The sequence below is a fragment of the Actinoplanes sp. G11-F43 genome (assembly GCF_050589265.1).
GTDB lineage: Bacteria > Actinomycetota > Actinomycetes > Mycobacteriales > Micromonosporaceae > Actinoplanes.
The window spans coordinates 241,139-298,809 of record NZ_JBNZCE010000024.1 but is presented as its reverse complement, the minus strand read 5'-3'; the positions used below and the strand labels follow the sequence as shown (position 1 = coordinate 298,809).

The 57,671-nt window shown below is 70.4% G+C and carries 50 protein-coding genes (2 of these 50 running past the window's edge); 31 read left to right on the top strand and 19 right to left on the bottom strand.

The genetic code is table 11. The features are described from left to right. The 7 genes from ACQ0O7_RS28385 to ACQ0O7_RS28355 form a co-directional block, all read left to right on the top strand. A protein-coding gene (locus tag ACQ0O7_RS28385; RefSeq protein WP_430786139.1) for an aspartate aminotransferase family protein crosses the window boundary here: on the top strand, positions 1-927 show its 3' portion. 408 nt of this gene lie to the left of the window's left edge; only the last 927 of its 1,335 coding nucleotides appear in the window; the start codon falls outside the window, past its left edge; its stop codon occupies positions 925-927. Positions 928-1,079: 152 nt separating this feature from the next. Further along, the gene (locus ACQ0O7_RS28380; protein WP_430786137.1) at positions 1,080-2,519 is read left to right on the top strand and encodes an aminobutyraldehyde dehydrogenase; all 1,440 of its coding nucleotides are present in this window, start codon (positions 1,080-1,082) and stop codon (positions 2,517-2,519) included. A 3-nt stretch (positions 2,520-2,522) separates the two neighbouring features. Beyond that, a complete protein-coding gene (locus ACQ0O7_RS28375) occupies positions 2,523-3,626 on the top strand; it encodes an ABC transporter ATP-binding protein (RefSeq protein ID WP_430786135.1) in 1,104 nt (367 codons plus the stop codon). 41 nt (positions 3,627-3,667) lie between these two features. Beyond that, positions 3,668-4,876 carry a polyamine ABC transporter substrate-binding protein gene (locus tag ACQ0O7_RS28370; RefSeq protein ID WP_430786133.1) on the top strand — a complete coding sequence of 403 codons (1,209 nt, stop codon included), beginning with the start codon at positions 3,668-3,670 and terminating at the stop codon, positions 4,874-4,876. 3 nt (positions 4,877-4,879) lie between these two features. Next, positions 4,880-5,743, top strand: a complete 864-nt coding sequence (locus tag ACQ0O7_RS28365; protein ID WP_430786131.1) for an ABC transporter permease — start codon at positions 4,880-4,882, stop codon at positions 5,741-5,743. After that, positions 5,740-6,528: an ABC transporter permease gene (locus ACQ0O7_RS28360; RefSeq protein WP_430786129.1), complete on the top strand. Its 789-nt coding sequence runs from the start codon at positions 5,740-5,742 to the stop codon at positions 6,526-6,528. The genes ACQ0O7_RS28365 and ACQ0O7_RS28360 overlap by 4 nt, the downstream gene beginning before the upstream one ends. 85 nt (positions 6,529-6,613) lie before the next feature. Next, complete coding sequence (locus ACQ0O7_RS28355) at positions 6,614-7,972, top strand: aspartate aminotransferase family protein (protein ID WP_430786127.1); 1,359 nt, start codon at positions 6,614-6,616, stop codon at positions 7,970-7,972. Between the two features lie 414 nt (positions 7,973-8,386). Here ACQ0O7_RS28355 and ACQ0O7_RS28350 read toward each other — a convergent pair whose 3' ends face one another. Genes ACQ0O7_RS28350 through ACQ0O7_RS28340 form a run of 3 tightly spaced genes read right to left on the bottom strand, consistent with a single transcriptional unit; the run spans position 8,387 to position 11,723 of the window. Continuing rightward, positions 8,387-8,728, bottom strand: a complete 342-nt coding sequence (locus ACQ0O7_RS28350; RefSeq protein WP_430786125.1) for a gamma-glutamylcyclotransferase family protein — start codon at positions 8,726-8,728, stop codon at positions 8,387-8,389. 9 nt (positions 8,729-8,737) lie between these two features. Continuing rightward, positions 8,738-9,511 (bottom strand): MBL fold metallo-hydrolase, encoded by a 774-nt coding sequence (locus ACQ0O7_RS28345; protein ID WP_430786123.1) that lies wholly within the window; start codon positions 9,509-9,511, stop codon positions 8,738-8,740. A gap of 22 nt (positions 9,512-9,533) precedes the next feature. Next, positions 9,534-11,723: a glycoside hydrolase family 3 protein gene (locus tag ACQ0O7_RS28340; RefSeq protein ID WP_430786121.1), complete on the bottom strand. Its 2,190-nt coding sequence runs from the start codon at positions 11,721-11,723 to the stop codon at positions 9,534-9,536. A gap of 167 nt (positions 11,724-11,890) precedes the next feature. Between ACQ0O7_RS28340 and ACQ0O7_RS28335 the strand changes: the two genes are divergently transcribed. Both ACQ0O7_RS28335 and ACQ0O7_RS28330 read left to right on the top strand, forming a co-directional pair. Then, entirely contained in the window at positions 11,891-12,319 is a 429-nt protein-coding gene (locus ACQ0O7_RS28335) for a response regulator (protein WP_430786119.1), read from the top strand. Positions 12,320-12,325: 6 nt separating this feature from the next. Continuing rightward, positions 12,326-13,954: an ATP-binding protein gene (locus tag ACQ0O7_RS28330; protein ID WP_430786117.1), complete on the top strand. Its 1,629-nt coding sequence runs from the start codon at positions 12,326-12,328 to the stop codon at positions 13,952-13,954. Positions 13,955-14,098: 144 nt separating this feature from the next. Here ACQ0O7_RS28330 and ACQ0O7_RS28325 read toward each other — a convergent pair whose 3' ends face one another. The 6 genes from ACQ0O7_RS28325 to ACQ0O7_RS28300 all read right to left on the bottom strand — a co-directional run bounded on the left by ACQ0O7_RS28325 (position 14,099) and on the right by ACQ0O7_RS28300 (position 21,774). Beyond that, positions 14,099-15,367 (bottom strand): NAD(P)/FAD-dependent oxidoreductase, encoded by a 1,269-nt coding sequence (locus ACQ0O7_RS28325; RefSeq protein WP_430786115.1) that lies wholly within the window; start codon positions 15,365-15,367, stop codon positions 14,099-14,101. 4 nt (positions 15,368-15,371) lie between these two features. Next, on the bottom strand, positions 15,372-15,827 hold the full coding sequence (locus ACQ0O7_RS28320; RefSeq protein WP_430786113.1) for an Lrp/AsnC family transcriptional regulator: 456 nt from the start codon (positions 15,825-15,827) through the stop codon (positions 15,372-15,374). Positions 15,828-15,875: 48 nt separating this feature from the next. Then, entirely contained in the window at positions 15,876-17,138 is a 1,263-nt protein-coding gene (gabT, locus tag ACQ0O7_RS28315; RefSeq protein ID WP_430786112.1) for a 4-aminobutyrate--2-oxoglutarate transaminase, read from the bottom strand. A 2-nt stretch (positions 17,139-17,140) separates the two neighbouring features. Then, the gene (locus ACQ0O7_RS28310; protein WP_430786110.1) at positions 17,141-18,577 is read right to left on the bottom strand and encodes a gamma-aminobutyraldehyde dehydrogenase; all 1,437 of its coding nucleotides are present in this window, start codon (positions 18,575-18,577) and stop codon (positions 17,141-17,143) included. 93 nt (positions 18,578-18,670) lie between these two features. After that, positions 18,671-19,414, bottom strand: a complete 744-nt coding sequence (locus tag ACQ0O7_RS28305; protein WP_430786108.1) for a PP2C family protein-serine/threonine phosphatase — start codon at positions 19,412-19,414, stop codon at positions 18,671-18,673. A gap of 26 nt (positions 19,415-19,440) precedes the next feature. Continuing rightward, positions 19,441-21,774, bottom strand: a complete 2,334-nt coding sequence (locus tag ACQ0O7_RS28300; RefSeq protein ID WP_430786106.1) for a glycoside hydrolase family 3 N-terminal domain-containing protein — start codon at positions 21,772-21,774, stop codon at positions 19,441-19,443. Positions 21,775-22,005: 231 nt separating this feature from the next. Here ACQ0O7_RS28300 and ACQ0O7_RS28295 point away from each other — a divergent pair, with 231 nt between their 5' ends. From ACQ0O7_RS28295 to ACQ0O7_RS28285, 3 genes are read left to right on the top strand one after another with little or no spacing between them, the layout of a single operon-like run. Continuing rightward, positions 22,006-23,322 (top strand): extracellular solute-binding protein, encoded by a 1,317-nt coding sequence (locus ACQ0O7_RS28295; protein ID WP_430786104.1) that lies wholly within the window; start codon positions 22,006-22,008, stop codon positions 23,320-23,322. Continuing rightward, positions 23,319-24,239 (top strand): carbohydrate ABC transporter permease, encoded by a 921-nt coding sequence (locus tag ACQ0O7_RS28290; protein WP_430786102.1) that lies wholly within the window; start codon positions 23,319-23,321, stop codon positions 24,237-24,239. The genes ACQ0O7_RS28295 and ACQ0O7_RS28290 overlap by 4 nt, the downstream gene beginning before the upstream one ends. Position 24,240: 1 nt before the next feature. Then, positions 24,241-25,131 (top strand): carbohydrate ABC transporter permease, encoded by an 891-nt coding sequence (locus ACQ0O7_RS28285; RefSeq protein ID WP_430786100.1) that lies wholly within the window; start codon positions 24,241-24,243, stop codon positions 25,129-25,131. A 223-nt stretch (positions 25,132-25,354) separates the two neighbouring features. Here ACQ0O7_RS28285 and ACQ0O7_RS28280 read toward each other — a convergent pair whose 3' ends face one another. Together ACQ0O7_RS28280 and ACQ0O7_RS28275 are read right to left on the bottom strand one after the other, a co-directional pair. Then, a complete protein-coding gene (locus ACQ0O7_RS28280; protein WP_430786098.1) occupies positions 25,355-26,368 on the bottom strand; it encodes a LacI family DNA-binding transcriptional regulator in 1,014 nt (337 codons plus the stop codon). 458 nt (positions 26,369-26,826) lie between these two features. Next, positions 26,827-27,708, bottom strand: a complete 882-nt coding sequence (locus ACQ0O7_RS28275; protein ID WP_430786096.1) for an LLM class F420-dependent oxidoreductase — start codon at positions 27,706-27,708, stop codon at positions 26,827-26,829. 224 nt (positions 27,709-27,932) lie between these two features. Between ACQ0O7_RS28275 and ACQ0O7_RS28270 the strand changes: the two genes are divergently transcribed. Beyond that, on the top strand, positions 27,933-28,544 hold the full coding sequence (locus tag ACQ0O7_RS28270) for an Hsp20/alpha crystallin family protein (protein WP_430786094.1): 612 nt from the start codon (positions 27,933-27,935) through the stop codon (positions 28,542-28,544). 1,158 nt (positions 28,545-29,702) lie between these two features. Continuing rightward, complete coding sequence (locus ACQ0O7_RS28265) at positions 29,703-29,906, top strand: hypothetical protein (protein ID WP_430786092.1); 204 nt, start codon at positions 29,703-29,705, stop codon at positions 29,904-29,906. A 93-nt stretch (positions 29,907-29,999) separates the two neighbouring features. Here the strand turns inward: ACQ0O7_RS28265 and ACQ0O7_RS28260 are convergent, their stop codons facing one another. Next, positions 30,000-32,030 carry a catalase gene (locus tag ACQ0O7_RS28260; RefSeq protein ID WP_430786090.1) on the bottom strand — a complete coding sequence of 677 codons (2,031 nt, stop codon included), beginning with the start codon at positions 32,028-32,030 and terminating at the stop codon, positions 30,000-30,002. Between the two features lie 93 nt (positions 32,031-32,123). Here ACQ0O7_RS28260 and ACQ0O7_RS28255 point away from each other — a divergent pair, with 93 nt between their 5' ends. Continuing rightward, positions 32,124-33,011 (top strand): P1 family peptidase, encoded by an 888-nt coding sequence (locus ACQ0O7_RS28255; RefSeq protein WP_430786088.1) that lies wholly within the window; start codon positions 32,124-32,126, stop codon positions 33,009-33,011. On the opposite strand, the gene ACQ0O7_RS28250 is transcribed toward ACQ0O7_RS28255, so the two are convergent. Together ACQ0O7_RS28250 and ACQ0O7_RS28245 are read right to left on the bottom strand one after the other, a co-directional pair. Beyond that, complete coding sequence (locus ACQ0O7_RS28250) at positions 32,966-34,261, bottom strand: MATE family efflux transporter (protein WP_430786086.1); 1,296 nt, start codon at positions 34,259-34,261, stop codon at positions 32,966-32,968. The genes ACQ0O7_RS28255 and ACQ0O7_RS28250 overlap by 46 nt on opposite strands. Beyond that, a complete protein-coding gene (locus tag ACQ0O7_RS28245) occupies positions 34,258-35,076 on the bottom strand; it encodes a MerR family transcriptional regulator (RefSeq protein WP_430786084.1) in 819 nt (272 codons plus the stop codon). The genes ACQ0O7_RS28250 and ACQ0O7_RS28245 overlap by 4 nt, the downstream gene beginning before the upstream one ends. A 59-nt stretch (positions 35,077-35,135) precedes the next feature. Between ACQ0O7_RS28245 and ACQ0O7_RS28240 the strand changes: the two genes are divergently transcribed. Further along, positions 35,136-36,155, top strand: a complete 1,020-nt coding sequence (locus ACQ0O7_RS28240) for a TIGR03617 family F420-dependent LLM class oxidoreductase (protein ID WP_430786082.1) — start codon at positions 35,136-35,138, stop codon at positions 36,153-36,155. Here the strand turns inward: ACQ0O7_RS28240 and ACQ0O7_RS28235 are convergent. Then, the gene (locus ACQ0O7_RS28235) at positions 36,104-36,478 is read right to left on the bottom strand and encodes a DUF427 domain-containing protein (RefSeq protein WP_430786080.1); all 375 of its coding nucleotides are present in this window, start codon (positions 36,476-36,478) and stop codon (positions 36,104-36,106) included. The genes ACQ0O7_RS28240 and ACQ0O7_RS28235 overlap by 52 nt on opposite strands. Positions 36,479-36,494: 16 nt before the next feature. Between ACQ0O7_RS28235 and ACQ0O7_RS28230 the strand changes: the two genes are divergently transcribed. Further along, positions 36,495-36,956: an aminoacyl-tRNA deacylase gene (locus ACQ0O7_RS28230; RefSeq protein WP_430786078.1), complete on the top strand. Its 462-nt coding sequence runs from the start codon at positions 36,495-36,497 to the stop codon at positions 36,954-36,956. Positions 36,957-37,204: 248 nt separating this feature from the next. Here the strand turns inward: ACQ0O7_RS28230 and ACQ0O7_RS28225 are convergent, their stop codons facing one another. Further along, positions 37,205-38,059 carry an SDR family oxidoreductase gene (locus ACQ0O7_RS28225; protein ID WP_430786076.1) on the bottom strand — a complete coding sequence of 285 codons (855 nt, stop codon included), beginning with the start codon at positions 38,057-38,059 and terminating at the stop codon, positions 37,205-37,207. 313 nt (positions 38,060-38,372) lie between these two features. On the opposite strand from ACQ0O7_RS28225, the gene ACQ0O7_RS28220 reads away from it, so the two are divergent. The 6 genes from ACQ0O7_RS28220 to ACQ0O7_RS28195 all read left to right on the top strand — a co-directional run bounded on the left by ACQ0O7_RS28220 (position 38,373) and on the right by ACQ0O7_RS28195 (position 44,724). After that, on the top strand, positions 38,373-38,741 hold the full coding sequence (locus tag ACQ0O7_RS28220) for a winged helix-turn-helix transcriptional regulator (RefSeq protein WP_430786074.1): 369 nt from the start codon (positions 38,373-38,375) through the stop codon (positions 38,739-38,741). A gap of 101 nt (positions 38,742-38,842) precedes the next feature. After that, entirely contained in the window at positions 38,843-39,193 is a 351-nt protein-coding gene (locus ACQ0O7_RS28215) for a UBP-type zinc finger domain-containing protein (protein ID WP_430786072.1), read from the top strand. Between the two features lie 122 nt (positions 39,194-39,315). Beyond that, a complete protein-coding gene (locus ACQ0O7_RS28210; RefSeq protein ID WP_430786070.1) occupies positions 39,316-40,875 on the top strand; it encodes a methyl-accepting chemotaxis protein in 1,560 nt (519 codons plus the stop codon). Between the two features lie 156 nt (positions 40,876-41,031). Next, positions 41,032-42,117, top strand: a complete 1,086-nt coding sequence (locus ACQ0O7_RS28205) for a diguanylate cyclase domain-containing protein (protein WP_430786068.1) — start codon at positions 41,032-41,034, stop codon at positions 42,115-42,117. Between the two features lie 50 nt (positions 42,118-42,167). Next, on the top strand, positions 42,168-43,217 hold the full coding sequence (locus ACQ0O7_RS28200) for a diguanylate cyclase domain-containing protein (protein ID WP_430786066.1): 1,050 nt from the start codon (positions 42,168-42,170) through the stop codon (positions 43,215-43,217). Between the two features lie 145 nt (positions 43,218-43,362). After that, positions 43,363-44,724: a cellulase family glycosylhydrolase gene (locus tag ACQ0O7_RS28195; protein WP_430786064.1), complete on the top strand. Its 1,362-nt coding sequence runs from the start codon at positions 43,363-43,365 to the stop codon at positions 44,722-44,724. 225 nt (positions 44,725-44,949) lie between these two features. Here the strand turns inward: ACQ0O7_RS28195 and ACQ0O7_RS28190 are convergent, their stop codons facing one another. Further along, the gene (locus tag ACQ0O7_RS28190) at positions 44,950-46,020 is read right to left on the bottom strand and encodes a CaiB/BaiF CoA transferase family protein (RefSeq protein WP_430786062.1); all 1,071 of its coding nucleotides are present in this window, start codon (positions 46,018-46,020) and stop codon (positions 44,950-44,952) included. A gap of 87 nt (positions 46,021-46,107) precedes the next feature. Further along, positions 46,108-47,271: an acyl-CoA dehydrogenase family protein gene (locus tag ACQ0O7_RS28185; protein WP_430786060.1), complete on the bottom strand. Its 1,164-nt coding sequence runs from the start codon at positions 47,269-47,271 to the stop codon at positions 46,108-46,110. A 140-nt stretch (positions 47,272-47,411) separates the two neighbouring features. Here ACQ0O7_RS28185 and ACQ0O7_RS28180 point away from each other — a divergent pair, with 140 nt between their 5' ends. Then, entirely contained in the window at positions 47,412-48,017 is a 606-nt protein-coding gene (locus ACQ0O7_RS28180) for a TetR/AcrR family transcriptional regulator (protein ID WP_430786058.1), read from the top strand. Positions 48,018-48,247: 230 nt separating this feature from the next. On the opposite strand, the gene ACQ0O7_RS28175 is transcribed toward ACQ0O7_RS28180, so the two are convergent. Continuing rightward, positions 48,248-50,062, bottom strand: coding sequence for a sulfatase-like hydrolase/transferase (locus ACQ0O7_RS28175; RefSeq protein ID WP_430786056.1), 1,815 nt, complete (start codon positions 50,060-50,062; stop codon positions 48,248-48,250). Positions 50,063-50,189: 127 nt separating this feature from the next. Between ACQ0O7_RS28175 and ACQ0O7_RS28170 the strand changes: the two genes are divergently transcribed. The 7 genes in view from ACQ0O7_RS28170 to ACQ0O7_RS28140 are tightly spaced (at most 6 nt apart) and all read left to right on the top strand, a layout consistent with a single transcriptional unit that may run on beyond the window. Next, entirely contained in the window at positions 50,190-51,830 is a 1,641-nt protein-coding gene (locus tag ACQ0O7_RS28170) for an ABC transporter substrate-binding protein (protein ID WP_430786054.1), read from the top strand. Beyond that, positions 51,827-52,741, top strand: a complete 915-nt coding sequence (locus tag ACQ0O7_RS28165; protein WP_430786052.1) for an ABC transporter permease — start codon at positions 51,827-51,829, stop codon at positions 52,739-52,741. Before ACQ0O7_RS28170 ends, ACQ0O7_RS28165 begins: the two co-directional genes overlap by 4 nt. 6 nt (positions 52,742-52,747) lie before the next feature. Next, positions 52,748-53,596 carry an ABC transporter permease gene (locus ACQ0O7_RS28160; protein ID WP_430786050.1) on the top strand — a complete coding sequence of 283 codons (849 nt, stop codon included), beginning with the start codon at positions 52,748-52,750 and terminating at the stop codon, positions 53,594-53,596. Continuing rightward, positions 53,593-55,131, top strand: coding sequence for a nickel ABC transporter ATP-binding protein NikE (gene nikE / locus ACQ0O7_RS28155; protein ID WP_430786048.1), 1,539 nt, complete (start codon positions 53,593-53,595; stop codon positions 55,129-55,131). The genes ACQ0O7_RS28160 and nikE overlap by 4 nt, the downstream gene beginning before the upstream one ends. Beyond that, positions 55,128-56,009 (top strand): LLM class flavin-dependent oxidoreductase, encoded by an 882-nt coding sequence (locus tag ACQ0O7_RS28150; protein ID WP_430786046.1) that lies wholly within the window; start codon positions 55,128-55,130, stop codon positions 56,007-56,009. The genes nikE and ACQ0O7_RS28150 overlap by 4 nt, the downstream gene beginning before the upstream one ends. Then, positions 56,002-57,270 carry an LLM class flavin-dependent oxidoreductase gene (locus ACQ0O7_RS28145; RefSeq protein ID WP_430786044.1) on the top strand — a complete coding sequence of 423 codons (1,269 nt, stop codon included), beginning with the start codon at positions 56,002-56,004 and terminating at the stop codon, positions 57,268-57,270. Before ACQ0O7_RS28150 ends, ACQ0O7_RS28145 begins: the two co-directional genes overlap by 8 nt. Further along, positions 57,267-57,671, top strand: the 5' portion of a protein-coding gene (locus ACQ0O7_RS28140; RefSeq protein ID WP_430786042.1) for an LLM class flavin-dependent oxidoreductase. It continues 609 nt past the right edge of the window; the window shows 405 of its 1,014 coding nt (coding positions 1-405); its start codon is at positions 57,267-57,269; its stop codon lies off the right edge, out of view. The genes ACQ0O7_RS28145 and ACQ0O7_RS28140 overlap by 4 nt, the downstream gene beginning before the upstream one ends.

Here is a 57,671-nt window from a genome sequence, read left to right as displayed (position 1 = left end):
AGTTATCACGGCTCGACGGCCACCGCGATCACCGCGACCGGCGATCCGCGGCGCTGGCCGAACGAGCCGGTGGCGATCGGTGTCGTGCACTTCTGGGGCCCGTACCCCTATCGCTCGCCGTTCCACTCCGGCAGCGCCGAGCAGGAGTCCGAGCGCGCGCTCCAGCACCTGCGCGACACCATCGTCTTCGAGGGCCCGGCCACGATCGCCGCGATCCTGCTGGAGACGGTGGTGGGCACGAACGGGATCCTGGTCCCGCCGCCCGGCTATCTGGCCGGGGTCCGGGCGCTCTGCGACGAGTTCGGCATCGTGTTCATCGCCGACGAGGTGATGGCCGGGTTCGGCCGGTGCGGTGAGTGGTTCGCGATCGATCACTGGGGGGTCGCCCCGGATCTGATCACCTTCGCCAAGGGGGTGAACTCCGGCTATCTCCCGCTGGGCGGGGTGGTGATCTCCGACGAGATCGCCGAGACGTTCCGGGAGCGCCCGTTCCCGGGTGGCCTCACCTACTCCGGGCACCCGCTGGCCTGCGCGTCCGCGGTGGCCAGCATGCAGATCTTCAAGGAGGAGGGGATCGTCGAGCACGCCCGCGCGCTGGGTGAGGACATCATCGCCCCGGCCCTGGCCGAGCTGAAGGAGAAGCACCCGAGCGTCGGCGACGTGCGCGGCCTGGGCGTGTTCTGGGCCATCGAGCTGGTCACCGACCGTGACGCGAAGACTCCTCTGGTACCCTACAACGCCGCCGGAGCCGAGGCGGCGCCGATGACCGCGGTGGCCGCCGCGTGCAAGGAGCAGGGTCTCTGGCCGTTCGTGCATTTCAACCGGCTGCACGTGGTGCCGCCGTGCACCGTCACCGCGGAGGAGCTTCGCGAGGGCCTCGCGATCATCGACGGGGCGCTGTCGGTTGCCGATGAATTCACGGCCTAAAACGCCGGAAAACATAGCTGAAACGGGATCGGAAGTTCTGATTCCGTTTCAGCTGTGGAAATTACTTCGGATTCCCTTGCTGACTCACTCTTCGGTGTGACAAGGTCCCTCCAGTCCGGGTGAGATCGCCCTAGACGGAAGGCCGAATCCCAGTGAGTGTGCTGCGTAACTTCGTCGACGGGTCCTACACCGACACCGAGGACGGCGTCACGTCCCCGGTGGTCGACCCGAGCACCGGTGAGACGTACGCGCAGGCCCCGGTCTCCTCCGCCCGCGACGTGGAGCGGGCGGTGCGGTCCGCCGAGGCGGGTTTCGAGATCTGGCGGGACAGCACCCCGGCCGAACGCCAGCGGGCCCTGCTCCGGATCGCCGACGCGATCGAGGCCCGCGCCGACGAGATCATCGCGGCCGAGGTCCGCAACACCGGCAAGCCGGTCGAGGCGACCCGGGCCGAGGAGATGGGGCCGATCCTCGACGAGCTGCGGTTCTTCGCCGGCGCCGCCCGCATTCTGGAGGGCAAGTCGGCGGGGGAGTACCTGCGGGACCACACCTCTTTCGTACGCCGAGAGCCGATCGGCGTCTGCGCCCAGATCACCCCGTGGAACTATCCGATGGTGATGGGCGTCTGGAAGTTCGCCCCGGCCGTCGCCGCCGGCAACGCGGTGGTGCTGAAGCCGTCGGACACCACCCCGGTCAGCTCGCTGCTGCTGGCCGAGATCGCCGCCGAGTTCCTGCCGCCGGGGGTGCTGAACGTGGTCTGCGGCGACCGGGACACCGGCCGCGCCCTGGTGTCGCACCCGGCGCCGCGCCTGGTGTCGATCACCGGGTCGACCCGGGCCGGGATGGAGGTGGCCACCGCGGCCGCGCCCGACCTGAAGCGGGTCCACCTGGAGCTGGGCGGCAAGGCCCCGGTGCTGGTCTTCGACGACGTGGACATCGCCGCCACCGCCGCCGCGATCGCCGGGGCCGGCTTCTTCAACGCCGGCCAGGACTGCACGGCCGCCACCCGGGTGCTGGTGCACGAGCGGATCGCCGCCGACTTCACCGCGGCGCTGGCCGAGGCGGCCAAGGGCACCAGGGTCGGCCCGCCGAGCGACACCGAGGCGTTCTTCGGCCCCGTCAACAACGCGAACCAGCTGGAGCGGGTCACCGGCTTCCTGGACCGCACCCCGGCACACGCCGAGGTGGTCACCGGCGGTCAGCGTATCGGCAATCGGGGGTTCTTCTTCGCACCGACCGTGGTCACCGGCCTGCGGCAGGGCGACGAGATGATCCAGGACGAGGTGTTCGGGCCGGTCGTGACGGTGCAGACGTTCGGCGACGAGGACCAGGCGGTGCGCTGGGCCAACGACGTGCGGTACGGGCTGAGCGCCAGCGTCTGGACGCAGAACCACGGCCGGGCCATGCGGGTGTCGCGCCGGCTGGACTTCGGTGCGGTCTGGATCAACACCCACCTACCCTTCGTCTCCGAGATGCCGCACGGCGGCTACGGTCACTCCGGTTACGGCAAGGACCTGTCGATGTACGGGTTCGAGGAGTACACCCGGATCAAGCACGTGATGAGCTTCAATGACAGCCCCGTTCAGAGGTGATGGATGACCAGTTCTCCGGCTATCGAGTTCGCCGGTGTGCGCAAGGACTACCTGTCGCACGGTGAGTCAGTGCCCGCGGTGCGCAGCCTGGACCTGGCGATCGGGCAGGGCGAGTTCTTCTCGCTGCTCGGGCCGTCGGGCTGTGGCAAGACCACCACGATGCGGATGATCGCGGGCTTCGAGGCGCCGACCGAGGGCAAGGTGTTCCTCGACGGCCGGGACGTGACGGGCGTGGCGCCGAACAAGCGTGACGTCAACATGGTCTTCCAGTCGTACGCCCTCTTCCCGCATCTGACCGTCGCGCAGAACGTCGCGTTCGGCCTGGAACGCAAACGGGTGGGCAAGCCGGAGATCAAGCGCCGGGTCGCCGAGATGCTGGCGATCGTGTCGCTGACCGGCATGGAGAAGCGCCAGCCCAGGGAGATGTCCGGCGGCCAGCAGCAGCGGGTCGCCCTGGCCCGGGCCCTGGTCAACCACCCGCGGGCGCTGCTGCTCGACGAGCCGCTCGGCGCGCTGGACCTCAAGCTGCGCCAGCAGATGCAGGTCGAGCTGAAGCGGATCCAGCGCGAGGTGGGCATCACCTTCGTCTACGTCACCCACGACCAGGGTGAGGCGCTGACCATGTCGGACCGGATCGCGGTGATGAACAGCGGCCTGATCGAGCAGCTGGGCACCCCGCGGGAGATCTACGAGCGCCCGTCGACCCGGTTCGTGGCCGGGTTCATCGGCACCTCGAACATCGTCGACGGCACTGTCGGCCGGGTCGAGCAGGGCATCGCGGTGATCGACAAGGCGCCCGGCGAGCGGGTGGTGGTGCGGGTGCCGGACGGGGTCCGGGCCGGGCGGGAGATCGAGGTGTCGGTGCGCCCGGAGAAGATCGACCTGCACCGGTCGATGCCCGCCGCGACCGAAGGCAGCCTGCTCTCCGGCACCGTCACCGAGGTCGTCTACCACGGGACATCGACGAACTACACAGTGACCACCACCGCTGGGCCGGACTTCGTGGTGTTTGATCAGAACGCACAGAACGCCGAGGACGTCGCGTCTCGTGGCGAGCGCGTCTACCTCACCTGGGCCCCGCAGCACTCGTACCCGATCGGAGTCTGATGTTCCAGTCCAATAAGCCGAATCCCGCCCTCCTCCGGGGCATGACGCAGTCCCGGCTCGGCCGCCGTGACGCGCTGCGCCTCGGCGGGTTGTCGGCGATGGGCGCGTTCCTCGCCGCGTGTGGTGTCGAGGGCAAGGGCAAGCCGCAGGCCAGCATCGCGCCGGACGCCGTCGCCAAGTTCTGGGGCGGCAAGTCCCAGTCCGGTTCGCTGAACTTCGCGAACTGGCCGCTCTACATGGACCCGAAGAAGCCCGAGCTCAAGAAGTTCACCGCCAAGACCGGCATCAAGGTGACCTATGACGAGGTCATCCAGGAGATGGGCCCGTGGTTCGCCAAGGTCCAGCCGCAGCTGTCCGCCGGGCAGTCGATCGGCTACGACCTGATGGTGATCACCAACTCGGTCCAGTTCGGCCAGTTCCGCGACTCCGGCTTCCTGGCCCCGCTGGATCACTCCAAACTGCCGAACTACGCGGCCAACGCGGCCAAGTCGTACGCCTCCTCCACGTACGACCCGGGCAACACCTTCAGCATCCCGTACGCGTCCGGCATCACCGGCATCGCCTACGACCCGTCCAAGATCAAGCAGCCGGTCACCAGCCTCGCCGACCTGTGGAACCCGGCGTACAAGGGCAAGGTCGGCATGTTCAAGGACCTCCAGGAGCTGGGCAACTTCGGTCTGCTCGCGGCCGGCCTGGACCCCGGCAAATCCGACGAGGCGGCCTGGAAGAAGGCGGCCGCCAAGCTCAAGGAGCAGAAGGACGCCGGACTGGTCCGCAACTACTACGACCAGAGCTACGTCGACGCGCTCGGCAAGGGCGAGGTCTGGATCACCCAGGCCTGGTCCGGTGACATCTTCCAGAAGAACGTCTCGGACGGCACGAACTTCAAGTTCGTGATCCCGCAGGAGGGTGGCACGATCTGGACCGACAACATGGCCATCCCGGTCACCGCGGAGAACCCGGTCGACGCGATCATGCTGATGGACTTCCTGTACGAGCTGGACAACGCCACCACGCTCGCCGAATACATCAACTACGTCTGCCCGGTGCCCGGCGCGCAGGACCAGATGAAGAAGCACGCGGCCGCCGCCAAGGGTGAGGACCGCGACTTCCTGCTGTCGGTGGCCGAGAGCCCGCTGGTCTTCCCCGGCGAGCAGGAGTACAAGCGGCTGCACTACTACGTCAACTTCAACACCGCCGAGGAGAAGAACAACTTCGAGCGGGTGTTCCAGCCGATCGTGCTCGGGTAAGCCATGGACCGGGTGAAACGTACACTCGCGCCCTACCTGCTCGTACTCCCCGGCGGGTTGTGGCTCCTGCTCTTCTTCGCGGTGCCGATGGTGACCATGCTGTCGCTGTCGTTGCAGGAGGGCGACGTCGTCAACGGGTTCGTCTTCACGGGGCACTGGCAGAACTACACCGAGTCCCTGGCCGACTATCAGACCCAGTTGATCCGCTCGCTGGTGTACGGCGCCATCACGTCGTTCGTGCTGATCGTGATGGCGTTCCCGGTCGCCTACTGGATCGCCTTCTACGGTGGTCGGCGCAAGGCCACCTACCTGTTCCTGATCATGCTGCCGTTCTTCGTCTCGTTCGTGCTGCGCACCATCTCCTGGCGGATGCTGCTCACCGACGACGGGGTGCTGTTCCACCCGCTGAAGGAGGCCGGGCTGCTGCCGGCCGACTTCCAGGTGCTCGGCACCCCGGCCGCGGTGATCGCCGGACTGGTCTACAGCTTCCTGCCGTTCATGGTGCTGCCGATCTACGTGGCCCTGGAACGGATCGACCCGCGGGTGATCGAGGCGGCCCGGGACCTGTACGCCGGCCCGCTCACCAGCTTCCGCAAGGTGGTGTTCCCGCTGGCACTGCCCGGGGTGTTCGCCGGGGTGCTGATGACGTTCGTGCCGGCCAGCTCCGACTACGTCAACTCGGAGCTGCTCGGCAGTTCGGAGACCACCATGATCGGGCAGGTGGTGCAGGCGAAGTTCCTGGCCACCTCGGACTACCCGTCGGCGTCGGCGCTGTCGTTCACCCTGATGGCGGTGCTGCTGATCGGCGTCTTCACCTACGCCCGGATGCTCGGCACGGAGGACGTGATGAAGGTGGCGGCCCGATGACCGGCCGGGGCGGGCGCCTGCTGCACGCGTACACCTGGTTGTTGATCGCCTGGTTGGTTTTGCCGATCTCGGTGATGATCCTGTTCGGGTTCAACGATCCGAACGGCCGCTACAACCAGACCTGGCAGGGCTTCACCTTCAAGTGGTACCGCGAGGTCTTCGCCCTGGAGGCGCTGACCGGGGCGCTGGTCACCTCGCTGCTGGTGGCGGTGCTGACCGCGCTGATCGCGGGCGCGCTGGGCACCGGCATCGGCTACGCGCTGGGCCGCTTCCGGTTCCGTGGGGCGGGCGGGCTCAACCTGCTGATGTTCGCCGCGATCTCCTCGCCCGAGCTGGTGATGGGCTCGTCGCTGCTGAGCCTGTTCGTGACCACCGGGCTGCCGCTGGGCGTCGTCAGCATCACCATCGCGCACGTGATGTTCTCGGTGTCGTTCGTCGCGATCGTGGTCCGGGCCCGGGTGATGACCCTGGACCGGTCCCTGGAGGAGGCGGCCGCCGACCTGGGCGCGAGTGGCTGGACCACGTTCTGGAAGGTGATCTTCCCGATCATCCTGCCGGCGGTGATGTCCGGGGTGATGCTCGCGTTCGCACTGTCGATCGACGACTTCGTGATCACCAACTTCACCGCCGGGACCACCGAGACGTTCCCGCTGTGGATCTGGGGCGCCACCCGGGTCGGCCTGCCCCCGCAGGTCAACGTGATGGGCACGATGATCTTCGCGGCCGGGGTGCTGTTCGCGGTGCTCGCCAACGTGCGGTCCCGCACAAAAAGGGTCTCTCGGTAAGGGAAATAGCAGCAACGGCTCTTGTGTGCGACGGATTCCGTGGGCAGGATCGGTGTATCGCCTGGAAACGGTAGGAGAGATATCCGTGACCGACCTGTCCACGACCGCCCGTGACCACCTCTGGATGCATTTCACCCGGCTGTCCTCCTACCAGGACGCCCCGGTCCCGGTGATCACCCGTGGCGACGGCTGCTACGTCTGGGACTCCACCGGCCGCCGCTACCTCGACGGCCTCTCCGCGCTGTTCGTCGTCCAGACCGGCCACGGACGGCACGAACTGGCCGACGCCGCGGCCAAACAGGCGAGCGAACTGGCGTACTTCCCGATCTGGTCGTACGCCCACCCCAAGGCGATCGAACTGGCCGGCCGCCTCGCCGAGATGACCCCCGGCGACCTGAACCGGATCTTCTTCACCACCGGCGGCTCGGAGGCCGTCGAGTCGGCGTGGAAGCTGGCCCGCTCGTACTACAAGAAGGTCGGCAAACCCCTCAAGACCAAGGTCATCTCGCGGGCGGTCGCCTACCACGGCTCGTCGATGGGCGCCCTGTCGATCACCGGCATCCCCCCGTTCAAGCAGGACTTCGAACCCCTCGTCCCGTCCACGGCACGGGTGCCGAACACCAACTACTACCGCCGCCCCGACGAGTCCATGACCCCCTCGCAATTCGGCGTCTGGGCCGCCGACCGGATCGCCGAGATGATCGAGTTCGAGGGCCCGGACACCGTCGCCGCCGTCTACCTGGAACCGGTGCAGAACGCCGGCGGCTGCTTCCCACCGCCGCCCGGCTATTTCCAGCGGGTGCGCGAGATCTGTGACCGGTATGACGTGCTGCTCGTCTCCGACGAGGTGATCTGCGCGTTCGGCCGCCTCGGCGAATATTTCGGCGCCGACCGCTACGGCTACCAGCCCGACATCATCACCGTCGCCAAGGGCCTGACCAGCGGATACGTCCCGCTGGGTGCGATGATCGCGTCGGATCGCCTGGCCGAGCCGTTCCTCACCGGCGCCAACTGGTTCGCCCACGGCATCACCTACGGTGGTCACCCGGTCGGCTCCGCGGTCGCCCTCGCCAACCTCGACATCATCGAACGCGAGGGCCTCAACCAGCACGTCCGCGACAACAGCCCACTGTTCCGGTCCTACCTGGAACGCCTCCTCGACCTGCCGATCGTCGGCGACGTCCGCGGCGACGGCTACTTCTTCGGCATCGAGATGGTCAAGGACAAGACCACCAAGGAGACGTTCAACGCCGACGAGTCCGAGCGTCTGCTCCGCGGCTTCCTCTCGCAGGCGCTGTTCGACGCCGGCCTCTACTGCCGCGCCGACGACCGCGGCGACCCGGTGATCCAGCTGGCCCCGCCGCTGACCGCGACCGAAACCCAGTTCGCCGAGATCGAGCAGATCCTGCGGGCCGTCCTCACCGAGGCCCAGAACCGTCTCTGACCAGGCCGGGCGTGCCGGTTCCGGCCGGCGCGCCCCAAAACCCTTCTTCGGTACGCTCCACCAGAACGGTCCCGCTTCGTCCCCGCGACGCGGGCGGCCCGCCAGATCGTCCGGCGACCGCCGGGCGAATCCGCAGCCCCCGCACCCGGCCGACCCGAGCCACAGCCATGTGCCGCGAAACGGCGCGAATCAGACCGCAAGTAACCACGCGGGTTGGCGCCGGCCCGGGGCCACAGTCGCGTGCCGCGAAGTGGTGCGGATCGGACCGCAAGTCACCACGCGGGTTGGCGTCGGCCCGGGGCTGTGGTTGTGTGCCGCGAAGTGGTGCGGATCGGACCGCAAGTGGCCACGCGGGTTGGCGCCGACCCGGGGCCGCAGTCGTGTGCCGCGAAACGGTGCGGATCGGACCGGAAGTCACCGCGGGGGTTGGGCTGTGTATGTCCAGGCGGAGGCGCCTGAGCGAAGGGGGGCCTCCACCCGCTGGTAGTCGGATACCTCGTACTCGTCGGCTCGGGCCACGTCGTCGTCATTCACCGTGAACGCGATGCCCGCCACGGTGTCCCGGGCGTCGCCGGTGTGGATCAGGATCGGGTGGAAGCGCTCGCCGCTGACCGCCAGCACCTCCGGGTCGGTGATCTCCAGCTGCTCGACCCGGAACCCGACGATCCGGTCCTCCCGGCCGTTCAGCTCCCGGCCGAAGACACTCCTCTGCACGGCCGGATCACGCAGCGTCCCGTAGGAGAACAGCAGTGCCATGCCGGGATCCTATCCGCCGGATCCGGTTCCGCCCGCCGGGACGAAAGGCGTGGTCAGGTGGGCGGTGCCGAGTACACCGCCACGGGCCAGCAACTCCCGCCGGGTGCGCCGGGCCTGCTCCGGGTCGGCGTCGTGGTCGTAGCTGATCGCCGGGTTCCGTAGTTGGACGGCGTGCTGCACCACGTCCCCGGTCAGCACCAGATCGTCCCCGCGCCCGCCGGTGATCAGGACCGACTGGTGTCCCGGCGTGTGACCGGGGGTGGGCAGCGCGGTGATCCCGGGGTCCAGGGTGGTGCGCCCGTCCAGCAGTCGCAGCTGGTCCCGTTTCAGCAGCGGCCCGATCAGGGTGTCCGGCAGCCACGGATAGTGTTCCTGAACGGCGTCGAACTCGGCCCGCTGCAGCAGATATTCCGCTTCCGGGAAGGTCGGCTCCCCGTCCACCACGGCCCAGCCGATGTGATCGGTGTGCAGGTGGGTCAGCAGGACACGGGTGATGTCATCGGGCGTCACCCCGGCCTCGTCGAGCAGCCCCGGCAGCCGCCCCGGCTCCGGTGACCAGTCCGACGACGGCCCGAGCCCGGTGTCGACGAGCATCGTCGCGCCGCTGTCGCGCACCAGGAAGCACCGGAAGTCCAGATGCCACGGCGACTCCCCGGCCCCCTGCCACTCCTCGTCGCCTGCCCCGGGAAAGATCTCCCGAAGCGGCCGCTGATAGACACCGGTGGCGTCGGAGAGGGCAAGAACGGTCAGATCCCCGGCCTGCCATTCAACGATGCTCGTCACCGCGCGAGGTTAACGCACCCGATCAAACACGAGATCGACCGATGATCCGGCGGTACGACGACTCGGCGCGAGCGATGTCACCGGCTTCGGCGGCCAGCTCGGCGTCGGCGAACAGCTCCTGCCATCCGGCCGCGGCCCGCCCCGAGACGATCCGCGCCACCGCGCTGTCCCTGGCGGCGGAGGACGGAGCGGTGGGGGACAGGGTGGTGGGGGATGGAGCAGTGGGGGACGGGGTGGCGGAGGACGGGGTGGCGTCAGACGTGACGCCGCTGCCGATGAGGGCCTCGGTGACCAGGCCCCACCCGTACGGGAAAAGCGGCTCGTAGATCTTGTCACCGACGTTGACCGGGACCTGGGCGACCGATCCGGGCCACGACATGGGCAGCCGGCCGGTGAACGGGCGCCGCCCGAAGAGCACGTCGGCCACCCCGTCACCCTCGCCGCCGGGCAGCCACGACGCGACCAGTGCATCGATCCGGCCGAGCTGATCGGTGATCACTTGCGGACGGCCGGAGACGATCACCACCACGCATGCCGGGACGGCGGCGCACACCCGCTCCACCACCGCCCGGTCGGACGGCTGGAGGGTCAGCAGTTTGGGTTCGCGCTGCTGTTCGGTGCCGTAGGTCAGTTCCGGGCCGCCCACGTCGCCGAACCACTCGGCGTACGGGGTCTCGCCCACCACGACCACCCCCACCTCGGCGTTTCCGGCGGATGCGGAACCGTCGGCGCTGAACGTCACGTCCGGTGCGGCCGCGCGGATGGCGGACAGCACCGTCGTACCGGGAATGACGTCGCCGTTGCGGCCCTGCCAGTCGATCGTCCAGCCGCCGGCCTGGATGCCGATGTCGTCGGCGGCCCGCCCGGCCACGTGGATCCGCGTGCCGGGCCGCAACGGCAGCACGTCACCACTGTTCTTGAGCAGCACCTGGGACGCGGCGACCGCCTCCCGGGCCAGCGCGCGATGCTCGGGCGTCCCGACCGGGCCGACCGTGGCATAGGGGTTCTCGAACAGCCCGAGCCGGAACTTGACCCGCAGGATCCGGCCGACCGCGTCGTCGATCCGCGCGGTGGGCACCCGCCCGGCGAGCACCTCGGCTTTCAGGTTGCGCTGGAACAGTGGCGCCGAGTCGGGTTCCATGAACATGTCGACGCCCGCGTTGACCGCGGCCCGGATCTGTGAGCCGGTGGGTTCCGGGGTGCCGGCCGGCTCGTCCGGGGGCAGCTGCTGGGCGCCCTCCCAGTCGGTGACCACGAATCCGCCGAAGCCCAGCTCCCCCTTGAGATACCCCTCGATCAGCCGTTGGTTGGCGTGCATCCGGACGGGATTCCCGGTGCCGTCCTCGATCCAGTCGACGCTGGAGAACGACGGCATGACGGTCCACACGTCGTGGGAGGTGACGGCGGACGCGTACGGCGCGAGGTTGATCCGATCGAAATCGGCCCGGCTGGTGACGGTCACCCCCTGATCGATGGCGTATCCGTGATCCCCGGTGCCGTACCTGGTATCGCCGTCCCCGGCGAAATGCTTGACGGTGGCGGCCACCCCGCCGCCCTGCAACCCGTCGACGGCGGCCCCACCGAGCCGGGTGACCAGGGCCGGATCCTCCCCGAAGCTCTCGAAGGCGCGGCCCCAGCGCTCGTCCCGGGAGACGCACAGGCAGGGCGCGAAGTCCCAGGGCATGCCGGTCGCGCGCATCTCGGCGGCGGTGGCCCGGTAGACCCGTTCGGTCAGGTCCGGGTCACGGCTCGACCCGAGGCCGACGTTGTGCGGGAAGACCGTCGCGCCGTGCACGTTGTTGTTGCCGTGCACCGCGTCCACCCCGTAGATCAGCGGGATCCGCAGCGGGGTGTCCAGGGCGGCCCGCTGCAGGCTGTTGATCATGTCAGCCCAGGCCGCCGGGGTGTTCGGGCTGGGCGCCGAGCCGCCGCCGGACAGCACCGACCCGAGCCGCCACGAGGTGACCAGGTCCGGGGCGCCGGCGACCTCGGCCCGTTCGGCCTGGGTCATCTGCCCGATCTTGTCGTCCAGGGTCATCCGGGCCAGCAGGTCGGCGGCCCGTGCCTCGGCCGGCAGCGCCGGGTCCAGATACGGGTGACGGGCGGCCGGTCCGGGCGCGGCGGACTTCCGCACGGCGACGACCGCGGCGGCGCCCAGCAGCACCACCGCCACCCCGGCGACGACCCAGCGGCGGCGGGTACGAACCTTCACGACTACCTCCCAGGGAAGTGATCGGCAGCGACCGGCGAGACCCGTAGCGGCGGGCCCGCTGGTGGCGGAGAGGCGGGCCCGGCGGGACACCGGCAATTGTCCGGTATCCACCCGCTCGGGCACCTGCCTGGCGCATGCTGGTGGGACGGACTTCCGACGGAGCTGACATGGCCGTATTGCTGATCGCTGAGGACGACGAGGACATCGCCCTGGTACTCGCCAGGGTGTTCAAGCGAACCGGAATGACCGTGCTGCGCGCATCGGACGGACGGGCGGCGCTGGAGGCGATCCTGGACAAGCGCCCGGACATCGTCCTTACCGATCTCGGCATGCCGCACATGGACGGCTGGGAGCTGATCGACGCCATCCGGGCGCACCCGGACGACGACGTGCGCCGGGTTCCGATCGCGATCCTGAGCGGCCACCTGCGGCCCGGGGATCCGCGCGCCGCCGAGTCGCAGGTCTGCGCGATCATGCTCAAGCCGTGCCCCAACGACCAGTTGCTGGCGACCATGGAGGAGCTGGTCACGATCGGTCTGCACGACCATGACGCGGCCGACAGCCGGTGCCCGGCCGACATGCCGGTCACGGTGTGAGCCCATATGGTGGTGCTGGGCGAGGCGGCGATCGCTCTGGAGAACGGCGCCTTTCTCGGCGCGCTGCTGGAGAGCATGGATGCCGGGGTGATCGCCTGTGACCGTGACGGTCTGGTCGTCTTCGCGAACAAGGCGATGCGCGAGATCTCCGGTTTCAGCCCGGACGGGCCGCTGCCGCCGGAGTTCGACGAGGCGGCCCACCGGCTGCTGATCAGCCCGGACATGCGCCCGATGGCGCGGTCCGAGACGCCGCTGGCGCGGGCCGTGCTGGGGGAGTTCGTCTCCGGTGAGGATGTGCTGGTCCGCCGGCCGGGACACCGGCTGCGGGTGTTCGACACCAGCGCGCAGCCGATCATCGGTCCGGACGGGGAACTGCTGGGCGCGGTCGCCGTCTCGCACGAGGTGACCGCGCTGCGCAGGGTGGAACGGTTCCGCAACTGTCACATCGCTGTCGAGCACGTGCTGAAGATGCACCGGTCGGCGGCCGAGGCGGCTCCGGAGGTGCTGCGGGCGGTCACCACCACGCTGGGCTGGCCGTCGGCCGAGCTGTTCCTGATCGACGAGGCGACCGGGTTGTTGCTGTCGGCCGGGCACTGGGATTCGTCGGGGCTGGAGACGGAGGGCTTCTTCGGGCACACCCCGGTGCGCGGACAGGGCATCACCGGCCGGGTGTGGGAGAGCGGCCGGCCGATCTGGGTGCCGGATCTGGGCCTGGATCCAGGATTGCGGACCGCCCACGAGCGGGAGCGGGTGCAGATCTGCCTGCGCCGCGGGGTGCGGACCGCGCTGGCCGTGCCGGTGCGCGACGGCGGCAACCTGCTGGGGGTGCTGACCTGTTACGCGGGCACCCAGGAGTACGAGCCGGATCTGCTCACCGTGCTGCTGGACGGGGTGGCCGCGCAGATCGGCATCTTCGTGGCGCAGCGCCGTGCCGAGGGGCTGTCCCGTCAGCTGGCCCGCGCCCAGAGCGACTTCGTCAACCTGGTGGGGCACGAGTTGCGTACCCCGCTGACCTCGATCACCGCGAACGCCACCCTGCTGGCCGAGGAGACCGGCCTGGATCCGGATGTCGGCCAGATGGTGCAGGCGATCGCCCGGAACGCCGGCGCCCTGCAGCGGATCGCGGACACTCTGCTGGATCTGGCCGGTCTCGACTCCGGTCATCTGGAGCTGGACATCCGCGAGGTGGATCTGGTCGCGCTGCTGGCCGACGCGGTGACCGGGCTGCGGCACAGTTGCGGGCGGCTCACCCTGGTCACCGAGTTGCCGGCCGAGCTGCACCTGCCGGCGGACGGGACCCGGCTGCGCCAGGTGGTGGACGACCTGCTGTCGAACGCGGTCCGGTACAGCCCGCCGGGGGCGCCGATGCACATCACGCTGCGGGCCATGGACACGGTGGCGGAGCTCTGTATCGCCGACAGCGGCATCGGCACGCCGCCGGGCGAGCACGCCCGCGTCTTCGACCGGTTCTTCCGCGGCAGCAACGTGCGCCATCAGGGCACCACCGGCAGCGGTCTGGGCCTGAGCCTGGCGCGGGCGATCATCCTGCTGCACGGCGGCACGATCAAGCTGACCGACAACAAGCCGTCCGGCACGATCGTCTGCGTCCGTCTCCCGCTGTCCGGCCCGCAGTGAGCGCGGCGCTGTCCGCCCCGGCGCGCACGCGGCGCTGTCCGGCCCGGCGCGCACGCGGCGCTGTCCGGCCCGGCGCGCGTGTGGCCATTTCCGGTCCGAATCGGACCGGAAATGGCCACGCGAACTGTGCGGCGCGCACGCGAACTATGCGGCGCGGCGGTCCCAGGCGTCCAGCAGCGCGGTGGCCTTGAGGGCGGTATTGATGCCGAGCCAGCGGGCCGGTTCCGGTTCCCAGCGGCGGGACCGGTGACCGACCCAGGGCAGGGCGGTGCGCGCGGTGTCCCTCTTCAAGATCAGATCAGCTAACGTACGCCCGGCGAGGTTGGCCGCCGCGACCCCGTCACCCACGTAGCCCCCGGCCCACGCCATGCCGTCACGCAGTCCGACGGACGGCATCCAGTCGCGGGGGATGCCGAGCGGCCCACCCCAGCGGTAGGCGATCGGCGGGTCGATTCCGAACAGCTCGGTGAGGGTGGCCCGCAGCGCCTCGAACACCGCGGGCACCCGGTCGTATCCGGGCCGGACCCGGGATCCGAAGTGGTACGGCGCGCCCCGCCCACCGAACGCGAGCCGGTCGTCGGCGGTCCGCTGCCCGTAGATGACCATCCGCCGCTCGTCGGTGAACGTCTCCCGCCGGGCCAGCCCGACGCGCTCCCAGAACCGCGCGGGCAGCGGCTCGGTGACGATCATCAGGGAGTAGATCGGCGCCAGCTCGCGGCGGAACCCGGCCAGCTCGGGGGTGTAGCCCTCCAGCGCCCGGACCACGGTGCCGGCGGTGACCACACCCGAATCCGTCGAGACGGTGCCGGGGCGCAGAGAACCGGCCCGGGTTCCCTCATGGATCGTCACACCCATCCGCTCGACCGCCGCGGCCAGCCCGCGGACCAGTTTGGCCGGGTGCACCACCGCGCAGTGTTCGCTGTAGATCCCGCCGAGCACCCCGGTCGCGGCGCACATGCCCCGGGCGGTGGCGGCGTCCACGAATCCCGGGTCGTGCCGGGCCCGCCGCAGCTGGGCCGGGGCGCGGACCAGTGACAGGGTGCCGCCCTTGGCGTAGTCGCAGTCGATGCCCTCGGCGGCGGCGGCCCGGCCCACCTCGTCGACCGATTCGTGCAGCGCGCGGTGCATGGCGGTGGCTGCCGGCGCCCCGTATCGGCGGGCCAGCCGGGCCTCGGAGGCCGGGAACGCCCCGGACACCCAGCCGCCGTTGCGCCCGGACGCGCCGAACCCGCAGTACTCCGCTTCGAGGATCACGATCCGTGTCGAGGGGGCGGCCTGGGCGAGGTAGTACGCGGTCCAGAGGCCGGTGTACCCGCCGCCGGCGATCGCGACGTCGGCATCGCGGTCCCCGGCGAGCGGCGGGCGCTTCTCGATCGGGCCCAGGCTGTCGAGCCAGAAGGAGGGGCTGTGCATGTGGTTACCGAGTTCCCCAGGCGTAGGTCTGTTTGGCGAGCCGCAGGTACATGAACGTGTCGGCGGAGGTGACGCCGTCGATCGCCCGCACCTTCTCGTTGAGGATGTCGAGCAGGTGGTCGTCGTCGGTGCAGACCACCTCGGCGAGCAGGTCGTACCGCCCGGCGCAGATCACCACGTAGTCCACCTCGGGTATCGCGGCCAGCCGGTCGGCGATGGTGCGCAGATCACCGTTGACCCGCAGGCCGACCATCGCCTGCCGGGCGAAGCCCAGGGTGAGCGGGTCGGTGACCGCGACGATCTGCATCAGGCCGTTGTCGAGCAGGCGCTGCACCCGCTGGCGCACCGCCGCCTCGGACAGCCCGATCGTCTTGGCCAGCGTCGCGTACGACATCCGCCCGTCGCGTTGCAGATGCTCGATGATCAATTTGTTCGTATCGTCCAGCGTCACGTCCGTCACGGCGCGATTCTTCCCCGATCCGGTTGACGAGGGCAAAGGAGTCGCCCGTCAGGTGTGCAGTGCGCGGCGCAGGATGCCGAGGCCGCGCTCCAGTTCCGCGTCGCCGATCACCAGGGGCGGCAGGAAACGCAGCACATTGCCGTACGTGCCACAGGTAAGCGTCAGCAGCCCGGCCTCGTGACAGCGTCGCGACACCGCTGCGGTCCGGGTCGGGTCGGGTTCACCACCGGGCAGCACGAGTTCGATCGCCAGCATCGCGCCCCGGCCGCGTACCTCGGCAATGCCCTGATCAACGTCGGTCAGCGCGGCTCTGATGGTGGTCTCGATCCGCCGGGCCGCCGCGTTCAGGTCGAGCATGCGCATCGTCTCGATGGCGGCGAGGGCCGCCGCGCAGGCGATCGGATTCCCGCCGTACGTGCCACCCAGCCCACCGGCGTGCACCGCGTCCATCAGTTCGGCCCGCCCGGTCACCCCGGCGATCGGCAGCCCGCCGCCCATGCCCTTGGCGGTGGTGATCAGATCGGGTTCCAGGCCCTCGTCCTCGGACGCGAACCACTGCCCGGTGCGGGCGAAACCGGTCTGGATCTCGTCGGCGATGAACACCGCGCCGTTCGCCTTCGCCCAGGCCGCGAGTGCCGGGAGGAAACCCTTCGCCGGTACGACGAACCCGCCCTCACCCTGGATCGGCTCGATCAGCACGGCGGCCACGTTGGACCCGCCGACCTGTTTCTCGATCACGTCGATCGCCCGGCGGGCGGCCTCGGCGCCGGTCAGCCCGCCGTCGCGCAGCGGGTACGACACCGGCGCCCGGTACACCTCCGGCGCGAACGGCCCGAACCGGTGCTTGTACGGCATGTTCTTCGCGGTCAGTGCCATGGTCAGGTTGGTGCGCCCGTGATAGGCGTGGTCGAACACCACCACCGCCTGCCGCCCGGTCGCGTGCCGGGCGATCTTGACGGCGTTCTCCACCGCCTCGGCGCCCGAGTTGAACAGCGCGGCCCGTTTCTCGAACCGGCCCGGCGTCAGCTCGATCAACCGTTCGCAGACCGCCACGTACGACTCGTAGGGCGCCACCATGAAACAGGTGTGGGTGAACCGCTCGACCTGCTCCCGGACCGCCGCGACCACGGCCGGCGCCGCGTTGCCGACGCTGGTGACCGCGATCCCGGAGGCGAAGTCGATCCACTCCCGGCCGTCGACGTCGGTGAGCGTGCCCCCGGCCGCGTGGTCCACATAGGCGTCCACCACCGAGCCGACGCCCTTGGCGACCGCCGACAGACGCCGCTTGTGCAGCTGCTCCGACGTGGCCATGCTCAGGCCCCCAGGTGGTGCATGACGTGCTTGATCCGGGTGTAGTCCTCCAGCCCGTACACCGAAAGGTCCTTGCCGTGCCCGGAGTGTTTGAAGCCGCCGTGCGGCATCTCGGCGACCAGCGGGATGTGGCAGTTGACCCAGACACAGCCGAAGTCGAGGCGCTGTGTCATCCGCATCGCGGTGCCGTGGTCCTTCGTCCAGACGCTGGAGGCCAGGGCGTAGTCGACCCCGTTGGCGTACGCCACCGCCTCGTCCTCATCGGTGAACCGCTGCACGGTGATCACCGGGCCGAACACCTCGTTCTGGATGATCTCGTCGTCCTGCCGCAGCCCGGAGACCACGGTGGGCGCGTAGAAGAAGCCGCGGTCGCCGACCCGGGCGCCGCCGGCCTGCAGGATCGCGTGGTCCGGCAGCCGGTCGACGAAACCGCTGACCCGGGCCAGCTGGTTCGCGTTGTTGACCGGCCCGTAGAGCACGTCCTCGTCGTCCGGCGCGCCGGTCCGGGTGTTGCGGGCCTGCTCGGCCAGCGCGGCCACGAAGTCGTCGTAGACGCCGGCCTGGGCCAGCACCCGGGTGGCGGCGGTGCAGTCCTGCCCGGCGTTGAAGTAGCCGGCCTCGGCGATCGACGCGGCCGCCGCCTCCACGTCGGCGTCGTCGAAGACCACCACCGGGGCCTTGCCGCCCAGCTCCAGGTGGGTGCGCTTGAGGTCGGTGGCGGCGCTGCCGGCCACCTCCATGCCGGCCCGCACCGAGCCGGTGATCGACACCATCCGCGGGGTGCGGTGGGTGACCAGGGCGCGGCCGGTGTCCCGGTCGCCGAGGACCACGTTGAACAGCCCGGCCGGGAGGAACTCGGCGGCGATCTCGGCCAGCAGCACGCTGGTCACCGGGGTGGTGTCGGACGGCTTGAGCACCACGGCGTTGCCCGCGGCCAGCGCCGGCGCGATCTTCCACATGGCCATCATCAGCGGGTAGTTCCACGGGGTGACCTGGGCGCAGACCCCGATCGGCTCGCGCCGCACGTAGCTCTCGTAGCCGTTCAGGTACTGCCCGGCGGAGCGGCCCTCCAGCACCCGGGCGGCGCCGGCGAAGAACCGCAGGTGGTCCACTGACGGCGGCAGCTCCTCGCTGGCGGTCAGGCCGAGCGGCTTGCCGGTGTTCTTCGACTCGGCGGCCACGAGCTCGTCGGCGCGGGCCTCGATCGCGTCGGCGAACTTCAGCAGCGCCCGCTGCCGGTCGGCCGGGGTGGTGTCGCGCCACTGCGGGAAGGCCTTCGCGGCGGCGGTCATCGCACGGTCGACGTCCTCGGCGCCGGAGACCGGGGCGGAGGCGAACACCTCCCCGGTGGACGGGTCGACGAGGTCCTCGTACCGCCCCCCGGCGGGCGCGACGGCTTCGCCCCCGATCAGGTTGTGCAGCACCGTCTTCGCGCTCATCCCGCCTCCAGCTGTGGTATCAGCGAATTCGGCCCCATCTTTTCCGCTGAATCCGTCGCGAACAAGAGAAACGACCAAATTTTCCGTACGAACTCAGCGGGTCCCGTGGCGGCGCACAGCCAGCACCGCGACGTCGTCGGTCGGCGGCTCGTCAGCGGTGCCGGCCATGACCGTAGCGCAGACCGACTCCGCAGTGTCGGCCTTGATGATGCCGGTCAGCCGTTTCAGGCCGATGTCGATCACCTCGTCCCGGCGTTCCACCAGACCGTCGGTGTAGCAGAACAGCAACGCGCCCGGCGCCAGCTCCAGTGCCGTGGTGCGCCGGGGCCGTCGCGAGCGGGCCACCCCGAGCGGCGGGTCGATCGGGATGGCGGCCAGCACCGCCGGAACGCCGGGACCGGCCAGCACCGGGCGCAGATGACCGGCCGAGGAGACCAGCGCCCACTCCCGGGACGGGCTGACCATCGCGTACAGCACGGTGGTGAGACTGCCCGCCTCGAAGGTGCGCACCTTCCGGTTCAGCAGGGTGAGCACGTCGGACGGGTCGTCGCAGATCAGCGCGTACGCCCGGAGCGCGCTGCGGATCCGGCCCATCACCACCGCGGAGGCCAGCCCGTGCCCGGACACGTCGCCGATCACCACACCCAGCCAGCCGGACGGCAGGACGAAGACGTCGTACCAGTCGCCGCCGATGCCGAACGCGTGACCCGGCACGTAGCGGGCGGCCAGGTCGACGCCGGGCACCCGCGGCAGCCGGTCGGGCAGCAGACTGCGCTGCAGGGCCAGGGCGGTGGCCTGGCCCAGCAGCTCGTCGAGATCGTCGTCGACGCCCGGCACGGAATCAGCCTAGTGTCCGGCGGCCGTCACGAGCCGGTCCGGCGCACCTCGGAAGGGGTCACCAGGACCCGGCCGGGACCGGCCGGGCGGACCGGCCCGGTCAGCTCGACAGTGGCCGCGCAGGGCAGGTCGCCGGCTGACGTCCCGGCGAGAACCCGCAGCTCACCGGGCTCCACCACACGTTTGAGGGCGAGTCCGGTGAACGCCGTCCGGTCGGTGTGGACCCGGAAGACGACCTCGGCCTCGGCGCCGGCGGCCAGTTCGACCCGCTGGAATCCGGTCAACTGAATCACCGGACGGGTGACCTGGGCGACCGGGTCGGACAGGTAGAGCTGCACCACTTCGGACCCGGCCCGGCCACCGGTGTTGCGCACCCGGACGGTGGCGGTGAACTCCCCGTCGGTCGGCACCCGGTCCGCCGACAGCCGCAGCCCGTCCACCGCGAACGTGGTGTACGACCGGCCGTGGCCGAACGCGAACAGCGGCGTCGGATCCAGGTTGCTGGTGCCCAGGTGCTCGGCGCCGAGCCGGGGCTGCAGGTAGGTGCCGGGCTGCCCGCCCGGGTCCCGCGGGATCTGCACCGGCAGTTTCCCGGCCGGCTGCACCCGCCCGGACAGCACGCCGGCGATCGCCGGGCCGCCCTCCTCACCCGGCATGAACGCCTGCACCAGTGCGGCGGCCCGGCCGGCCACCGCGCCCAGCGCGTACGGCCGGCCGGAGACCACCACGACCACCACCGGCTTCCCGGTCGCCAGCAGCGCCTCCACCAGCTCCGCCTGCACCCCGGGCAGGGCCAGGTCGGCGGCGTCGCAGCCCTCACCGGAGGTGCCGTTGCCGAACAGCCCGGCCAGGTCACCGACGAAGGCGAGGACCAGGTCGGCCGACTCGGCGGCGGCCACCGCCTCGGCGAACCCGGAACGATCGTCGCCGTCCACCGCGCAGCCCCGGGCGTACACGAAATCGGTCTCCGGCATCTCGGCGCGCAGCGCCTCGACCGCGGTGGGCAGCGCGATCTCCGGTTTGACACCCGGATAGCGCGGCAGCACGTGGTTGGGGAAGGCGTAGCAGCCCAGGAAGGTGCTCGCGTCGTCGGCGCACGGCCCGGCCACCGCGATCCGGCCGCCCGGGGACAGCGGCAGGGCGGTGCCCGGGTCGAGCAGCACGATCGAGCGTTCGGCCAGCTCCCGGGCCAGTTCCCGGTTGCCGGCCGAGTCCAGCGCGACCTGATCGGCGCCGGCCACCGTGGACTCCGGTGTCCAGCCCTCGTCGAGCAGGCCGAGCCGCGCCTTCTGCAGCAGCACCCGGCGGGCCGCCCGGTCGATCAGCGCCTCGTCGTCCAGGTCGCCCGGCTGGAATCCGATGGTGTCCGGCAGTTCGACGTCGATGCCGGCGGCCAGGGCCAGCCGCCCGGCGCCGGCCGAGTCGGCGGCCACCCGGTGGTTGGCGGCCAGTAACGGGATCGACCAGTAGTCCGAGACGACCGTGCCGGTGAAGCCCCACTCGTCCCGCAGCAGGTCGGTGAGCAGCCACGAGTCGGCGCCGGCCGGCACTCCGTCGACATCGGAGTAGGAGTTCATCACCGAGTCGGCGCCGCCCTCGCGGATCGCCGTCTCGAACGGTGGCAGGATCACGTCGATCAGCTCGCGGCGGCCCATCGGCACCGGTCCGTGGTTGCGGGCGGCCCGCGACGCGGAGTAACCGGCGAAGTGCTTGAGGGTGGCGATCACCCCGGCGGACTGCAACCCGCGGACGTACGCCGCACCGACCGTCGCCACCAGGTACGGGTCTTCGCCGATCGACTCCTCGACCCGCCCCCACCGGTAGTCGCGGACCACGTCGAGCACCGGGGACAGGCCCTGGTGCACGCCGAGCGCGGCCATGTCCCGGCCGATCGCCGCGGCCATCCGCTCGACCAGCTCCGGGTCGAAGGTGGCGCCCCAGTTGATGGCGGCCGGGTAGACGGTGGCGCCGTGCGCGGTGAACCCGGTCAGGCACTCCTCGTGCACGATCGCCGGGATGCCCAGGCGCGACGAGGTCATCACGATGCGCTGCTGGCGGACCACCTCGGCGGCGCCCTCGGCCACGGTGAGCGGGTAGCTGCCGTAGACCCGGGTGAGGTGGCCGAGACCGTGGCGGCTGGCGTCCTCCAGGGCCGGGCCGGCGGAGAACTCGTTCTCCATGGGGGCGACCTGGTGGCCGTCCTCCGGCTCCGGGCCGGCCGGGCCGGTGGCGCCCTTGTCCTTGCCGAGCCACCGGCTGCCGAGCTGGCCCACCTTCTCCTCGACGGTCATCGTGGCGAGCAGCGCCTCGACCCGCTCGGCGAGCGGCAGCGCGGGATCCCGCCAGAGTTGTGCAGTCAACGAAAACCTCCGAAAGTTTCGGTGCCCCCGGAACTTGGTCCGGTCGGCCGCACCGGACGGTGACGCGGCCGGCCGGCCTCGCCAATGCTTGCGCCTCAAGCATGGTTCAGGCAAGAGTCTTGACACTCCTCACGGCGAAACCCTACGTTAACGAAACCTCGCGTTAATTTGCAGCCGGCACTCGAAACTTTCGGCACCCCCTCCTTTTCGGTTTCCCCCTTGGAGATCACTGTGAAGCGCAGGAACTTTCTGACCCTCTCCGCGGGCGCCGCGGCCGGCGCCGCGCTGGCCGCCTGTGGCAGCTCCGGTCCCGGCGACACCGGCGGCGCCGCCAAAGCCGGTGAGGCCACCTACTGGTCGCTCAGCGGCCCGCCCGGCGAATCGGTCCGGCAGGGCGCGGTGGACCGGTTCAACAAGGCCAACCCGGACGGCCAGATCAAGCTGAACCTGTTCCAGAACGACGCCTACAAGGACAAGCTGAAGACCGCCTTCGGCGCCGGCCAGCAGCCCACCGTGGTGTGGGGCTGGGGCGGCGGCGGCCTGAAGAGCTACGTCGACGCCGGCCAGGTCGACGACCTCACCGACTGGTTCGCGCAGAACGCCGCGGTCAAGGACCGGCTCTTCCCGTCCTCGTTCGGCCCGGCCACCATCGGCGGCAAGATCTACGCGATGCCGGCCGAGACGGTCCAGCCGATCGTGCTCTTCTACAACAAGGAGGTCTTCGACAACCTGAAGGTCTCCCCGCCGCAGTCCTGGGCCGAGATCATGGAGCTGGTCCCGAAGTTCAACGCGGCCAAGATCGCGCCGTTCTCGCTCGGCGGCCAGTCCCGCTGGACCAGCATGATGTGGCTGGAGTTCCTCTTCGACCGGATCGGCGGCCAGACCGTCTTCGGTGACGTCTTCGAGGGCAAGGCCAACGCCTGGAGCAACCCGGCCGCCATCGACGCGCTCACCAAGATGCAGGAGCTGATCAAGGCGAACGGCTTCGTCAACGGCTTCAACTCGATCACCGCCGACTCCAACGCCGACCAGGCCCTGCTCTATCGGGGCAAGGCCGCGATGATGGTGCACGGCTCCTGGTCGTACGGCATCCAGCTGGCCGAGGGTGGCAGCTTCGTCAAGGACGGCAAGCTCGGCTACATGAACTTCCCCGGCGTCGACGGCGGCAAGGGCGACCCCAACGACACCGTCGGCAACGCCGGCCAATACCTGTCGATCTCGTCCAACGCCAGCGCCGAGCAGAAGGACATCGCCAAGAAGTTCTTCACCAGCCTGCTCGACGACACCGAGCAGAGCGACTGGATCAAGACCGGCGGTGTGCCGATCATCAAGGGCGCCGACGCCAAACTCGCCACCTCGCCGGACGCCGACTTCCTCAAGTTCGTCTACGGCGTGGCCAGCAACGCCAAGGTGTTCGCCCAGTCCTGGGACCAGGCGCTCAGCCCGACCGCGGCGGAGACCCTGCTGGACAACATCGCCAAACTGTTCACCCAGTCGATCGGCCCGCAGCAGTTCGCCGACAACATGAACGCGGTCATCGGCAAATGACCATGGCTCCGCCGGTCGTGCGGACCGCTCCTCCCGGTGGCAACGCCGGGGGGAGCGGGTCCGTCTCCTGGATGGCCTGGCCGGCCCTGATCGCCTTCACCCTGTTCGGCCTGGTGCCGCTGGTCGGCGTGTTCGTGCTCAGCTTCACCGAGTGGAACATCACCGGCCAGGTCAAGCCGGCCGGCCTGGAGAGCTGGCGCGCCGTGCTCGGCGACCCCGACCTGCTGCACACGCTCTGGGTCACCTTCCTGATCATGGCGTTCTCGTGGCTGGTGCAGACCCCGATCTCCATCCTGATCGGTGTGTTCCTGGCCGCCCGGCAGCGGTACCGCGCGGTGCTCGCGGTGCTCTACTTCATCCCGCTGCTGCTCAGCCAGGCCGCCATCTCGATCACCTACAAGGCGCTGCTCGACCCGAACTTCGGTCTCGGCGCCAGCCTCGGCTGGGAGTTCCTGCGACAGGACTGGCTCGGTGACCCCGTACTGGCGCTGGGTGTGGTGATCTTCGTGGTGTCCTGGCAGTTCATCCCGTTCCACTCACTGATCTACCAGGGCGGGGTGCGGCAGATCCCGGCCAGCATGTACGAGGCCGCCCAGATCGACGGCGCCGGGCGGATCCGGCAGTTCTTCAGCATCACGCTGCCGCAACTCAAGTACACGATCATCACGTCGTCCACGCTGATGGTCGTCGGGTCGCTGACCTTCTTCGACCTGATCTGGGTGCTCACCGCCGGCGGCCCCGGCGGCGCCACCAGCGCCCTGGCCGTCGACATGTACCAGCGCGGCTTCAAAGCCAACCTGATGGGCCCGGCCAGTGCCATCGCCGTGATCCTGGTGCTGTGCGGACTCGCGCTCGCGCTCGGGCTGCGCCGGCTCGGCGGCCGCAACCAGGCCGACAGCCAGCTGGAAGGAATGTGACGTGACGACGCTGCTGTCCCCACCGGTGCGCAAGACTCCCGCGCCGCCACCCACCCGCCGCCGGTTCCAGCCGCTGACCTGGAACTGGGCCGGCGGACTGGCCGGCTGGCTGTGGCTCGCCATCGTGATCGTGCCGATCTACTGGATCGTCATCACCAGCCTCAAGGTGCAGAACGACTACTACGCCACCAACCCGCTCGCCCCGCCGACCTCGCCCACCCTGGAGAACTACCGGTTCGTGCTGGAGAGCGACTTCGTCCAGTACTTCACCAACAGCGTGATCGTCACGGTCGGCGCGGTCGGGCCGGCGGTGCTGGTGTCGTTCATGGCGGCGTACGCGATCATCCGGGGGAGTGCCGGGAGCCGCTTCCTGCGCGGGGTCAACGGCCTGTTCCTGATGGGCCTGGCGATCCCGCTGCAGGCGGTGATCATCCCGATCTACCTGATCATCATCAAGATTCAGATGTACGACACCCTGGGCGCGATCATCCTGCCGTCGCTAGCCTTCGCCATCCCGCTGTCGGTGCTCGTGCTCGCCAACTTCATCCGCGACGTGCCGAAGGAACTCTTCGAATCGATGCGGATGGACGGCGCCACCGAGTGGGGCACCCTGTGGCGGCTGGCGTTCCCGCTGACCCGGCCGGCACTGGTGACGGTGACCATCTACCAGGGCCTGACCGTGTGGAACGGCTTCGTACTGCCGCTGATCCTGACCCAGAGCCCGGAGAAACGCACCCTGCCGCTGGCCCTGTGGGAGTTCCAGGGCCAGTACAGCGTCAACATCCCGGCCGTCCTGGCGTCGGTGGTGCTGACCGCACTGCCGATCCTCACCCTGTACGTGATCGGCCGCCGTCAGCTGCTGAGCGGCCTGACCGCCGGCTTCGGCAAGTGAACCGCACACGGTTCGGCGGGTCCTGATTCGTGTGCCGATCCGCGGCTGGCAGCCAGCCGCGGATCGGCACACGAACCGCCGGCTCCCGTCGCCCGCCGTCTCGCTGACGAGGCGGTCCGCTCGCGATCGCCCGCGCCCTCACGTCCACAGGCGACCGCAAGTCATCCGGCACCGGCACGAGCCAGCGCGACGGTCCACTGTCCAGCGAAAGGGTGGCTCTCGATCATCCGAGCGGGGCGGTGCTCTCCCGAACCTCCAAGCGGGTGACCAGCTCCACCCGCGGCGTCTCGATGCTCTCCCCCCGGGACAGCCGCAGCACCGTCCGGGCCGCCAGCGCGCCCATCTCGGCCAGCGGCTGGCGCACCGTCGTCAACGGCGGCGACGCCCAGCGGGACTCCGGCAGATCGTCGAAACCCACCACACTCAACTGATCCGGCACCCGCAGCCCACGCCGCCGGGCCGCCTCACAGACACCCAGCGCCATCAGGTCACTGGACGCGAAGATCGCCGTCGGAGGCTCGGCCAGATCCAGCAGCTGGTTGCCGGCCACGAACCCCGCCTCGTGCCGGAAGTCACCGGTCGTGATCAGCTGCTCGTCCACCCGCGCCCCGGCCGCCTCCATCGCCGAACGGTAGCCGTCCAGCCGCGCCCGGCTGCACAACAGATGCCGCGGCCCGGCCACGAACCCGATCCGCCGGTGCCCCAGCTCCAGCAGATGATCGGTGGCGGTGCGGCCCCCCGACCAGTTCGTCGCCCCGATCGTCGGCACCTCGGCGGACACCCCACCGGCCGGGTCGATGATCACCACCGGGACCTTCAGCCGGTGCAACTCGCTGTGCACCGGCTCGGCCACGTCCGACGTCACGAAGATGACGCCGTCCGAGGCACGGGCCCGCAGATTCTGCAGCCACTGGCGGGTCGCGCTGCTGCGCCGGTGCACCTGGGACACCACCGTCCCGACACCGGCGGTGTGCGTCACGTCCTCGACACCCCGGATCAGCTCCAGGGCCCACGGGCTGTCCAGGTCGTTGAAGACCAGGTCGACCAGGCGGGCCCGCCCGGAATGCCGAGAGTTGCGAGGACGGTAGTCGTGCTCTCGCAGAAGCCTCTCGATGAGCTCACGTGTGCTCGGCGACACATCGGAACGTCCGTTGAGCACGCGGGACACGGTCGGCACCGAGACACCGGCGGCTTCCGCGATCGCCGCGATGGTTACTCGTCCCCTGCCAGTGGCCACGGAGGTGCTCCTTACCGCCGGCCCAGGTAGGCTGCAACTTTCGGAACCCGGCACCGAAATGATGCCACGCCGCACGCTTGGGAGAAACGCCTGGTCGGGGTGGGATCGCTCCCAGTTCCGCCGCTTCTCTATTTCGCGTCCGCTCTGCGCCGGTTCCGCTTCTTTCCACGCCTGCTAGACGACTGCTCCGCGACGCGAAACGTCCATTTCCGCACGCGTGATGGTGGCGAGCCCCACGCTGCGGCCCACCGCCCGCCCCTCCGCGGCCCGAGATCGCGTGCCGCGTTGCGGTGCGAAACGCACCGGAACGCGGCACCGTGCCGCCCGGCCGTGCCGCCCGGCCGTGCCGCCCGGCCGTGCTGCCCGGCCGTGCCGCCCGGCCGTGCCGTCACACGGCCTTCGTCCTTGGGCGATCGCGGTTTGACCGCCGGCCTCTCGGGGCTGCGGGGGACCGGCCGTCAGGCGAACCGGGGGATGATCTCCTCGGCGAAACGCAGCAGCGGCTCGTGGTCGTAGGCCACGCGCGGGATGTAGACGATGAAGTAGTCGGCGCCGGCCTCGGCGAGACGCTCCAGCCGTGCGACGGTGTCGGCGGTGGACTCGGCCGGATCGAACATGACGCTCGTCGACTTCTTGATCCGGTCGTAGTCACGATCGAGCTTGTCGCAGTGGGCTCGCAGCACCGCGGCCTTCTGCCGGAAGATCTCCGGGTCGCCGTTGCCGAAGTTGCAGCCGTCGGCGTACTTCGCGACCAGCTTCAGCGTCACCTTCTCGCCACCGCCGCCGAGCCAGAACGACGGATGCGGCTTGCGGACCCCCTTCGGCTCGTTGATCGGCTGGTCGATCCGGTAGTGCTTCCCCGCGAAGACCGGCCGGTCCTCGGTCCACATCTTGTGCACGACCTCGACCGCCTCCCGGAAGGCGGCCATCCGTTCCGGAACCTCGGCCCACTCGTAGCCGTAGGCCTTCCACTCGTGCTCGTACCATCCGGCACCGAGCCCCGCGTAGAGCCGCCCGTGACTGGCCACGTCGACAGTGGAGGCGATCTTGGCGTAGAGGGACGGGTGCCGGTACCCGTTGCAGCCGACCATCTGTCCGATGTTGACCCGGCTGGTGTCCCGGGCGAGTGTCGACGTGACCGTCCATGCCTCGAAAGTCGTGTTCATGGTGGGCTCGGGAACAGTGTGGAAGTGGTCGTACACCCACACCGAATCCCACGGCCCGGCATCGGCGAGCTTCGCCACGGCCGTCATCGCCTCGTACTGCTCGACCGGGTCGGCGATCTCGACCAGGTCCATCCGCCATCCCTGCGGCACGAATACCCCGAAACCAATGCTCATGAGATCAACTTACCCAGTGCCGGCCCGTCCAGCCCTGTGCCGGGAGAGCCGGCGGATCCCTCGAAAAAATCTTGACGGAAGAGTTGGCACTCGGGCTGGGGTAGTGCTAAAAAATGTCTTGTCGGTACTGGTCAGAGACAGATGACCACCGACCTCGGCGAGTTTTGTCAGCCGAGCGCCACGCGCCACCGGACCGCCCGGTGGCCGCTACGAGGAGGTTGATCGTGGTGCTGACTTTCGATCCTTTCCGCGAGTTCGACCGTCTGGCCGACCGGATGCTCGGCGTCCCGGCGATCCCCGGCCCGGCAGCCGCGGCGATGCCGATGGATCTGTACCGTTCCGGTGACCACTTCGTTCTCCACTGCGACCTGGCGGGCATCGACCCCGGCTCGATCGAGGTGGACGTCGACGGCCGGGTCCTCACCATCCGGGCCGAGCGTTCCGCCCGCACCGACGCCGACGTGCAGTGGGTGCGCCGCGAGCGGGTGACCGGCACGTTCGAGCGCCGTCTGACCCTGGGCGACGGCCTGGACCTGTCCCGCATCGACGCCACCTGGAACGACGGTGTCCTGACACTCACCATCCCGATCGCCGAGGCCGCGAAGCCCCGCCGCATCACCATCGCCACCGACCGCGGCCCCGCCCTGACCACCACCGGTGACCGGGGCCCGACCCTGACCGCGTCCAGTGATCGGGGTCAGGCCGTGACTTCCGGCGGCGACCGTGGCCCGGCTCTGACCGCGTCCAGCGACCGTGGTCAGGCCCTGACCTCCGACGGCGACCACCGGCCCGCGGCGGACAATCCCGTCATCAAGGGTGAGTCGTCCCGCGCTTGATCGTTTACGCCCCTTGACCGGGCCGGCGATACGCCGGCCCGGTCTTCGTGTCCGCTGTTTCGGTCGGCCCGCCCGCTGGTCGCCCACCGTCTCTTCCGGGAAGGCTGCGGACAGAACTGCCCACTCCCGGGGAGAAGGCGTCAGGCGGGGCCGTTGTTCCGCCAAGCCAAGGCGGCTGTCAGAGCCCGTTCTGCTAGACGGTGATCGGCGAGCCGATAGGTGCTCGCTGGGCAGGCGTGGTGGAGACACTTCCCCGGGCCAGGCGGTGTTGATGTGCCCTCAGTGCCGAAAGGCTGCTTCTGAAGCGGATGCGGTTGCCGGGCCGGGGCGCCGCGGACGTGACGTTTGGCCAGACGTGATGTGGATGTGGCTCCTGAGCCGGGCCGGTGCCGATGAAACGTGAGGTGCCGATGGTGCCTGGCGTTCCGATGGCGCGGGGGGAGCCGATGAGGCTCGGGGTTCGAATGAGCCCAGTGAGCCGGGTGAAGCCTGTGGTCCGGACGAGGCTTGTGGTTTCAGCGATGGCGGCGTGACCGGTGGTCCCCGTGGAACAGGTGAGGACGTCGGGTCGCCGTGATGCTGGAGGTGGCTTGCGGGTCGGTGGGTAGCGGTGATGCTGGCGGTGTCTTACGAGTCGGGGCGATCGCCTGCGGCCGTTGCTCAGGATGTCACGGATGGGGCCGACGGCTCGCGTGGTGACGGGGTGACCGCCGGGTGGGTTGCGGCTGCCGGGGCCGGTGTTGATGGTGGGACAGCCGGGCCTGGTCATATGCAGAGTGGCGGCCGGGCCGACAGGGCGCCGGCGTGGTTCCGGGACAACGGAGATACCGAGGTGGCCGCTGAGGGCTTTGGTGATGCCGCGGCCATCGGGCCGGATGGTGTCGATGTGGGCGCAGGTGCCCGGGGGCCGATGCGGTGATGGCGTGGCCGATGAGACGGATGGTGGCAGCGGGACTGCCGGGTCGCGGAGTGCGCCGTCGGGCCGATGAGGTGCGCTGATGGTCGCGGGGAACTCCGGCGTCCGGGGGCGCGGCGGGCTGGACGGCTGGAATTCGGCGATGGTCGGGGCGCGGATCGGGCGGAGTGGAGGTTGTTAGGATATGGCGTGATAGGGGAGGGTTGCGGCTTCCCACAGCACGTCGCACCCTGGAGCCCGCCATGTTCGACCGAGCCCCGTCACACCGCACCTATCTCCAGGTGGCGGTCATCGCCGCGGTCGTCTTCATCGGCGCCGCCCTGTTGGCCCTGAGTGTTTCTCCCGCCGGACTTCTCGGCATGACGGTGTTCGCGCTGTTGCCGGCCGCCTGGCTGACCGTCTTCTGCAGTCTCGCCGGCCTGGCCCTGGCTTCCATCCGTTACTGATCAGTCGCAGTCACCGGCTCGCTGCTGAACCGATGACCGCGCTGACGGCCCGGGCGGAGTCAGGACTCCGGCGGGGTCAGGAATCCGGCCGGGTCAGGAACCGGGTGACGACGCGGCCGGCTTCAGCAGCGGTACCCGGTCCCAGACCCGGTGGGCGCCCAGCGCCGCCGCGATCGTCTCGGCGTCCGGGTCGGGCAGGATGCCGGGGGCGGAGACCGGGATGCCCGCCCGGTCCAGGGCCTGCCCGCCGGTGCCGGTGAACCCGATCGGCTTGGCGTGCCGGTACGCCTCCCGCAGCAGCACCGCCACCTGCTGATCCTCGGTGTCGGTGGCGACGATCACCGCGTCGAACTCGACCGATCGCGCGGTCTGGAAGGTCCGTTCGACGCCCTCGCCGCCGGTGGGCGCGATGAGACGTACCACCACGCCCTGGGGTTTGAGGTTGTCCTGGAGGTCGGAGACATCGGTGGCGGTGGTTCCGATCACGCCGACGACCCGTCCGGCGATCGGCCAGACCCGGCCGTCGATCTGCGCCAGGGCCGGGGACGGGGTGACGGCGGCCGGCGGTTGCCCGTCGGGGACGGGAAGGCCGAGCCCGGCGGCGACCTTGGCGGTCAGCGCGCTGTCGACTTTCGCCAGGTTCGCCAGCATGCGTACGCGGATCGCCTGCTCATAGCACTTGCTCAGCTCGAACGTGAACGCCTCGGCGACGTGGTCCTGCTCGATCGGGCTGAGGCTCTGGTAGAACAGCGCCGCCTGTGTGTAGTGGTCGGCGAACGAGACGGGGTTGGCCCGCACCTTGTCGCCGGCGACGGGTTTCGGCTGGTGGACGTAGCCGTCGGGGGACGCCTCGGGACCGCCGAGACTGTTCGGCAGGTAGGGCGAGATGCCGCGGTGGACGACGCTCTGGTGCATGCCGTCGCGCAGGTTGTCGTTGACGGGCGCGTGCGGCCGGTTGATCGGCAGCTGGGTGAAGTTGGGCCCGCCGAGCCGGCTGAGCTGCGTGTCCAGGTACGAGAAGAGCCGTCCCTGCAACAGCGGATCGTTGGTGACCTCGATGCCGGGGACGAGATTGCCCATGTGGAAGGCGATCTGCTCGGTCTCGGCGTGGAAGTTGTCGGGGTTGCGGTGCAGCACGAGTTTGCCGACCGGCTGTACCGGCGCGAGTTCCTCGGGCACGATTTTGGTCGGGTCGAGCAGGTCGATGCCCTCGAAGGTCTCGTCCTCGGTGTCCGGCATCACCTGGATGCCCAGCTCGTACTCGTAGAAGTTTCCGGCGTCGATGGAGTCGGCCAGGTCGCGGCGGTGGAAGTCGGGGTCCATGCCGGCCGTGATCTGGGCTTCCTCCCAGGTCAGCGAGTGCACTCCGGCGACCGGCTTCCAGTGGAACTTGACCAGTGACGTCTGGCCGTCGGCGTTGACCAGCCGGAAGGTGTGGACGCCGAATCCCTCCATGGTCCGGTACGAGCGGGGGATGCCCCGGTCGGACATCGCCCAGAACACGTGGTGGGTGGCCTCGGTGTGCAGGGACACGAAGTCCCAGAACGTGTCGTGCGCGGTCTGCGCCTGCGGGATCTCCCGGTCCGGGTGCCATTTGGCGGCGTGGATCAGGTCGGGGAACTTGATGGCGTCCTGGATGAAGAAGACCGGCATGTTGTTGCCGACGAGGTCGAAGTTGCCGTCCGCGGTGTAGAACTTGACCGCGAATCCGCGCACGTCGCGAACGGTGTCGGCGGAGCCGCGTGAGCCGAGCACGGTGGAGAACCGGGCGAAGACGTCGGTCTCCCGGCCCTTGTCGGCGAGGAAGCCGGCGCTGGTGACGGACCCGGCGGTCCCGTACGCGGTGAACGTGCCGTAGGCCCCGGAGCCGCGCGCGTGGACCACCCGTTCCGGGATGCGCTCGTGGTCGAAGTGGGTGATCTTCTCGCGCAGGTGGAAGTCCTCGAGGAGCGCGGGACCCCGCGGCCCGGCTTTGAGGGAATGGTCGGTATCGGTCAGCCGGACGCCCTGGGCGGTGGTGAGGTGTGGGCCGTTCTGGAGGCCCCGGGCTTCTGCCAGGGAGTCCGCGACGGGGCTGGTCTCGGCGGGTTCTTTCGCCGCCGGGCCGGGAACGGTGGGTTCCATGTCATTAATCCGTTCTGTGTCGGTTCGGGGCACGCGTCGACTGGATACCCCGGCAGGCGCGGGCAAACGTGGATCGCGGGTACGTTTGCCGGCATGACCACCCCGCAGCTGCTTTCGGCCTTCGCGGGCCACTGGACCGGCGACGGCACCGGCGTCACGGTGATCCTGCCGCCGCCCGGCACGGTGGCCTCCGGTGAGGTGCGCGGCGGCGCCCCGGCCACCCGCGAGTTCGCCCTGCTCGAACCGGGCCGCCTGGTCGACCGGGTGGACGCGGTGGTCCTCTCCGGCGGGTCCGCGTTCGGGCTGGCGGCCGGCGACGGCGTCCTGCGGATGCTTAGTGAGCAGGGCAGAGGCTTTCCGACACCGCTCGGTCCGGTGCCGATCGTGGTCGGCATGTCGATCTTCGACGGGTCGGTCGCGACGCGGCCACCGGGTGCCGACGAGGGACGCGCGGCGGCGTCGGCGGCACTCACCGGACAACCCTTCCGTCTGGGTACGGTCGGAGCCGGCACCGGAGCCCGCACCGGCGGATGGCGCCCCGAGTCGTCGCCGGGTGGGCTGGGACACGCGTCGGGACGGGCCGGTCCCGCCCGGGTGGAGGCGGTCGCCGTGGTCAACGCGTGGGGTGACGTGATCGGCGACGACGGGCGGCCGGTCTTCGGCGGCGACCCGGTGATCGATCCGGCGCTACGGCTCGGCATGGTGAACACCACGATCGCGGTGGTCCTGACCGACGCCCGGCTGAGCAAGGCGGACTGTCATCTGCTGGCCCAGAGCGGTCACACCGGGTTCGCGCGGGCGCTGCATCCGGCGCACACCCGCTACGACGGCGACGCGGTGGTGGCGCTGGCCACCGGCGAGGTGGACGGCGCCGACCTGGACCTGCTGCGGGCGGCCACCACCGAGGTGATGGCCGCCGCGATCCGGTCAGCGGTTCAGGCGGAGCGGGGCCCGGCGGCCGGCGAGCGGGACAGCAGGTAACGGGCGCTCAGCCAGCAGGTCAGGAAGCCGGCGGCGTTGCCGGCCGCGAGGAGCTTGGTCATGGTCAGCGCGGTCACCGGGGCCGGCAGCAGGACCGCGATCACCAGCAGGACCGCGAAGTAGACCACGTTGAGCAGCAGCGCGATCCGGGCGTGCCCGATCTGTTCCAGGTAGGTCAGCACGGCCAGGGTGCCGCCGAAGACCAGGAACGTCGGGCCCATCCACTGGAAGTACTCGGCGGTGACCCGCGCGACCTCCGGGTCGGTGGTCAGCAGACGGCTCACCGGGTCACGGGCGGCCCAGGTCAGGAGCCCGATCACGGCGTACGCGGGAAGGGTCATCCGGACGGCCGCGCTGAGCCCGGCCGCCTCGATCGGCCGTCGCACCTCGCCGGGTCTGAGATTGACGGCGACCGCCGTGCCGGAGCCGACGGCCAGCGCCACCACCATGACGAACGTGATCGCGCCCTGGCCCAGGTTGAATCCGGCCACGTCGGCGGCGGTGGCGTCGCGCAGCACCCACAGATAGCCGAAGTTGACCGTGGAGAGCAGCAGGAACGTGACGGCGACCGGCGCGCCGAGGGTCCACATGCCGGCCGCCGCGTCCCGCCGCAGCCACGGGCGCCCGGCGGCGTGACCGCGCAGCGGCACCAGGACGGCGACGCCGGCGATCACCCCGGCGACGGCGGTCGCGGCGGGCACGGCGAGCACACCGAGGGGCGCCAGCGACACCGTCAACACCATGGACAGTACGGTGAAACCGACGGTCGACATCGACGACGTGCCGGTCCGGCCGATGCCCCGGAGCAGGGCCGCGCCCGCGTACGGCAGCAGGCTCACCACCGTGGCCAGGCACACCGTCACCACGAACGTGACCACGTCGGGGCGCAGTTCCGGCCGTACCTCCAGCGCGTTCAGGATCGGGCCGGACCCGGCGGTGAACAGCGCGGCGATCAGCACCAGGACCCCGCCGCCCACCGCGAGGAAGGTCGGCAGCGGCCGGAGCACGTCGCGCCGCCCGGACCGGGTGGCGATGCCGGCCGACACCTGGGCGGCCACCACCACACCCTCGACGACGGCCAGGATCAGGAAACCGAACGGGGTGAAGATCGCCCGCACGTAGAGCGCGTCCTCACCCAGCCGGCCCAGGAACGCCAGCGTGAACAGGTGCAGGATCAGGCCGGCCGACAACCCCACCAGGATCGATCCGGAGAGGCGGAGGGCCGGCCGGATCAGCGTCGCCGATGTCACCGGAGCTTCGTCACCGGCACCTGGAGCTCGGTCACCCAGTCGTCGCGGTTCTCCGGGCACTCCAGGTTGATCTCCCGGGCGTACCCGTCGGCGCGGTATCCGTTCACGTCGATCCATTGGGCCAGTATCTGCGCCGTCGGCATGATCGCGTCCATCGACCCGCGATGCACGATGGTGGCCGCCTGCGGGATTGGGGCGAGATCGTAGACCGCGACATCGGTCATCACCGGAGCGCCGGCGACCTCGATCGCGGCATGCACGGTGACAGCGCCGTCCGTGGCGTCCTCGTACCAGGCCACCCCCGGTCCGGTGGGCTGCACGCCGGCTGCTTCCAGCCGCTCGAACAGCTGGGCGTAGAGCGGGTTGATCACCGGCCCGATGTCCTCCGGCTGGTAGCTGGCGGCGACCGCGGTCAGTTCGGCGACCCGGACCGGCGGGACGGCCTTCAGTACGACGTCGTCACTGGGCATGTGACCCTCACTCTCGATGGCTCGGAGTCGCGCCTCCACCCGGGTCAGCCGGGCGGCCGACGCGGTCATCACCGCCTCCAGTTCGGCCCGGCGCAGCCGGAGCATGCCCCGCAGCTCCTCGGTGCCCAGGCCGCCGTCGATGATGTCGCCGACCTGCTGCAGAGTGAAGCCGAGATCCTTCAGGGCGATGATCCGATTCAGCCGGGCCAGCTGCCCGGCGGTGTAGTGCCGGTAGCCGGTGGCCGGGTCGACGTGGGCGGGCCGCAGCAGCCCGGTCGCGTCGTAGTGCCGCAACATCCGGACCGACACGCGGCCGTGGCGGGCGAAGTCTCCGATGGTGAACATGATGGCTCCACTCCATCCCCTGACACGGTGTGAGAGTCAAGATCTGGTATTCGTGGGGGATGTTGGTTGACTATGCCGCGCCGGTCGCGGCCACACCGGCCGAGGCGGAAGCGGCGGCGGTGTCGGCGGAGCTGGTCGGGTACGACGGCTTCAACGTGGCCGAGACCAGGCACGACGCGTTCACCACACTGGCCCTGGTGGCCCGCGCGACCCTGCAGATCTCGCTGCAGTCGGCGATCGCGGTGGCGTTCGCCCGCAATCCGATGAACGTCGCGGTGCTCGCCAACGACCTCCAGCTGATCTCCGAGGGCCGGTTCCGGCTGGGCCTCGGCTCCCAGGTCAAGCCACACATCGAGCGGCGGTTCTCGATGCCGTGGAGCCGGCCGGCGGCGCGGATGGAGGAGTTCGTGACCGCGCTGCGGGCGATCTGGCAGTCCTGGGCTACCGGCGAGCGGCTGTTCTTCCGCGGGCACTTCTACCAGCACACGCTGATGACCGAGTTCTTCGACCCGGGACCGAATCCGTTCGGCAACCCGCGGGTGCAGCTGGCCGCCGTCGGGGACCGGATGGTGACCGCCGCGGGCCGGGTCGCCGACGGGCTGCTGGTCCATCCGCTGACCACCGAGACCTATCTGAAAGAGCGAATGATTCCCGCGGTACGGGCGGCGCGCGGCGGTGACCTGGACGGATTCCGGATCGAGATGAGTCCGATGGTGGTGCTCGGGGCCGACGCCGGCCAGCGGGCGCGGGCCGAGGCAGCGGTGCGCCGGCAGATCGCCTTCTACGCGTCGACTCCCGCCTACCGTCCGGTGCTCGACCTGCACGGATGGGGTGCGGTGGCGGATCAGCTGACGCAGCTGTCGCGGCGTAAATCGTGGGACGAGATGGCTCGCGCCGTCACCGACGACATGCTTGACGCGTTCGCGGTGAGCGGAGACCCGGCGACCGTGGCCGCCGGGTTGGTCGATCGATTCGGGTCCGCGATTGATCGGCTGTCGCTCTATCCGCCCTACGAGGCCGACCGGTATCAGCTCGCCGCGGTGCGGTCGGCGATCACCACCTCGGCCTTGTCCGGGTAGAAGGCGACGAAACCCTTGATCTCCTTGACTGCCTCGTACGGGTCCGCATAGCCCCACACGGCATCGGCCGCGTCCGGAAGTGACCAGTAGCTGGCGTCACCCTTATACGGGCAGTAGGTCTGCTTGTCGCTCCGGGTCAGCGCCGCCGGATCGATGTCGGCGAGCGGAATGTACTGCACCGGGGGATAGGTCGACTCCTGGAGCGTGAGCGCGCCGTCGGTCTCGGCGATCAGCTTGCCGCCGACGGTGACGCTCACCCTTTTGCCGGTCGGGGTGATCGTGATCGGATGATCGGGGCCTGGTTGCAGACGAGGCTTGGCCATACTGAGGAGACTACCCATGTCCAGCGCCATCGAGGCCGTGACCGCCGCCGGGATCCCGCACGATGTGATCCGGCACGGGCCGGTCGGCAACGCGGCCGAGGCCGCCGCCGTCCGCGGGGTGGACGTCCGCGACCTGGTGAAGACGCTGGTCGTGCGCCGGGCCGACGACGACTACCTGTTCGTGCTGGTCCCCGGGGACCGGGCGATCTCCTGGCCCAAGCTGCGCACCCTGCTCGGGGTGAACCGGCTGTCGATGCCCGACGCGGCGACCGCCAGGGACGCCACCGGGTACGAGCGGGGCACCATCACACCGTTCGGCTCCCGGCGGCCGTGGCCGGTGATCGCCGACGAGACGCTGCGGGGCCGGACGGTGGCCCTCGGCGCGGGCGAACACGGCGTGGCGCTGCGGGTCGGCGCGGACGCCGCCGTGCGAACCCTGGGCGGCACCTTCGCCGACGTGACCGACCTCGCCGGCTGACCTCCCCACGCGGCCGGTCCGCGCCGGCGCGGCGGGTGGTCGGGTCAGACCGCGTGGCCGGCGCGGCGGGTGGTCGGGGTCAGTTCGTGTGGTCGGCGCGGCGGTTGGTCGAGGTCAGTTCGTGTGGTCGGCGCGGCGGGTGGTCGAGGCCAGCCCGCGTGGCCGGCGCGGCGGGTGGTCGAGGTCAGACCGCGTGGCCATTTGCGGCTCGAATCGAGCCGCAAATGGCCACGCGAACTGAGGCCTCGTCAGGCCTTGAGGGCGGCGGCGACCGCGTCGGCGAGGGACGTGGTCGGGCGGCCGATCAGACGGGACAGGGTGCCGGTGCTGTCGTCCAGGTGCCCGTCCTGGATCTTGCCGTCGGTGTCCGCGAGGAGACCCGCGAAGCCCTCCGGGAGGCCGGCGCCGACCAGCGCGGCCGCGTAGTCCGGGACCGGCAGGTCCTGATAGGCGACCGGCTTGCCGGACTGCTTCGCCAGCTCGGCGGCCAGTTCGGACAGGGTGAACGGCTGGTCGCCGGCCAGCTCGAAGATCCCGGACTCGCCACTGATCAGCACGGCCGCGGCCGCCTCGGCGAAGTCGGCCCGGGTGGCGGCGGCGATCCGGCCGTCACCGGCCGCGCCGTACAGCGTGCCCTGCTCGATCGCCGGGCCGAACGAGCCGGCGTAGTTCTCCACGTACCACCCGTTGCGCAGCAGCGCGAACGGGATGCCGGACGCGGCCAGCAGCTGCTCGGTGGCCAGGTGCTCGGGCGCCAGGCCGAGCGGGCTGGTGTCGGCGCGCAGAATGCTGGTGTAGGCGATGAAGCCCACCCCGGCGGCCTTGGCGGCCTCGATCACCGCGGTGTGCTGGGGCACCCGCTGGCCGACCGCGTTGCCGGAGATCAGCAGCAGCCGGTCGACCCCCTCGAACGCGGTGACCAGCGACTCCGGGCGGTCGTAGTCGGCCTCACGCACCTGGACGCCCTGGGCGAGCAGGCCGGCGGCCTTGGCGGTGTCGCGGACCGTGGCGACGATCTCGGCCGGGTCGGTGCCGCGGGCGATCAGCGCGTCGACGACGAGGCGGCCCAGGTGGCCGGTGGCTCCGGTGACGGCGATGGTCATGGTGACTCCCTCTGGTTGTGCCGCTCGGTGAGTGGTTCCCGCACGGTCTTCCGGTCTCCGCGCGGGCCGTGGCTCCCACGCGGTTGTAGCTCCGCGTGGTTGTGGCTCCGCGCGGTTGTCGCTTTCCGTGCGGTCGCCGGTTCCCGTGCGGTCGTTGCTTCGGTGCGGTCATCGGGCCCACGCGGTCGTTGTCCTCCGCCCGGTCACCGGCTTCCGCAAGGTCTTTCGTTCCCGCCCGGTGGCGGTGACCAGAACAATGGCACTAACTTTTCGAAAGTGCAAACCTTTCGAAGGCGCTGGTATTGTCGGCAGCGTGGACGACGACCTGATCCCCAGCGTGTTCGCACGTGACTGTGCCTCCCGTCACGTGCTGGCCAACGTGACCGGTCGCTGGGGCGGGCTCGCGCTGGCGGCGCTGCACGAGGGGCCGCACCGATTCAACGCCCTGCGCCGGCGGGTCGACGGGGTGAGCGAGAAGATGCTGGCCCAGACGTTGCAGGCGCTCGAACGGGACGGTCTGGTCCGCCGTGAGGTGCAGGCCACCATTCCGCCCCGTGTGGAGTACAGCTTGACCGACTTCGGTCAGCGGGTCGCGGCCAAGTTCGTGGAGCTGATCGAGCTGGTCGAGGCGGGGGTGCCGGCGGCCCGCGCGGCCCAGGAGGCATACGACCGGGCGCATTGAGGTGTGCGACCGAGCGCGTTGAGGCCCACGGCCGGGCGCATTCAGGTGGGCGACTGAGCGCGTTGAGGCCCACGGCCGGGCGCATTGATAGATTTTTCGCCGTGACCTCTGACGCCTCGATCCGGACCGACGTCCCGCCCTCCGGCACCGGCTGTGCCGAGTGCCTCGACGCCGGCGGCTGGTGGTTCCATCTGCGCCGCTGTGCCGAGTGTGGCCACGTGGGCTGTTGTGACAGCTCGCCGTCCCAGCACGCCACCGCGCACTGGAAGTCGACCGGGCATCCGGTGATCCAGTCGTTCGAGCCGGGGGAGGAGTGGTTCTGGGATTTCCGCCACGAGACCGCCGCCTCGGGGCCGGAGCTGGCGCCGCCGACCAGCCGACCTGACGAGCAGCCCGCCCCGGGCCCGGCCGGTGCGGTACCGTCCGACTGGACGCGTCGTCTTAATCGCTGAAATGTCCGACATGCGCCTCTGAAAACGGCTTCCTCAGGTGAGGGCCGTCACGTCCGATGTGCCGTACGTCGGATGAATGGATCTTTTTCGGGTTTTCGAAAAGGGTTCACTGAGGAGGGCGGATGCGCGCATTACAGAACATCGGCACAGCCAAACGGCTGGGGGCGATCGTCGCGACCGGCGCCGTCGCCCTCGGCGGAATGGCCGCCATCACGTTGACCAGCCAGTCCACGCTCTCCCGGCAGGCCGAGGAGATGCGCAGCCTGGAGGCCTGCCTGGCCGCGCTCAACCATCTCAACAACCGGCAGAGTGAGCTGAAGGTCGACGCCTACCGCGCGGCCCTCGGCCAGGACGTCGGCCAGGACGTCATCGACGACGTGCAGTCCTCCGTCGAAGCCGCCGAGGCCGTCGAGTCGTGCGGGCTGCCCAGCGCCCTGCTCACCGAGTTCCAGGGGTACCGCGCCGACTTCGACGCGTTCAACACGTTCATCACCAAGTTCGTCAACGACGGCGTCGCCGATCCCCGGTCGGTGCTCGGTGAGATCGACCAGATCCCCGAGCAGAACGACAAGACCGACGGTGAGCTCGACGCCGTCACCGAGAAGGTCCTGGCCGCCATCGAGGTGCAGAAGGCGGAGATGGCCACGGCGGTCTCCGGGACACGTACGATCGCGATCGTCGTGGCCGGTCTCGGCCTGGTCCTGCTGATCGGCATGGCGATCCCGCTGGTCCGGTCGATCCTCGGCCCGATCCGCAAACTCGGCGCCGTGATCGACGCCCTCGACAAGGGCGACCTCACCGTCCGCAGCGGCATCACCAGCCAGGACGAACTCGGCGCGATGGCCACCGGCCTGGACCGTACGCTCGACAAGCTCCGCGACTCGATGCAGACCATCGCCCACGACGCCGACAGCCTCGCCGCCGCCTCCACCCAGCTGGCCGCGGTCTCCGGCGAGATCGCCTCCGCGGTCGACAACACCGACCGGCAGAGCAGCTCCGCCTCCATCGAAGCCGACGAGATCTCCCGCAACGTGCAGACCGTCGCGGCCGGCTCCGAGGAGATGGGCCTGTCCATCCGGGAGATCTCCCGCAACGCCGCCGACGCCGCCCAGGTCGCCTCGATCGCCGTCGCCGAAGCCGCCAGCGCCACCGAGAGCATCCGCAAACTCGGCGAGTCGTCCGCCGAGATCGGCAACGTGATCAAGCTGATCACCTCGATCGCCGAGCAGACCAACCTGCTCGCCCTCAACGCCACCATCGAGGCCGCCCGCGCCGGAGACGCCGGCAAGGGGTTCGCGGTGGTCGCCTCCGAGGTCAAGGACCTCGCCCAGGAGACCGCCCGCGCCACCGAGGACATCGGCACCCGGGTCAACGCCATCCAGCAGGACACCGGTGGGGCGGTCGACGTGATCAACCGGATCTCCGAGGTGATCGCTCAGATCAACGACTTCCAGACCACCATCGCCTCGGCCGTCGAGGAGCAGACCGCGACCACCGGCGAGATGAGCCGCAGCATCGCCGAGGTGGCGGCCGGTTCGCAGCGCATCGCCGCCAACATCAGCGACGTGTCGGCGGCCAGCGCGGCCACGGTCGGCGGGGTCAACCAGACCCGGGAGGCCAGTACGGAGGTGTCGCGCACCGCCGAGGAGTTGCGGACCCTGGTGGGCGGCTTCAAATTCTGAGACCCACCCGCTTGCGGTACGCCCGTCAGCCTCGCTGAACTCCACCGCCCGCTGGGGCCGGACGCCGTCACGGTGTCCGGCCCCAGCGGCGTGTCCAGCCCTCGCCGGGCCGGGTGATTCACTCAGAGCGCCGGGTGGGGTGCCGATGGAGGGCTCATGCTCAGCCTGACCCGCCGGTTCACGGCGCCCGCCGACGGTGGTGGCGGGCCGTGTCCGGTTGCCGTCGACGACGGTGGGCTGCTCCGGCGGCGGCGGACGATCGAGACCGTCGCCCTGGTGTCGCGCAGTGTCGGGCTGGTGTCGACCGGCCTGGCCGCGGCCGGCATCGGTGCGACGGCGGTGGTGGCCACCGGGCCCGGGATGCGCCTGGTGTGCCTGCTGGGCGTGCTCGTGATGGCCGCGGCGAACGTGCTGTCCCTCCTCGGGCGGCGCCGGCCCGGCGCGTCCTGGTACAAGCGCCTGAGCGCGGTCCAGGTCACCCTCGACACGGCGACCATCCTGGCGATCGTGGTGCTGTCCACCCGGCAGGCGCAGGACCAGGTCACCTGGCCGTTGCTGTCCCTGGCGATCGCGGTGGCCGCCCTGCGGCATCAGCTGCGCGGCGCCCTGCTGGTCTTCGCCGCCACCACGCTGGGATTCCTGCTGGGCGTGCCGGCTCCACCGGACCCGGCCTTCGTGATCGGTCTCGGATTCCTGATCGCGGTGATCACCGGGACCCAGTCGTCGTCGCTGGACCGGCATCTCGCCGAGCTGAACGAGACCCGGCGGGCCCTGCAGCACCAGGCGACGCATGACCCGATGACGGGGTTGCCGAACCGGACACAGCTGACGGCGTACGCGGACGAGCGCACCGGCCGGCCACTCGGCGTGCTGTTGCTCGACCTGAACGGATTCAAGCAGGTGAACGACACGTACGGGCATGCCGCCGGTGATGTCCTGCTGCACGTGGTGGGCGAGCGGCTGACCGGGGCGCTGGGTGACGCGGGCCTGGCCGGGCGGCTCGGTGGTGACGAGTTCCTGGTGCTGCTGCCGGACGCGGACACCGCCGCGGTGGCCCGGGCGGTGACCCGGATCCGGGACGCGGTCCGGCAGCCGGTCGACATCGGTGACGGCCGTGTCGTGCGGGTCGGGATGAGCGCCGGGGTGGCGCTGCGCCCGGCCGGTGGCACCGCCGACCTGGACGCCCTGACCGCGGAGGCCGACGCCGCCATGTACCGCGACAAGCGCGGCCGCGCGGCCTGATCCACCGTGGGCCTCCTCATGGGTGGGCGGAGAACGCCGATGAGTAGCGCGTGGGCACAGTGACCGGGGCGATGGGCGTGTCGCTTGTCGACGGCTCGCTGCGGTCACGGCGGCGGGCGGTGGAGGCCGCCGGCGCGGCGTCCCGCACGATCGGGCTGATCCTCACCGTCGTCTACATGAGCGGTGTGACCGATCTGGGGCCGGCCGATCTCACCGCCGGCATGACGACCGCCTGCCTGCTCGCCCTCGGCCTGATGGCCGGTGCGAACGTGCTCGCCCTGCTGGCCCGCCGCCGCCCCGACTCCCGGCACTACACGCTGCTCAGCGCGGTGCAGGTGCTGTTCGACACGGTCACCATCATCGCGTTCGTGGTGGTCTCCGAGCGGGACTATCCGCAGACCACCTGGCCGTTGCTCGGGCTGAGCATCTCGATCGCCGCGATCCGGCATCAGCTCGCCGGGGCGCTGGGCACCTTCGCGGCCACCTCGGCGGCGTTCCTGCTGCTGGTGCCGGACTCGCCGGACCTGGCGTTCGTGCTCGGCACCAACGCGATGACCACGATCATCGCCGGGGCGCAGTCGTCCGCGTTCGCCCGGCAGCTCACCACTCTGCAGCAGACCCGCCGCGCGCTGCAGCACCAGGCCACCCACGACCCGCTCACCGGGCTGCCGAACCGGGCCCGGCTGGCGGCTTTCGCGGACGACTGCACCGGCCGTCCACTGGTGGTGCTGTTGCTCGACCTGAACGGATTCAAGCAGGTGAACGACACGTACGGGCATGCCGCCGGTGATGTGCTCCTGCACGTGGTGGGCGAGCGGCTGACCGGGGCGCTGGGTGGTGTGGGGCTGGCCGGGCGGCTCGGTGGTGACGAGTTCCTGGTGCTGCTGCCGGACGCCGGCGCCGAGGCGATCGAACCGGTGGTGACCCGGATCCGGGACGCCGTCCGCCGCCCGATCGACGTCGGCGGCCGTCAGGTGACGGTCGGTGTCAGTGTCGGGTCGGCGCTGCGCCCGGCCGGTGGCGACGCCGGCCTGGACGCGCTGACGGCGGAGGCGGACGCGGCCATGTACCGCGACAAGCGTGACCGCCGGGTGGCCTGACCGAGGCCGGATGGCATCGATCCATTGCGATGAACTGCCCGGGCGGGTAGCTTCGTTCACACGTCGGTAACGACGGACAGGGGACTGCCCGGGGCGGGTGGAACGCGTCGACGCACGCTGTCCACCTCCCCCGAAGAGGCAGGTCATGAAGAGAAGACTGGCCACGATCGCCGCCGTCCTCATCACCCTCACCGCAGCCACGCTCACCGTCGTCAACCCCGCCTGGGCCGCCACCGGCCTGCGGATCAGCGGGCGCAACATCGTCGAGGCCAACGGCTCGACGTTCGTGATGCGCGGCATCAACCACATGCACACCTGGTACGCCGGGCAGACCCAGTCGTTCGCCGACATCAAGGCGGCCGGGGCGAACACCGTCCGGGTGGTGCTGAGCGGTGGCCGCTGGACCGCCAACACCGCCGCCGACGTCAGCAACGTGATCGCCCTGTGCAAGGCCAGCAGGCTGATCTGCGTGCTGGAGAACCACGACACCACCGGGTACGGCGAGGACGGCGCCGCCTACTCCCTGGACCAGGCGGCCGACTACTGGATCGGGCTCAAGAGCGTCCTGACCGGCCAGGAGAACTACGTCGTCATCAACATCGGCAACGAGCCGATCGGCAACACGAACGCCGGCCAGTGGACCGCGGCCACGGTGGCGGCGATCCAGAAGATGCGTACCAACGGGTTCGAGCACCTGTTGATGATCGACGCGCCGAACTGGGGCCAGGACTGGCAGTACACGATGCGGGACAACGCGCAGACGGTGCTGGACGCGGACGTGCGGGACAACACCGTCCTGTCGATCCACATGTACGCGGTGTTCAACACGGCACAGTCGATCCGCTCGTACCTGGACGTCTTCCAGAACAACAACTGGCCGCTGGTGATCGGCGAGTTCGGCTGGCAGTTCGCCTCCGGCGAGGTGGACGACACCACGCTGATGGCCGAGGCGCAGGCTCGGGGCATCGGCTACCTGGGCTGGTCGTGGGCCGGCAACACCGACCCGATCCTGGACATGACCGACGACTTCGACGCCGCGTCGCTCACCACCTGGGGTCAGCGCATCGTGAACGGCCCGAACGGGCTCAAGGCCACCAGCAGGGAGGCGACGATCTTCGGCGGGGTGCAGCCGTCGACGCCCGGATCGCCGTCGCCGTCGCAGTCCTCCGCCTCGCCGTCGCCGTCCACCTCACCGTCGCAGCCGGCCGGCGCGTGCACCGCGACGTACGCCGTGACCGGTCAGTGGCAGGGTGGTTTCCAGGGTGACGTCAAGGTGACCGCGGGCGGCGCGGCGATCCGGAACTGGACGGTGACCTGGACGTTCCCGAACGGCCAGACGGTCAACAACGCCTGGGGCGCCACGGTGACCGGCAGTGGCTCCACCGTGACGGCCCGCAACGCGGCGTGGAACGGGGCTCTCGCGGCCGGCGCCTCGACGAACTTCGGGTTCCTCGGCTCCTGGACCGGCGCCAACGGCATCCCCACGCCGACCTGCACCGCGAGCTGACCTTTCGCCGGTCCGGCGGTCCGGCCGGGCGGGGCCACCGTCCCGCCCGGCCGGAACCGTTGTTCTGGGAGCGCTCCCATGACAGGATGTGCCATGACACGCCCCCCGCCCCGGGACGTCATCCCCAGCCCTGTCCGTGTGCCGGCGACAGCACCGGCCGGATCACGCCGGCCCCGCCTCGCGTCGTGCGGGCGGGGCCTTCGGTGGGCGTACCACGATCGGGGGTCAGGACCAGGAGGCCAGAACCTCCGGAACGGTCGCGGATCGCAGCGGGGCCGGAACCGCCGCGGGGGTCCGGGTCAGGCGCGGCGCCGGAGCCGGCTGGGTCACGCCGTCCACCTCGACGAACGCGCCCCTCGCCCGGTTGTGCGGGTGCCCAGGAGCCTCGGCCGGGGACAGCACCGGGCTCACACACGCGTCCAGGCCCTCGAAGGTCGATGCCCACTCGTCGCGGGTGCGTGACCGGAAACGTTCGGCGAACCGGCGGCGCAGCTCCGGCCAGGCCGCGAAGTCGAACTGACCCGGCAGATCCGGGTCGTCGTCCAGGCCCAGACCCTTCACCAGGGCGGCGTAGAACTGCGGTTCCAGCGAACCGACCGCCAGGAAACCCCCGTCCGAGGCCTGGTAGGTGTCATAGAACGGGGCGCCGCCGTCCAGCAGATTGGCGCCCCGGCCGCCCGGCCACCTACCGGCCGCCAGGAAGCCGTGCAGGAACGTCATCAGCAGTGACGAGCCGTCGACCATCGCCGCGTCGACGACCTGACCGCGGCCGGAACGCTCCCGTTCCAGAAGCGCCGCCAGCACCCCCACCGCCAGCAGCATGCCGCCGCCGGCGAAATCACCGAGCAGGTTGATCGGGGCGTGCGGGCGCTCGCCGGGCCGGCCGATCGGCTCCAGGGCCCCGGCGATCGCGATGTAGTCGATGTCGTGCCCGGCGGCGTGCGCCAGGGGGCCGTCCTGACCCCAGCCGGTCATCCGGGCGTACACCAGCCGGGGGTTGATCTGCTCGCACTCCCGCGGGCCGAAACCGAGGCGCTCGGCGACGCCCGGGCGGTAGCCCTCGACCAGGACGTCCGCCTTCGCGATCAGCCCGAGCAGCGCTTCCCGGCCCTCGTCCGACTTGAGGTCGAGGGTGACGACGCGGCGCCCGCGCTGCAGGGGACCGGCCGGTCCGGTGCCGCCCGGCCGGTCGACGAGGACGACGTCGGCGCCCAGATCGGCGAGGATCATGCACCCGAACGGGGCCGGCGCGAGCCCGGCGAGCTCGACCACCCGCAGGCCCGCGAGGGCGGTCACCGGCGCGTCCTTGCGATCGTGGTGGACCTGCCACCGGATCCGGTGGCGGATCCGCCGAGATCGCCGATGGGTGACGCCGCGAGGCGGTCACAGCGCACGGGAGATCAGCTCCTTCATGATCTCGTTGGTGCCGCCGTAGATCTTCTGGACCCGGGCGTCGGCGTACATCTTCGAGATCGGGTACTCGGTGGTGTAGCCGTAACCGCCGAAGATCTGCAGGCAGCGGTCCACCACCTCGCACTGGCCCTCGGTCAGGTAGAGCTTCGCCATCGCGGCGGTGGCCACGTCCAGTTCACCGCGGGTGTGCCGCTGGATGCAGTCGTCCAGGAAGATCCGCGACACCCGGGTACGGGTCGCCACCTCGGACAGCACCATCCGGGTGTTCTGGTGGCCGATCAGCGGCTTGCCGAACGCGGTGCGCTCCTTGGCGTACCCGGTGGCCATCTCCACCGCCCGCTGCATCGCGGCGACCGCACCGACCCCGATGACCAGGCGCTCCCGGGGGAGCTGCTGCATCATCTGGATGAACCCGGCCCCCTCGGCGCCCAGCAGGTTGGCGGCCGGCACCCGGAACTCGTCGAAGAACAGCTCGGCCGTGTCGTTCGCATGCAGGCCGATCTTCTCGATCCGGCGGCCGCGGCGGAAGCCGGCCGGGTCGCCGGTCAGTTCGCAGACCAGCAGCGAGATGCCGTGCGCGCGTGCGGACGCGTCGGTCTTCACCGCCAGGACCAACAGGTCCGCCAGGATTCCGTTGGTGATGAACGTCTTCGAACCCGAGACCACGTAGTCGTCGCCGTCGCGGACCGCCTTCGTCCGGATCGACTGGACGTCGGAGCCGCCGTCCGGTTCGGTCATCCCGATCGCGCCGATCAACTCGCCGGCCACCAGGCCGGGCAGCCAGCGGCGCTTCTGCTCGTCGGTGCCGTAGTCGTTGAGGTAGCCGGTGACGATGCCGCTGTGCACGGCGATGCCGAGGCTGCCCTCGCCGGACAGCGTCTGTTCGTGCAGCAGGGTGGCCTCGTGGGTGAAGTCGCCGTCCCCGCCGCCGAACTCCTCCGGGATCGAGAGCCCGAGCAGGCCCAGCTCACCGGCCCGGCGGTAGTGCTCGCGATCGGGATGGCCCTGCTTCTCCAGGCGCTCGGCGTGTGGCACCACCTCCTTGCTGAAGAAGGCGCGGGCGAGCTCGGCCAGGTCGTCGTGTTCCGGCTTGCGCCACGGTTCGACGTAACCGTCCAGTCCAGGCGTCGGCATCGACACACCATCGAACACTGTTGGCGATGTGTCAATAAGGCCCGTATGAATTGCCGCCATCCATCTGTCCCGGCGATCGACACATTGATGAATCGGACATCTCACCGCAAGATGAATCGACGTGGCGTAGTGTCGGGCGGGTGAGTGTGGAGGCCGTGCGCCGGCGGCGGCTGGAACCGGACGCCCGGCGCGAACAGATCCTGTCGGTGGCCGTCCGGTTGTTCGGGGCGAAACCGTACGCCGAGGTGTCGACGACCGATGTGGCGCGTGACGCCGGAGTGGCGCGCGGGCTGGTGAACCACTACTTCGGGACGAAAAAGGATTTATACCTGGAAGTCGTGCGGGTCATGCTCACGGTGCCCGAAGTGGCCCTGGAGCAGCTTCCGGAGGGCGAACTCCCCGAACGGGTCGATGCGATCGTCAGCTGGTTCCTCGACGTCGTCTCCCGGCACAGCACGTCCTGGCTCGCGGCCATCGGGGCCGGTGGGATGGGTGGGGACGCTGAGGTCGACGAGGTGATCGCCGAGGCGGTGGACGTGGCCGCGGACGGGATCCTGCGGGCCGTCGGGGCGGGGGAGGACCCGCCGGAGGCGCTGCGGGGCATGTCCCGGGCCTACGTCGGGCTGGCGATCCACACCGCCCGGGAGTGGCTGCGGCGCGGCGCGCTGACCAGGGACCAGGTGCACGCACTGCTGACGGTCAGCCTACTGGCCATGGTGGAACGAGTGTTCCCGCACGCGTCGTGACGGACCGGACCGTCTGCCGGCCGGACGGTCCGGTTCCCTTCGAGTGGACGCGCCGGTCCGGTGAATGAACTGGCCTCCTAGGATGCCGGACGAGGTGTGAGCGGCGGCGCGGTCCCGCCGCCCGAGCGCATGGCGGCCGGTGCTGCGCACCCCACGCGGAGAGGTGGGGCGGTGTGCGGCGCCTGGAGTGACCGGGACCGGCGCCGCACACCGCGTATCGAGGGGTGGGGTCAGTGCTGGCCGGGGCCGTACGCGGTGAGGAACCGGTCGCGGAACTGGTTCATCGGCCAGACCGGGGTGGTCGGCTGGGGCTTCAGGCCCTCGGCCCAGCCCCACGAGTCGATCCGGTCGAGGACGGCGGGGTCCTTGGCGACCACGGTGATCGGGACGTCGTGGCTGGCGTTGTCGCCGGAGACGACGCTGGACGGCTGGTGGTCGCCGAGGTAGACGACGACCAGGTCGTCGTCGCCGTACTTCTGCACCCAGTCGATCAGGGTGGTCAGCGTGTACTGGATGGACCGGCCGTACTCGGTGCGGACCTTCTTGGAGTCGGTCCAGATGTCGGCCTTCTGCTCGCCTTCGGCGGCGACGTCGTGGTAGATCGAGCCGTCGCCGACCTGGTTCCAGTCCGGGAAGAACGACGGGATCGGCGCCCACGGGGTGTGGCTGGAGATCAGCGGAATCTCGACGAAGAGCTTGTCGCGGTTCGGCTTGGCGTACTCCAGCTCGGTGAACTTCTTCAGCGTGTACTGGTCGGGCATCTGCGCCCAGCTGAACTTGGGGCCCTGGTATTCGAGGTTGCGCGAGTCCCAGACCCGGTTGTAGCCGTAGAACTTGCCCTCCGGCCAGGCGCGGGTGGCGCCGGGCATCACGCTGACGGTGTCCCAGCTGGACTTCTGGAAGGCGCTGGTGACGGTCAGCCGGTCGCTGGCGGTCAGGTTGCGGTACCGGGACTGGTTGTTGATCCACAGCCCGGAGAGCAGGGTGGAGTGGGCGAGCCAGCTGTTGCCGCCGAAGGTGGGTGAGGTGAGCCAGCCGCTGCGGGCGGCGAATCCGGCCTGGTCGAGTTTGGCCTGGCCCTCGGTGAGGACGGCGGCGGTGCCTTCGGCGAACTCGGGGGATTCGACGGCGTTGCGGCCGTAGCTCTCCACGAAGGCGAAGATGACGTCCTTGCCCTTGAGGCCGCTGAGCATCTGGTCGGGCGGGGTGTCGCGGAAGGCGTCGACCTTCACCTCCTCGGCGAAGGCGGCCTCGTTGGCCAGTCCGGCGCGGGCCTGGCCGACCCGGTCCCAGGCGTAGGTGGCGGTGGTGCGGGCGGCGACCGGGATGCCGGGGACGAGCTGGACGCCGAGGGCGAGGGTCAGCATCCAGGCGGAGGCGATGCCGGTGGCGGCCAGGGCCGAGCGGCGGCGGTTGCGGTGCAGCAGGTCGGCGACGCGCAGGACGGCCCAGATCATCAGGGCGATGGCGGCGATGCCGCCGAGGACGGTTCCGGCGGCCGCGGCGTAGGCGCCGATCTGGCCGTACGAGTCACGGATGAAGCTGTACGTGTCGTCGAACAGCTCCCAGTCGAGGACCACGTCGAACGGGCGGGCCAGGGTCTTGAACCAGCCCATGTCGAGGCTCTTCTGGATGAGCAGCCAGCCGAGGACGGCGCCGGTGATCGAGCCGGCGACGAGGCGGGGGCGGCGGGGGAGCACGACCAGCAGCAGGATGAGGACGGCGGCTTCGATCGGGATGCGGGCGAAGCTGCCGAGGGTGAGCCGGCGCAGGACGTTCGGGTAGAGCAGGGCGGCAAGCACCATCCCGCATGCCAGGACGGTGAGTCCGTGGGAGAGCCACGGGGAGCGCAGGAACCGCCGTACCCAGCCGGGGCTCTTGACGTCGTCGCCGGGCTTGGCCGGACTGTCCGAATCGTCCGAGGGGGGAGTCTCCGACGCGTCCGACGGGGTGTCCGGCGCGGGGGAGGGCGCGGGAGACGGCACGTCGGGGGTTTTGTCGGAATCCGGGTTCGGCGGCGGGTCGGCGAGGTCTGTCGGCTGCACGCCATGGGACACGCAGGGCGTGCCGGGATGGTTCAGATCCTGATCGAGAACTTGGCGTGTCCACGGTCATAGCCCCTTGCCAATCTCCTATCGGAACTATAGGAATGGTGGAGAGGAGGAACCGCCCATGCGCCGTATCCGGCCAGCCGCCGCACTCGTCACCCTCACCCTCGCCCTCACCGCCGCGTGCTCACCCGGCTCGTCCGGGGCGGCCGGCCCCGCCGACGCCGGCCGTCCGGTCAGTGGCGGCTCGCTGACCTGGGCGATCGAGACCGAGCCGATCACCTTCAACCCGCACCAGTACGCCCAGGCCAAGGCCCGCCTGCTGGTCTGGAACACCTTCGAGGCGCTGCTCACCCACGACGGGCAGGGTGGTTATGTGCCCTGGCTGGCCACCGGCTACGACGTCTCAGCAGATGGGAAGACCTACACCTTCACCCTGCGCACCGACGTCACCTTCAGTGACGGCACGAAGTTCGACGCGGCGGCGGTGAAAGCCAACATCGACCAGTTCCGGGTCGAGGGCTACAACCCGGCGGTGCTCGCCGTGCAGCTGCGCAACCTGGACCGGGTCGAGGTGCTCGACGACGCGACGGTCGCCTTCCACCTGAAGCGGCCGGACGTGCTCCTGCTGGACTTCCTGACCACCCCGCAGGGCGCCCAGGTCTCGCCGAAATCGCTGAAGGAGGCGAAGAACCTCAAGGCCGGCGGCCCCGGCCTGGCCGGCACCGGCCCGTTCCGGCTGGACCGCTACACCGCCGGGCAGGAGGTGCACTTCGTCAAGAACCCGAACTACGACTGGGCGCCGTCGACCGCCGCGCACACCGGACCGGCCTATCTGGACGAGATCACCTACCGGTTCCTGAAGGAGTCGTCGGTGCGGGTCGGCGCGCTCACCTCCGGCCAGGTGCAGGTCATCGAGGGCGTCCCGGCCACCGACGAGGCCCTGATCACCGCGAACAGCCGGCTGTCGCTGTCGCGGGGGCTGAACTCCGGGTCGGCGTACTCCTACTACCTCAACACCGCCAACGCGCCGTTCGACGACATCCGGGTGCGGCGGGCGTTCCGCGAGGCGGTCGACGTGGACGCGGTCCTGACCGGCGTCTACCGGGGCAGCGCCACCCGGGCGTGGAGCGTGATCGGCCCGACCAGCCCGTTCTACGACAAGACCCTGGAGAAGACGTACGGCGGGGACCCGGCGGAGGCGAACCGGCTGCTGGACGAGGCCGGCTGGACGGCCCGGGATGCCGAGGGCTTCCGGATCAAGGACGGGAGACGATTGACGGTACGCCTGGTGCAGAGCGCCCCGTTCGTCCGCGACCGGCGTGACGTCCTCGCCCAGGCGGTGCAGGCGGCGGTCAAGCAGAGCGCCGGCATCGATCTGGACGTCGAACTGGTCGACCAGGGCACCCACACGCAGACCCTGGCCGACGGCGCCTACGAGGTGTTCGACAACTCCCGCGCCGACACCGACGCCGGGGCCGCCCTCAACCTGCTGCTGCACTCCGGCGGCGCGATCAACCGGACCGGCCTGTCGGATCCGGCCCTGGACCGGCTGCTGGAGGAGGGGGAGTCGAGCAGTGATCCGGCGAAGCGGACCGAGGCGTACCGGCAGGTGCAGAAACTCACCATCACCGATCAGGCGCTGATCCTGCCGCTGTACGCCCCGGCCGATCAGGTCGCCGCCAGCACCCGGGTGGGTGGTCTCGGGTTCGAGCCGGCCGCGGGCGTGCCGGGTAGCGCGTACGACATCTGGATCAGCGAGTGATCAAGGCGGTGCTGCGGCGGGTCGCCAGTGCGGTGGTGGTGCTCTGGGCGGCGGCGACCGCGGCGTACCTGGCGTTGCTGGCCGCCCCCGGTGACATCGTCGACGCGATCGTCGGCGACGGTGCCGACACCCCGCAGATCCGGGCCCAGATCATCGCCGAGTGGCACCTGGACCGGCCGGCGATCGTGCAGTACCTGGACTACCTGCTGCGCGCCGCCCGCGGCGACCTGGGCCGCTCCTACCTGCTGCAGCGCCCGGTGGACGAGGTGATCGGCGAGCAGATCCCGTCGACCGTCCAGCTGGCCCTGGCCGCCGCGGTGTTCGGGGTGCTGCTGGCGCTGGTGCTGGCGGTCACCACCCGGCACCGGGTGGCCCGCCGGATCAGTTCGACGGCCGAGCTGATCCTGGTGTCCACCCCGCCGTTCCTGATCGGGATCGTGCTGCTCAGCGTCTTCTCGTTCCGGCTCGGCCTGTTCCCGGTCTCCGGCGATCAGGGCTGGGCGGCGCTGGTGCTGCCCGCGGTCACCCTCGGCCTGCCGATCGCCGGAGTCCTCGCCCAGGTGCTGCGCGACGGCATCGACCGGGCCCTGGACGAGCCGTTCGCGGTCACCGCCCGGTCCCGGGGGCTGACGGAACGGGCGGTCCTGATCCGGCACGCGCTGCGGCACGCCCTGATCCCGGCGGTCACCCTGCTCGGCTGGCTGACCGGGGTGCTGATCGGCGGCGCGGTGATCATCGAGCAGGTGTTCGGCCGGCCCGGCCTGGGCCAGGTCACCCTGCAGGCGGTCGGCAACGGCGACATGCCGGTGGTGCTCGCCGTGGTGGTGCTCGCCGCCGCCGCGTTCGTCGTCATCAACACCCTGGCCGACCTGGCCTATCTGCTCATCGACCCGCGCCTGCGAAGGAGCTGAGCACCGATGACCATCGCCCTGCCCCGGCCGGAGACCCGCCGGCTCACCCTGCGACAGCCACGACCGGGGATCGCCGCGGCGGCCGTGGTGCTCGCCCTGGTCGCGACCGCGGTGGCCGGGCCGGCCCTGTTCGCCGGCGACCCCCTGGCCGCCGATCCGATGCACGTGCTGGAGGCGCCGTCGGCGGCCCACTGGTTCGGCACCGACCAGCTCGGACGAGACGTCTTCGACCGGGTGGTGCACGGCGCCCGGCACTCGCTGAGCATCGGCGTCGCGGCCACCGTCATCGCGGTCGGCGCCGGGATCCTGCTGGGCCTGCTGGCCGGGCTCACCCACCGGTACGCCGACGAGGCCCTCAGCCGCGGCTTCGACGCCCTGTCGGCGTTCCCGCTGGTGCTGCTGGCGCTGCTGTTCATCGCGATCGCCGGCACCGGGACGGCCAGCCTGATCGTGGCGATCGGCATCGCCACCCTGCCGCACTACGCCCGGGTGGTGCGGGCGCAGACCCTGGTGGTGCGACGGGCGCCGTACGTCACCCACGCCGTCGCGTTCGGAACGTCGCGCACCCGCCTGGTGCTGCGGCACGTGCTGCCGAACGTGCTCGGCCCGATCCCGGTGCTGGCGATGATCGGCCTCGGTGAGGCGGTCCTGATCGCGGCCGGGCTGAGCTTCCTCGGTCTCGGCCCGCAGCCGCCGTCGCCGGAGTGGGGCGCGATGTTGTCCGAGGGCCGCGGCTACCTGCACATCGCCTGGTGGGCGTCGATCCTGCCGGGTGCGGCGGTGACCGCCACCGTCATCTCTCTCACCGTGATCGGCCGCCATCTGCAGGGCCGGTTCGAAGGGCGCCGACAGTGATCCACGTCGAGGACCTGCGGGTCACCTTCCGCCTGGGCGGCAAGCGGGTGGAGGCCGTCCGCGGGGTCGGTTTCGACATCGAGGAGGGCGAGTGTGTGGCCCTCGTCGGGGAGAGCGGCTCCGGCAAGAGTGTGACCGCCCGCAGCCTGGTCGGACTGGCCGGTCCGCAAGCCCTGGTGGAGGCCGGCGCGTTCACCGTCGGCGGCCGGGACGTGCGCCGGTTCGCGGCCCGGGACTGGCGGCGGCTGCGCGGCCGGCACACCGGGCTGATCCTGCAGGACGCGCTGGTATCGCTGGATCCGATGCGCACCGTCGGCGCCGAGATCACCGAGGTGCTGCGCACCCACGGCATCGGCGACCGGCGGGACCGGCCGGGGCGGGTCCGGGATCTGCTCGAGGCGGTGCACGTGCCGGAGCCGGAGCGGCGGGCGAAGCAGTATCCGCACCAGCTGTCCGGTGGGCTGCGGCAGCGGGCCCTGATCGCCTCGGCGATCGCCGGCGGGCCGCGGCTGCTGATCGCTGACGAACCCACCACCGCCCTGGACGCCACCGTCCAGGCGCAGATCCTCACTCTGCTCGCCGAACGCCGGGCGGCCGGCGAGACGCTGCTGCTGATCAGCCACGATCTCGCGGTGGTGTCGCGGCTGGCCGATCGGGTGCTGGTGATGAAGGACGGGCGGATCGTCGAGTCGGGGGCCACCCGGGCGGTGCTGTCGGGCGCTTCCCACCCGTACACCCGGCAATTGATCGCGGCGGCGACCGGCCGCCGCCGGGAGCGGACCGCCGAGCCCGGGGAGGCCGAAGTGGTGGCCGAGGCCACCGCACTGCGCAAGGTGTACGGGGACCGCACCGTCGTCCGGGACGTCGCGCTGACCATCCGGCGCGGGGAGATCGTCGGCCTGGTCGGCGAGTCGGGATCCGGCAAGACCACCGTGGCGCAGCTGCTGTTCGGGCTGACCGAGCCGACCTCCGGGCATGTCCGGTTCGAGGGCCGCGACTTCGCCGGGGTGCCGGAGCGGGCCCGCCGGCCGATCCGCCGCCGTCTGCAACTGATCGCCCAGGATCCGCTGTCGGCGTTCGACCCGCGCTGGACCGTACGCCGGATCGTCGGGGAGGCCCTGCCCCGCGGCGAGAACCCGGAGCCGGTCCTGGCACGCGTCGGGCTCGGGCCGGAGGTGCTGGACCGCTATCCCCGGCAGCTGTCCGGCGGTCAGCGGCAGCGGGTCGCCGTCGCCCGAGCCGTCGCGCCCCGTCCGAGTCTGATCATCTGCGACGAGCCGGTCTCGGCCCTCGACGTGTCGGTGCAGGCCCAGGTCCTGGATCTGCTCGCCCGGATCCGCGACGAGGACGGGACGGCGCTGCTGTTCATCTCGCACGATCTCGGCGTGATCCGGGACATCGCCGACCGGGTCCTGGTCATGCACGACGGGCGGGTGGTCGAGCAGGGGCCGGTCCGTGCCGTCTTCGAACACGCCGGCCACGAGTACACCAGGGCGCTGCTGCGTGCCGTGCCCACATTGGAGGTCACCACATGACGTTGCATCTGGCCGTCGCCCTCACCGGCGACTCGTTCGACGCCGGCCACTGGACCGATCAGGTCCGGCTGGCCGATCAGCTGGGCCTGGACCTGGTCACGTTCGACGACACGTTCGGGCGGCACGGGCCGGACGCGGTGCTGGTGGCCGCCCGGGTCGCCCCGCTCACCCGGCACGTCGGGCTGGTCCCGGTCGCCACCACCACGCACACCGAGCCGTTCCACCTGTCCACCGCCCTGGCCACCCTGGACCACATCAGCCGGGGGCGGGCCGGCTGGCAGGTGCGGGTCTCCGCCGACCCGGCCTCGTTCTCGCTGCTGGGCCGGCGTGAGGTGCTGGAACCCACGGCGCTGATCGCCGAGGCCGGCGAGGTGATCGAGGTGGTGCGGCGGCTCTGGGACAGCTGGGAGGACGACGCGATCATCAAGGACGTCGCCACCGGGCGGTTCATCGACCGGGACAAACTGCATTACATCGCGTACGCGGGTGAGCACTTCGCGGTCAAGGGGCCGTCGATCGTGCCCCGCCCGCCGCAGGGTCAGCCGGTGGTGGCGGCCCTGGCGCACGGCCCGCGGGTGTGGGAGAACCTGGACGCCGATCTGTTCTTCGTTCCCCTGGAGGATGCTCGGGCCATCCCGTCGAAGAAGGTGTTCGCGGACGTCCCGGTTGCCGACGCCGATCTCGTTCAGGAGTGGTGGGCGAGTTCGGGTGTCGACGGCTTCCGCTTCCCGCTGGACGACATCTCCGAAATATCGGATCTGGTGGATGAGCTGCGGCGGCGTGGGCTCTTCCAGCCGTCGACGAAGCCCACCCTCCGTGACCGGCTCGGCCTGCCGGCCGCCGTCAACCGCTACGCCCGGGAGGCCTCCGTTGCCTAAGCAGATCATCCTCGCCGCACACTTCCCCGGCGTGAACAACACCACCGTGTGGAGCGACCCGCGGGCCGGCAGCCAGATCGACTTCGACTCCTTCGAATACCTCGCCCGGACCGCCGAACGCGGCCTGTTCGACTTCTTCTTCCTCGCCGAGGGCCTGCGCCTGCGCGAACAGCGTGGGCTCATCCACGACCTGGACGTGGTCGGCCGCCCGGACACCCTGACCGTGCTGTCCGCGCTGGCCGCCGTCACCACCCATCTGGGCCTGGCCGGAACCCTGAACGCGACCTGGCACGAGCCGTACGAGCTGGCCCGCCAACTGGCCACCCTGGACCATCTGTCGAACGGCCGGGCCGCCTGGAACGTGGTCACCTCACCCGGCGCGTTCTTCGGTGAGAACTTCCGGCGCGGCGGATTCCTGGACCACGCCGACCGGTACGTGCGGGCCGCCGAATTCATCCAGACCGTCCGCGCCCTGTGGGACACCGACGGCGGCGACTTCGCGATCAGGAACAGCCAGTTCGACATCAAGGGCCGGTTCGGGGTGCCGCGCAGCCCGCAGGGCCATCCGTTCGTACTGCAGGCCGGCGACTCCGAGGGCGGCCGGGAGCTGGCCGCCCAGCACGCCGACGCGATCTTCTCCCGGCACCATCAGCTCGACGACGCCCGGGTGTTCTACCGCGACGTCAAGGACCGGCTGGCGAGGTACGGCCGCACCGAGGACAGTCTGAAGATCATTCCGGGGGTGTCGTACGTGCTCGGCGACAGCGACGCCGACGCCCAGGAGAAGGCCCACCACATCCGCCGCCAGCAGGTCAGCCCGCAGACCGCGATCCTGCTGCTGGAACAGCTGTGGAACACCGACCTGTCCGGCTACGACGCCGACGGCCCGCTGCCGGCCATCGATCCGGTGCTGGACGAGGACGACACCATCATCAAGGGCCGGGCCGGCATGTACCCGGACCGGATCGCCACCGCGAGGGAGTGGCGGGCCCGCGCCGAGGCCAAGAACCTGTCGATCCGCGACCTGATCATCGAGGTGACCGGCCGGCAGAACTTCATCGGCACCGCCGAACGGGTCGCCGAGCAGCTCAACGAATACGTGCAGACCGGCGCGTGCGACGGTTTCATCCTGGTCTCCCACCTGACCCCGGCCGGGCTCGACGACTTCGTGGACCGGGTGGTCCCGCTGCTGCAGGAGCGCGGTGTGTTCCGGACCGGATATTCCGCCACCACGCTGCGCGGCAACCTGGGGCTGGCATGAGGTTCCTGCTGCTCAGCCTGATCACCTGGATCGACCGGTCGAAGACCGCCGAACAGCGGCTGCGGGAGGTGGTCGACGCCGCCGTCCTCGCCGAGGAGCTGGGCTTCGACGGGTTCGCGGTGGGGGAGCGGCACGAACGGCCGTTCCTGTCCTCGTCCCCGCCGGTGGTGCTCAGCCACATCGCCGCGAAGACGTCCCGGATCCGGCTGTTCACCGGGGTCACCACGCTCAGCCTGCTCGACCCGGTCCGGGCGTTCGAGGACTACGCGACCCTCGACAACCTGTCCGGTGGCCGCCTCGAACTGATGATCGGCAAGGGCAACGGCGCCGCCCAGGCCCAGCTGTTCCATGTCACCGTCGGCGACCAGTGGGACCGGCTGCGGGAGAGCTACGACCTGTTC

Bases quoted from the DNA above. Each gene is read 5' to 3' on its own strand.
- ACQ0O7_RS28160 (WP_430786050.1), top strand. From the start codon at position 52,748: ATGACCATCGCCCTGCCCCGGCCGGAGACCCGCCGGCTCACCCTGCGA.
- ACQ0O7_RS28195 (WP_430786064.1), top strand. From the start codon at position 43,363: ATGAAGAGAAGACTGGCCACGATCGCCGCCGTCCTCATCACCCTCACC.
- ACQ0O7_RS28230 (WP_430786078.1), top strand. From the start codon at position 36,495: ATGTCCAGCGCCATCGAGGCCGTGACCGCCGCCGGGATCCCGCACGAT.
- ACQ0O7_RS28375 (WP_430786135.1), top strand. From the start codon at position 2,523: ATGACCAGTTCTCCGGCTATCGAGTTCGCCGGTGTGCGCAAGGACTAC.
- ACQ0O7_RS28235 (WP_430786080.1), bottom strand. From the start codon at position 36,478: ATGGCCAAGCCTCGTCTGCAACCAGGCCCCGATCATCCGATCACGATC.
- ACQ0O7_RS28170 (WP_430786054.1), top strand. From the start codon at position 50,190: ATGCGCCGTATCCGGCCAGCCGCCGCACTCGTCACCCTCACCCTCGCC.
- ACQ0O7_RS28370 (WP_430786133.1), top strand. From the start codon at position 3,668: ATGACGCAGTCCCGGCTCGGCCGCCGTGACGCGCTGCGCCTCGGCGGG.
- ACQ0O7_RS28240 (WP_430786082.1), top strand. From the start codon at position 35,136: ATGTTGGTTGACTATGCCGCGCCGGTCGCGGCCACACCGGCCGAGGCG.
- ACQ0O7_RS28245 (WP_430786084.1), bottom strand. From the start codon at position 35,076: ATGTTCACCATCGGAGACTTCGCCCGCCACGGCCGCGTGTCGGTCCGG.
- ACQ0O7_RS28255 (WP_430786088.1), top strand. From the start codon at position 32,124: ATGACCACCCCGCAGCTGCTTTCGGCCTTCGCGGGCCACTGGACCGGC.
- ACQ0O7_RS28205 (WP_430786068.1), top strand. From the start codon at position 41,032: ATGCTCAGCCTGACCCGCCGGTTCACGGCGCCCGCCGACGGTGGTGGC.
- ACQ0O7_RS28185 (WP_430786060.1), bottom strand. From the start codon at position 47,271: ATGCCGACGCCTGGACTGGACGGTTACGTCGAACCGTGGCGCAAGCCG.
- ACQ0O7_RS28260 (WP_430786090.1), bottom strand. From the start codon at position 32,030: ATGGAACCCACCGTTCCCGGCCCGGCGGCGAAAGAACCCGCCGAGACC.
- ACQ0O7_RS28325 (WP_430786115.1), bottom strand. From the start codon at position 15,367: ATGCACAGCCCCTCCTTCTGGCTCGACAGCCTGGGCCCGATCGAGAAG.
- ACQ0O7_RS28350 (WP_430786125.1), bottom strand. From the start codon at position 8,728: ATGGCACTGCTGTTCTCCTACGGGACGCTGCGTGATCCGGCCGTGCAG.
- ACQ0O7_RS28275 (WP_430786096.1), bottom strand. From the start codon at position 27,708: ATGAGCATTGGTTTCGGGGTATTCGTGCCGCAGGGATGGCGGATGGAC.
- ACQ0O7_RS28335 (WP_430786119.1), top strand. From the start codon at position 11,891: ATGGCCGTATTGCTGATCGCTGAGGACGACGAGGACATCGCCCTGGTA.
- ACQ0O7_RS28265 (WP_430786092.1), top strand. From the start codon at position 29,703: ATGTTCGACCGAGCCCCGTCACACCGCACCTATCTCCAGGTGGCGGTC.
- ACQ0O7_RS28365 (WP_430786131.1), top strand. From the start codon at position 4,880: ATGGACCGGGTGAAACGTACACTCGCGCCCTACCTGCTCGTACTCCCC.
- ACQ0O7_RS28225 (WP_430786076.1), bottom strand. From the start codon at position 38,059: ATGACCATCGCCGTCACCGGAGCCACCGGCCACCTGGGCCGCCTCGTC.
- gabT (WP_430786112.1), bottom strand. From the start codon at position 17,138: ATGGCCACGTCGGAGCAGCTGCACAAGCGGCGTCTGTCGGCGGTCGCC.
- ACQ0O7_RS28150 (WP_430786046.1), top strand. From the start codon at position 55,128: ATGACGTTGCATCTGGCCGTCGCCCTCACCGGCGACTCGTTCGACGCC.
- ACQ0O7_RS28330 (WP_430786117.1), top strand. From the start codon at position 12,326: ATGGTGGTGCTGGGCGAGGCGGCGATCGCTCTGGAGAACGGCGCCTTT.
- ACQ0O7_RS28310 (WP_430786110.1), bottom strand. From the start codon at position 18,577: ATGAGCGCGAAGACGGTGCTGCACAACCTGATCGGGGGCGAAGCCGTC.
- ACQ0O7_RS28210 (WP_430786070.1), top strand. From the start codon at position 39,316: ATGCGCGCATTACAGAACATCGGCACAGCCAAACGGCTGGGGGCGATC.
- ACQ0O7_RS28360 (WP_430786129.1), top strand. From the start codon at position 5,740: ATGACCGGCCGGGGCGGGCGCCTGCTGCACGCGTACACCTGGTTGTTG.
- ACQ0O7_RS28290 (WP_430786102.1), top strand. From the start codon at position 23,319: ATGACCATGGCTCCGCCGGTCGTGCGGACCGCTCCTCCCGGTGGCAAC.